Below are 57,035 nucleotides of genomic sequence, written 5' to 3'. Positions count from 1 at the left end.
GCAGACCGCCACCGAGCCGACGGATGATCATGCGAGTGCTCATCGTCACCTCCGTTGAGCGTCGGGCCGGCGGCGACCTGGCCCGCGTTTTGTCCGATAATTGGACAAAACGTTTGATATTTGTTACGCCATGCTGCCCTGCGGGTAAGTTCGCGTCAAGGGGATACCGCCGCGTAAATCCTCGGAGTCGGGACTGTTACAGATCCAGGTGGGATCGATGGGTCCGGCCGGGGCGTCAGCACAGGTGCCGGTCGTCGGCGGGTGCGCGGCGGTGACCCACGTATAGCCGATCACGGGGAGCCGGTACGTTGGGCTCCAGCACAGGACGATCCGCTTTTCTCTGGTCCCGAGCACATGGCATCTTCCCCCTTTCGCCCTAGGATGCGCACATGGCCGAACCGTCGACCTCCGCCGGCCTGTCCCCCGTCACCAGCGGGTTCACCGAGATCAACCAGGAGAACCGCACGCTCCGCGACCTGGTGGAGATCTACCGGCACCTGTCCGGCCTGGCGCTGCAGGACGCCGACATCGGCACCGTCGCCCAGCTCATCGCCCGCAGGACCGAGGTGACCGTCGCGGTCATCAGCCAGAAGATGGGCATCCTCGCCGCGGCCTCACCCGGCGAGAGCTACGAGAACTCCGTGCAGTACGTGCACGACCACCTGATCCACCCCCGGCTCGCGCACCTGCTGGCGATGGCCGGCAAGACCCGGCGCGCCATGCGCCTGCCCGACCCCACCCGGGGCCGGGCCAGGATCGTCGCGCCCATCCTGGTCGGCGACACCGTCCCGGCCTACCTCGTCTCGCTGGTCGCGAACGTCTCGCTGGTCGCGGACGCGCCCGAGCAGGGCGAGGACATCCACCTGCTGATCGCCGAGCACGCCGCGACCATCTGCGGCGTCATCCTGGCCCGCGAGCGGGTCATCTCCTCGGCGGGCAGCCAGGTGCGCGACGACCTCATCGAGGGCCTGCTGTCCGGCTCGGGACGGGACAACGACGAGGTGGTGCGCTGGGCGCAGCACCTCGGCTTCGACGGCGAGCGGGACCACCGCGTGCTGTCGGTCGTCATCGAGGCGCCCCCGGGCGACAGCGAGCGCAGCCTGCTGGTCGCCGAGCGCGCGGCCGGGGCCACCGCGCGGCTGTTCGTCGCCCAGTCGCCGGACGCGATCACCGCCGTCCGGGCCCGAGAGGTGATCATCGTGCTGAGCGAGCCGGCCACGCCCGCCACCGGCATCCGGGCCGACCAGCTCGGCGCGCTGTGCGTGCAGCGGCTCGGCGCGCTCTTCCCCGACGTGGGCGTCTCCATCGGCATCGGCGGCGCGTTCCGGGAGCCCGCGCACATCGCCCGGTCCTACGAGGAGGCGCGGCGCACCAACGAGGCGGTCCGGCGGCTGGGCCGGCGCGGCGCGGTGGTCGCGTTCGACAGCCTCGGCATCAGCCGCCTGCTGCTCCAGGTGCCCGACCCGGAGGCGCTGCGCGAGTTCGCCACCGACATCCTCGGCGCGGTGCTCCGGCACGAGCAGGAACATCACGTCAAGTACGTGACGACGCTCAAGTCGTACTTCCAGGAGAACAGCAGTCCCCGGCGGGCCGGGGAGCGGCTGCACGTGCACCCGAACACGGTCACCTACCGGGTCCGCCGGGTGGAGGAGATCACCGGCCTGGACCTGGACAACTACCGGGACCGGCTAGCCGCCCAGGTCGCCCTTGAGATCCTGGAGGCCCTCGGCGAGGCCGGGCTGTGACCGGCCCGGCGCTTTTCAGCGCCGGGCTCTTTTCAGCGAGGCGCGGTGACCACGGCCGCCGCGGAGTAGACGATCCCGCCCGCCCGGGAGGAGTCGATGTAGCGGGGAATCCAGTTCTCGTCGTCGACCTGGCGCGCGCCCCAGCCATAACAGACGTCGAAGCCGGTCGAGGTACGCACCCGGAACAGGAACATGTTGTCCGACAGCCGGCGCCCCGGGCTGACGAAGGCGTCCATCTCCCGCTCCGCCAGGTCCCAGGCGATCTCCACCTCTTCCAGCGTGGCCGTCTCGATCATCAAATGCTCCAGCCGGAGCGCGTCGCCGCCCTCCAGGAGCGCGATGCTGTGGTGGCGGAGGTTGCAGCGCAGGAACCACATCTCCCCGTACGGCCGGCCCAGGTTGATCGCGTCGGAGACCCGCATCCCCAGCACGTCGCGGTAGAAATCCAGCCCGCGCTGCAGGTCGGGCACCCGCAGCGCCACGAAACCCAGCCCGAGATCGCCGGTGACCGCCCGCGAGCTGGGACGCTGGCCCCGGTAGGAGCCCGGCTTCTCCTCCTGACCGACGAACAGCTCGTGCCGCAGGCCGAAGGGGTCGGTGAAGAAGACGATCCGCCGCACCGAACGCTCGGCCGCCAGCCGCGCGCCACCCGGCTCCACCGCGAACCCCGCGCCCGCCACCCGGGCCACCGCCGCCTCAAGCGCGGCCTCGTCGCCCAGATCCCAGCCGAGGTAGAGCAGCCGATCCGGCCCCTGGGGATGCACCGCCAGCCGGTAAGCCCGATCGCACCAGCGCACCCGAACCGTGCCGTCCGGCAGCCGATCCGCCTCGAAGCCGAAGACCCTCGGCCCGAAATCCAGCCAGTCCGCCGCCGCCGCGGACTGCGCGCCGACATATCCGAGAGTCCGCATCCCGCAACCCCCTCGTGCCTCAGGCACACTTGTGCGCCACCACAAGAGTACGCGGCACCGGCGCCATGTCAGCTCGTCCGGCCGGGCCTGCCTGGAGGCGTTTCGGCTGCCTCAGAACGCCTCGTCACGCTCGGCATCGTAGAAGCACCACATGAGTTCGCCTCTTGAGATGTCCTGAGCTTCGGCTTCCCGCTTTACTGCAACAGACATGTCGCCCTTATTCACTGCGTCCAGGACTTCTTGGCGTAACTGCTTGACTTGGGCACGAGCACGATCACATTCATCCGTCCCACCGCACGCCGAGAGTGACAGCGAGCCGAACGTGCCGGCCAACGCAAGGACTGTCCGAAGCCGCATGGCGGGACCTTACGAGAACGTGATCGCAGACTCGTAACGCCCACCTCGTGCGAGGTCAGCGGGGGGTATCGCGATCAAATAGCGTGGTGCCAGACACCCGCTCGCCGAACAGCCACGGCCGGGGTCCCAAGTTGTCCGCGGTGGGGTAGCCCAGGTCGAATTCGACCGCCGAATCCAGGCGGTCCATGGTTTCCGCCGGGAGGGTGACATCGACGGCGGCCAGGTTGTCCTGCAGTTGCTCGGCGGTGCGGGAGCCGATGATCGGGTGCACGGCACGGGACCGGCCGCGGGTCCAGGCGATCGCGACCTGCGACGCGGTCACCCCCAACTCCCCGGCGACATCCTGCACGGCACGCGCCGCTCGATGATCACGCGCGGTGAGGGACGCCGGATTGATCCTGGTCGAAGCCCCGACAGGGCTGAGGAACTTGCCCGAGAGCACCCCACCGGCGAGCACCCCGTAGGTGGCCACGCTCAGGCCAAGAGCCTTAGCCATCGGCAGCAGTTCCCGCTCGATGTCCCGCTTGAGCAGGCTGTACGGCACCTGGATCCCCGCGAACGAGGTCCAGTCGCGCCATTCGGCCAGGGTGTTGGCCCGGGAGACCAGCCACGCGGGCAGGTTGGAGGCGCCCACGTAGAGGACCTTCCCCGCGCGGACGGCGTCGTCGAGCGCCCGCATGGTCTCCTCGATGGGCGTGACCTCGTCCCACATGTGCACCCAGAACAGGTCGACGTAGTCGGTGCGCAGCCGCCGCAGGCTGGCCTCAAGGGAGAGGGTGAGGTTCTTGCGGTGGCTGCCGCCCGCGTTCGGGTCCCTGGCGTCCCGGGTGAGCGTGAACTTGGTGGCCAGCACGAACTGGTCGCGGCGCTCTCGCAGGAGGTCGCCCAGGATCTCTTCGCTGTCACCGTAGGCGGAGGCGGTGTCGATGACGTTGCCGCCCGCGTCCGCGTACAGGTCGATCATCTTGCGGGCCTCGGCGGGGCTGGCGAAGCTCATCGCGCCGAGGAACAGGTCGGAGACCCGCAGGCCGGTCGGGCCGAGCAGCTGGTAACGCATCAGGCCACATCCCGGGCGGACAGGTCGAAGGAATCGGTGTCGATCCCGCGCGTCAGGACGCGCCGGGGGTGGATGCGGAGCCACGCCGAGTCGAACGGCATGGTGGCGCCGATGCGCTTGCCGAGTTCCTCGCCGCCGGTGGTGTGCGTTTCGGCGCGTCCCCGGATCTCCATGCCGCGCGGGGTCCAGGGATCGGTGGAGGCAAGATCGTCCACGGCGAACGCGACCTCCGGGTGGCGCTCGGCGTCGCGGAACTTCTTGCTCTCGACCATGTTGGTGCCGGCGTGTCCGGCGATCACGATGGTCTGGGTCTCCGGGTCGTAGAAGACGCCCACCGGGACGATATGCGGGCGGCCGCCGGGGCCGACGGTGGCCAGGCGGCCGAGCAGCTGGCTGTTCAGATATTCGATCTCGTTGTCGGTAAATCTCATGATCTTCATTGTGGGGAGCCTATCCGGCGGCAGGAAGGCCGAGGGAAGGCTAGCCCTGGCAGGGCCACGATCCGGGGGTGGTGCCGGCCGTACACTCGGGCCATGGATTTGGGGGCGTTTCTCCGTAGTCGCCGGGAGGCCATTACGCCGGCCGAGGTAGGGCTGCCCGATAGCGGCCGGCGGCGTACGCCCGGTCTGCGGCGGGCTGAGCTGGCCACCATCTCCGGGGTGAGCGTCGACTACCTGACGCGGTTGGAGCAGGGGCGCGATCGGCATCCGTCGCCGCAGGTGCTGGGCGCGCTCGCGGACGCGCTGCGGTTGCCGGGAAGCGAGCGGATCCAGCTCCGCAACCTGGCCAAGGCGGCGTCCGGCGCCGACATCCTGTGTCCCGGCGCGCTGCCGCCGGAACGGGAGGTGCGGGCCACGATGCGGTCGCTGCTGGACCGGCTGGAGACCACTCCGGCCGTGCTGCTCAACCGGCTCGGCGAGACGCTCGCCCACACCTCCGCCTACGAGCGCCTCGCCAGGCCCATCGGCCTGCTGGACGGCCGGCCGCCGAACCGGGCCACGTTCGTGTTCACCGACGACCGGGCTCGATCGGCGTTTCCCGACTGGGAGCGGATCGCCGACGAGGAGGTCGCGGTGCTCAGAGCCGAGTCCTCGCCCGATGACCCGCACTTCGCGCACCTCGTCGAGGAGCTGACCATCGTGGGCGGCGCGCCTTTCGCCGAACGGATGCGGGCCGGGCTGGTGCCGCCGCGCCGTACCGGTGTCGAACGGCTGGTCCATCCCGAGGTGGGCGAGCTGCGCCTGTCGTACGAGACCCTGGACACCGAAGGCCAGCGGATCCTCTGCTACCTCCCGGCTGACGAAGCCACGTCCGCCGCCCTGGACCGCCTCAACCGGCGCCCGTTGCGGGCGGTACGCGGCTAGACAGCGCCGTTGGTGCGAGCCGGAACCGTCAGGATGTCGACGGTGAACGGGGCGCCGTCGGGAAGGGAGTCCGCGACGGTCAGCTCGTCGAGTGCGGCCTCGATCGCGCGGGCCACGCGCTGCTCGACCTCCGCCAGCCGCGCGCTCACCGAGCCGCCGACCGGGCAGCCTGGAGGCGGGCCGTGGATGCCCAGCACCGGCCCATCCCCCTGTACGGCTCGCCACACGTCACCGAGGCTGATCTCGTGCGAGGGGCGGGCGAGCTGCCAGCCGCCGAACACCCCGGCTTTGGACTGGACGAAACCGGCGCGCCGGAGCAGGCCGAGCACGCGGCGGAGGTAGACGGAGCTGGAGCCGACGCTGGGGGCCAGTTGCTCGGAGCTCAGCGGCTCCCCGGGAATCGACGCGAGCAGCCCCAGTACGTGATAGGCGACGGCGAAGCGGGTGTTCGTGGGACTGCTCACCCTCACAGTCTATAACTGCAACCGATCTGGTTATTATTAACCGTCACCGTTCTGATTACGGAAGCATGTGGAGGGCCCAAGTGCCGACCATCGCTATCACCGGAGCATCCGGTCACCTCGGCCGCCTGGTCGCCGAGCTGCTGCTCGACAAGGGGGAACAGCCTGTCCTGCTCACCCGCGATCCGGCCGCGCTCGGCGAGTTCGCGCAGCGCGGCGCCGACGTCCGGCACGGGGATTTCAGCGACCCGACCGGCCTGCGGTCCGCCCTGACCGGCGTCGATCGCCTGCTGCTGATCTCGACCGACATCATCGGTCCTGGCCGTATCGAGCTGCAGACCCAAGCCGTCGAAGCGGCCCGTGCCGCGGGCGTCGGGCACGTCCTCTATACCTCGCTGCCGAGCCCGGACCCGGACAATCCGGCCGCCGTCGCCGTCGACCATCGGGCCACCGAGACCGCGGTGCTCGACAGCGGGCTGACGTGGACGTTCCTGCGCAACAACATCTACGCCGAATACCAGATCCCGACGGCCGCCCAGGCGGTGGCCGGCGGCCAGCTGGTGACCAACAGCGGCGCGGGCGCCACCGCCTACGTCTCCCGCGAGGACTGCGCGGCCGCCGCCGCGGCGGTGCTGACGTCCGAAGGGCACGAGAACACCGTCTACGACATCACCGGCCCGGAGGCGATCGACGCCGCGGCGCTGGCCGCGCTGGCAGCCGAGATCAGCGGCCGTCCGGTCGAGGTGGTCCATGTCGATGACGAGGGGTACGTTCAGGGCCTGGTCGCGGCCGGGCTGCCGGTCGAGGTCGCGCAGATGATCGCCTCCTTCGGCGCCTCGGCCCGCGGCGGCTGGGCGGAACGGGTCTCGACCGCGGTCCGCGACCTCACCGGCCGCGACCCCAGGTCACTGCGCGACGTGCTGGCGGAAAACCGGGCCGCGCTGGCCGGCTGACCGGCCCTGACGCGCCGGCCTGGGGCCCACGCGCACCACACTGGGCCCCAGGCCGACGCCTTGCCCATCTCATCGCCGCTGTCCGGATGGGTGGTTCAATCGGCCCCGTGCTTCTCGACGAACTGCGCGATCTGATCGATCGGTACGCCCGGCCCGACTTGAGCTGCGCCATTGACGACGTCCTTCTGTTCCGGGCCGAGCGGCCCTACCCACCGACGCCGACGACGTACGGCAAGGTGCTCACCATCGTGGCCCAAGGCGCGAAGCGGTTCGCGCTGGGTGACCGGATCTACGAGTTCCGCGCCGGTCACTACCTCGTCGCGTCTGTCGATCTGCCGGTGACCAGCCATTTCACCGAGGCCAGTCCGGGGGCGCCGGGGCTCGGCGTCGGGCTGACCCTGCACCCGTCCGCGGTCGCCGACGTGCTGCTGGCCAAGCCCGGTGAGCTGCCGGACACCGGGCCTGCCGCCCCGCCGGGGCTGGCGGTCAGCACCACGCCGCCCGAACTCCTCGACGCCGTCGTCCGGCTGCTGCGGCTGCTCGACACCCCCAGGGACATCACCGTGCTCGCGCCGCTGATCAAGCGGGAGATCCTCTGGCGGCTCGTCACCGGTGAGCAGGGCGCGATCGTCCGCCAGTTCGGCCTGCCCGACAGCAGCCTCAGTCACATCGCCCGCGCGGTGCGGTGGATCCGGGACAACTACGCGCGGACGTTCCGGGTCGAGGAGATGGCGCGGCAGGCGGGCATGAGCGTGTCCACCTTCCACCGGAGCTTCCAGGCGGTCACCGAGATGAGCCCGATCCAGTTCCAGAAGCAGATCCGGCTCCAGCAGGCCCGGCTGCTGCTGGCCGCCCAGCCCGGTGACATCGCCGGGGTCAGCCGTCGCGTCGGCTACGACAGCCCGTCGCAGTTCAGCCGCGAATACCGCCGTCAATTCGGCGAGCCGCCGAGTCAGGACGCGGCCCGGCTGCACGCCTTCGAATCGGAATGACGTTTGTACAAAACTCGCGATCTCTTGCTCGATCCTGTCGGGAGATAGGAAGTAAAGGCGCGCCGATATAGCCTGCCCGGACATTCATTCGCGATGGGGGGCGTGGTCGTCGGATGCCTGATGCGGCGTCGCCGGGCGGCGTCGACAGTGGAATCGGCGGCGGAAAAGAGAATCAGGCAAGGAGTCGCGACCATCGCACAAGCCTTTCCGGTCGCCCGCTGATTACATGGAACGACATTCCGGAAACCCCTTCGGCCCTTTTTGCGTGGCGAGAGGAATGACGATGACTGATGACTTCTCCAGCGAGATCACGCTGGAGGTCAACGACGTGACCCATCGGCTCCGCGTAGACAACCGCAGGACACTGCTCGACGCGCTGCGCGAAGACGTCGGTCACACCGGCCCGAAGAAGGGCTGCGACCACGGGCAGTGCGGCGCGTGCACCGTCCTGGCCGACGGTCGGCGGGTGGTGTCCTGCCTGACGCTGGCCGTCGCCGCCGAGGGCGCGCGCGTCACCACGGTCGAGGGCCTTTCGGGCGAGGGCGGGTTGCGGCCGATCCAGGAGGCGTTCGTGCGGCTGGACGGGTTCCAGTGCGGGTTCTGCACGCCGGGGCAACTCTGCTCGGCGGTCGGCGCGCTGGCCGAACACGCGGCGGGCTGGCCGAGCGCCGCCACCGCCGACGTCTCCCCCGACGGGCCGACGACGGAACTCGACGCGGCGGAGGTGCGCGAGCGGATGAGCGGCAACCTGTGCCGCTGCGGCGCGTACCCGTCGATCGTGCGCGCCGTGCTCGAGACCGCTGCGCGTGCGGCGGTGACGGGATGAGGGAGTTCTCCTACCGGCGCGCCTCCGGGGTCCGCGAGGCCCTGACGCTGGTCGCCGAGCACGACGACGCCCGGTACCTGGGCGGCGGCACCAACCTCGTCGACCTGATGAAACACGGGGTCGAGACGCCCGGCCGCCTGGTGGACGTGCGGCGGCTCCCCCTGGGCGGCGTACGCGAGACCCCAGACGGCGGCCTGGCCATCGGCGCGACCACCACCAACAGCGACGCCGCCGCCCACCCCGAGGTGCGGCGCCGGTATCCGGCGCTGAGCCAGGCGGTGCTGGCGGGCGCGTCGGGCCAGTTGCGGAACATGGCCACGGTCGGCGGCAACCTGCTCCAGCGCACCCGCTGCGGATACTTCGCGGACCTGTCGCAACCGTGCAACAAGCGCGCGCCCGGCAGCGGCTGTGCGGCGATCACCGGCGCGCACCACAACCACGCCGTCCTCGGCTGGACCGGCCACTGCGCGGCGACCCACCCCTCGGACATGGCGGTGCCGCTGGCCGCGTTCGAGGCGGTGGTCCGGTACGAGACGCTCGAAGGACCCGGCGAGATCCCGCTGGCGGACTTCTACCTGCCGGTCGGCGACCGCCCCGACCTGGAGACGGCGTTGCCGCCCGGCGCGCTGATCACCGAGATCGTCCTACCGCCGGTCGCCGCCGCCCGGCGGTCGCGCTACCGGAAGGTCCGCGAGCGCGCGTCGTACGCCTTCGCCACCGTGTCGGTCGCGGTCGCCCTGGACGTCCACGACGGCTTCGTGCGGGACGCGCGCATCGCGCTCGGCGGGGTGGCCTCACGCCCGTGGCGGGCCCGTACCGCCGAGGAGGTGCTGCGGGACGCGCCCGCCACCCCCGACCGGTTCCGCGGCGCGGCCGAGGCGGAACTGGCCACCGCGGACCCGCTGCCCGGCAACGCGTACAAGGTGACGCTGGCGCGCAACCTCATCGAGGCCGTGCTGACCGAACTCGCAGAGAGGGACGGACGATGAGCACCGAACAACCGGCCACCGCCGCCATCGGCGACGCCCGCCCCCGGATCGAGGGCCGCCTCAAGGTCACCGGCGCCGCCCGGTACGCCGCCGACGAACCCGCGCCGGACCTCGCCCACGGCTGGGTGATCACCGCCACCGTCGCCAGGGGCCGGATCAGCGCCGTCGACGCCTCGGCCGCGCTCGGCATGCCCGGCGTGCTCGGCGTGCTCGACCACCGCAACGCGCCCCGGCTCGATCCCCGGGCGGGCAACTACTTCGGCCCCGACGGCAGTCTGCTGCTGTTGCAGGACGACGTCGTCCCGTACGCCGGCCGCCCGGTCGTCCTGGTCGTGGCGGAGACACCCGAACAGGCGCGGGCCGCCGCCGGGGCGGTCGTGGTGACCTACGAGCCGTACCCGCACGACGTGGACTTCCGGCTCGACCACCCCGCCGCCCGCCCGGCGTCCACCGCCTTCGGCCCGGAGGCCGACACCGGCGACATCGAGGCCGAGCTGGCCGCCTCGGCCGTCGTGGTGGACGAGCGGTACCGCACCCCCGAAGAGAACTGCTCCGCGATGGAGCCGCACGCCGCGACCGCGTGGTGGCAGGACGGCCACCTGCACGCCGTGGACTCCAACCAGGGGCCGTTCAGCGTGTCGCAGGTCCTGGCGACGTTGTTCGGCGTCGACAGGGACCACGTGCACATCAGGGCCGAGCACGTCGGCGGCGGTTTCGGCGCCAAGGGACCGTGCGGCCCGCAGGTGATCCTCGCCTCGATGGCGAGCCGGTCTTTCGGGCGTCCCGTCCGCGTCGTGCTCACCCGCGAGCAGGTGTTCCTGGCCACCGCGCTGCGCCCGCCGACCGACCAGTGGCTGCGTATCGGCGCCGACGCCGACGGCCGCCTGCGCGCCGTCCACCACCGCCCGGCGTTCGCGCTGTCCCCGCTGGCCGAGTACATCGAGTGGTGCACCGAGCAGGCCAGGACGTTGTACGCGGCCCCGGCGATCCGCACCGAGCTGACCGCCGTCCCGCTCGACATCCTGCCGCCGAGCCCGATGCGCGGGCCCGGTGCGACGCCCGGGTCGTTCGCCCTCGAATCGGCCATGGACGAGGTCGCGGAACGGCTCGGCCTCGACCCGCTCGACCTGCGGCTGCGCAACCAGCCCGCCGTCGGCCCGGTGTCCGGGCTGCCGTTCAGCAGCCGCCGCTCGGTGGCGTGCCTGCGGGAGGGGGCCCGCCGGTTCGGCTGGGCCGGGCGTGACCACCGGCCCCGGACGCGCCGCGAAGGACGGCTGCTCATCGGCACCGGACTAGCCGCCACCTGCTTCAGCGCCGGCGTCTTCCCCTCGACGGCGTCGATCACGGCGGAGGCCGACGGCACCTTCACCGTGGCCGTCGGCGCGACCGACATCGGCACCGGGGCACGCACCGCGCTGACCGCCGTGGCGGCCGACACGCTGGGCGTCGGGACCGAGCGGATCCGGATCCGGATCGCCGACAGCGACCTCGGCATGGCCTGGGGCGCCGGCGGTTCCCGCGGCACGACGTCCTGGTCGTTCGCGATCACCCAGGCCGCCGCGAAGCTGCGCGAACGGCTCGGCGACCCGGCCCGGCCGGTGACGGCCACCGTCGACACCACGGCGCTGATCGACTACCAGCCCGCGACGGAACGGCACACCTTCAGCGCGGTGTTCGCGGAGGTGAGCGTCGACCCGGCGACCGGTGAGGTACGCGTGCGCAGGATGCTCGGCATGTTCGCCGTCGGCCGGGTGATCAACCCGTTGCTGGCCCGCAGCCAGGTCGTCGGTGGAATGATCATGGGCCTGTCGATGGCCCTGCACGAGGAGGGCGTGCGCGACCCGGCCACCGGCAGGCAGGTCAACCCCGACTTCGCCGGCTATCACATCGCCGCGCACGCCGACGTGCCGGACATCGAGGCTGAATTCGTGCCCGACTACGAGCCGCAGGACCCGCTGGGTCTCAACGGCCTCGGCGAGATCGGCACGGCCGGCACGGCCGCCGCGATCGCCAACGCCGTCTGGCACGCCACCGGCGTACGTCAGCGCACGCTCCCGATCCGCCTGGACCGGGTGCTGGAGGCCGAGGGCGCCGAGGTGCGGGGAGCCGTCGGTGTTGCGTGAGGTGTGGCCGTTCGCCGGGCCGGTCGGCCGCTGCGCTCCGGCAGGCTGCCGATCCGGGCCGCCGGGGTGACGGCGCATGCTTGACTTCGGCGAGAGGGCACGGCCCCGTTCCGGGTCCGCGGTCATGCTGCTGTCCCTGTCGCTGGGCGGGCTGGCGTTCTCGGTGCTGCAGTCGCTGGTCGCCCCTGCGCTCCCGGCCATCGCCCGTGACCTGGGCGTCTCCACTGCCGACGCTAGCTGGGTGGTCACCGCCTATCTGCTGTCGGCCTCGGTGCTGACGCCCGTCCTCGGCCGGCTCGGCGACATGATGGGCAAACGCATGGTGCTGCTGGCCGTGCTCGGGCTGCTGGCGGCCGGGACGCTGCTGGCCGCGCTGGCGACGGACCTCGCGACGCTCGTCGTGGCGCGTGCCCTTCAGGGGGCGGCCGGGGCGATCATGCCGCTGTCCATCGGCATCGTGCGGGACGAGCTGCCGCGTGAGCGGGTCAGCGTCGTCATCGGGCTGCTGTCGGCGATGGTCGGGGTCGGCGCGGGGGTCGGCATCGTGGCCGCGGGGCCGGTCGTGGACCACCTGTCGTGGCACTGGTTGTTCTGGTTCTCCCTGATCGTCATCGCCGTCGCGCTGGCCGGAGCGGCCGCCGGGGTGCCCGGTCGGGGGCGGCGTTCGCCCGGCCGTCTCGACCTGCCGGGCACCGCGCTGCTCTCGGTGTCGCTGGTGGCCCTGCTACTGGCGATCAGCAAGGCCAGCGACTGGGGCTGGGGGCACCCGGCGACCCTCACGCTGCTCGGCACGGGGCTGCTCACGCTGCCGCTGTTCGTCCGGGTCGAACGCCGGACGCGCGAGCCGCTGATCGACCTGCGGCTGCTGCGGCCCCGGGGCGTCTGGGCCGCCGACCTGGTCAGCCTGCTGCTGGGGTTCGCGATGTTCGGCACGTTCCTGCTGGTGCCGGCCCTGCTCCTGCTGCCGGACGGCGGGTTCGGCGTGACCGTCACCGAGGCCGGCCTGTTCCTGCTGCCCACGACGCTGACGATGCTGGTCTCCGGGCCGCTGGCCGGTGTGCTGGTGCGCCGTCACGGGCCCCGGCCGCCGATGGTCGCCGGGGCCGCGGCGGTCGCGGGCGCGTTCGTGCTGCTCACCTTCGCGCACGAGGAGGCCTGGCAGATCCTGGCGGCCGGGGCACTCACCGGCGCGGGCATCGGCCTGGCGTTCGCGGCCATGCCCAACGCGATCATCGACGCCGTCCCCGCGGGCAACACCGGTGAGGCGACGAGCGTCAACAGCATCGCCAGAACCGTCGGCAGCAGCCTCGGCACCGCCGTCATCGCGCTCGTCCTGTCGGAAGGGAGCGGCCTGGCCTTCTCCACGGGCTTCGCGGTCTGCGCCGGGGTGAGCATCCTCGCGGTCATGGCCTCCTTCTTCCTACCAGCACGACCGTGACACCAGGTTTCTCGTTCCTGGAGGCTCCCGCTGGCAATCCGCATGCCGTACCGCGCCGAATGAGAGGTGTCGCCCTCGATTTCACTCATGCAAAGGAGCACGGACATGCGCAGGACTCTGGCCACCGGCCTGCTCGCGCTGGCGGCGGTCACCGTCGCCGCAGCACCCGCGAGCGCGAGCCGCGACAGCATCAAGGTCATCGGACTCACCAGCACGCAGCGACTGGTCATCTTCGAGGCCGGCAGCCCCGGTTCCACCTTCGTGATCGGCAAGGTCACGGCGCTCAAGGGGGACGGGAAGCTGGTCGGCATCGACTACCGCGTGCAGAACGGCAAGCTCTACGGCGTCGGCGACAAGGGGGGCGTCTACGTCGTCAGCCCCACCACCGCCAAGGCGACCAAGGTCTCCCAGCTCACGGTCGCCCTGACCGGGAAGAACTTCGGCGTCGACTTCAACCCGGCCGCCAACCGGCTGCGGGTGATCAGCGACACCGGGCAGAACCTCCGGCACAACATCGACGACCCCATGGGCGCGCCCGCCGCCGGCACCACCGCCACCGACGGCACGCTCACCAACCCGCCCGTGCCCCCGGCCACCACCGGCGCGACGGCGACCGGCGTCTCCGGCGCGGCCTACACCAACAACGACCTGAACCCCGCCACCGCGACCACCCTGTTCGACCTCGGCGCCGACCAGGTCAGCATCCAGTCTCCGGCCAACGCGGGCTCGCTGGCCCCGACCGGCAAACTGGGCGTGACGGCTTCCGGCGGCACCGGTTTCGATATCTTCAGCAGCCGTGGGAGCAACCGCGGTTTCGCCACGCTGAAGGTCTCCGGCGGCTACCGCTTCTACACCGTGGACCTGCTCACCGGCCGCGCCTCATCGCTGGGAGCCTTCCCGGCGAAGCAGCAGGTCGTCGACATCGCGGTGCCGCTCAAGCAGGGCTGACAGCCCCGTGTACGGGGACACGCAGGACAAAACGCGCCCCTCGCTCGCTGTCCTGAATGGTCAACGTGCCCCCGTGCGCCTCGGCGATTTCCCGCGCGATCGCGAGCCCCAACCCGGTTCCCCCCGAGTCCCGATCGCGCGAGGCGTCCAGCCGGGTGAATCGTTCGAAGACCATCTCCCGGTGTTCGAGAGCTATTCCGGCACCGTCGTCGACCACCTCCAGGATCGCCGCCGATCCCTCGGCTCGCACGCTGACGGTGACCTTTGAGGTGGCGTGACGTTCGGCGTTGTCGAGCAGGTTGACCAGCACCCGCGTGACCCGCAGCCGGTCACAGTCGATGAGCACGTTCGGCTGGAGATCCTTGACGATCTCCACCCGGTAGGCCCGGCGCTTCACCTCGGCACCGGCCAGCTCGCTCAGATCGGTCACCTCACGGCTGAGCGGGGCATGCGCGTCCAATCGGGCGAGGGTCAGCAGGTCGGTCACGATCGCCTGAAGCCGGTCGAGCCCGGCGAGCACCTCCTTGGTCATCTTCGGCCAGTCGGTGTCCCGCGGATACATGAGCGCATCGTCCAGCTGCACCCGCATCGCGGTGATCGGGCTGCGCAGGTCGTGGGAGGCGTCCGAGGTGAACTGCCGCAGCTGCTTGTACGCGCCTTCGAGCCGGTCCAGGGTGCCGTTCACCGTTTCGGCCAGGCACTTGAGCTCCGAATACCTCCCGTACTGGGGCACCGGGACCCGGCGATCGAGCCGGGTGGCGGTGATCTCCGCCAGTTCGGTACGGATGGCGTTCATCGGAGTCACCACCTTGGTGAGATCGCGGAACACCCACGCGGTCATCATCGTGGTCACCACCACGGACACGCAGACCGCCAGGAGCAGCGCGGTGACGTCGCCGTACCAGGGGACGATCGGGACCGCGATGTAGAGCGGCCAGATCCCATCCGGCTGGTACACCTTGTACGACACGACGGTCATGCAGCCCTTCAAGCCCGCCGGAGGGCACAACACCCGCGCGGCGCGCACGTTGCTGCTGGCCGGGAGGAAGGTGGCCATCGGCGGCTTGCCGACGAGCCCCCGGGTCGCCGCGACCGGCCGGCCATGCGCGTTCAGGACCTGAATCGCCTCGACCCTGCCCTTCTCCAGCACGGCGGGAAGGGGGCCTTCCCTGATGAGGGGCACCACCCGGCTCCAGGCCCCGGTGGCCCGATCCCGGGCCCTGTCCGCCTCCTTGGCACCCGCGAACAGGAGGAACAGAAAGCTGACCCCGACGCAGACCAGCGCCACGAGAGCCCCGGCCGCAAGTGTCCTACGCGCCCGAAACGATGATGATCGGTACCAGCTCAACATGCGACCCCCCGAATGTGAGGTGCTCACCCCCTTCTAGTCAAAGAACGGCGATGTCTGGCCACAACGTCCCGAACCAAGGCAAAGTTTCGGCGTGTGACCTGGGGCGATGCGTCATCTCACGACAATCGCACGGTCCCCACGGGGGATCAGCTCGCCGATCACGGGCGCGCCTGGGATCTCCCCGGCGATGAGCAATCCCGCCTGAAATCTTCAGGCCGGAGGCTCCGGTGAACTGCGCGGCGAATGGCGGGCGAGGGATGTCCGTTGACGCGGTCCAAAGGGGATCGGACGCTCACAGCGGATCGCTCATCAACAGGAAGGCGTGCCATGAGGTCGCTGAAATCCACGATCGCGCGGGTAGCCGCGGTCGCCCTCGCGTTACCGCTGTTCGTCGGCGCGGGCACGCCCGCGGCCACGGCGAGTTCGGCGGCGTACGGCTGTGCGGTGACCTACGACGCCACCGACTGGGGCACGGGATTCGTGGTGGCGCTGACCGTGAGCAATACGGGGACCATTACGTTCAGCCCGTGGATCCTGCAGTTCGTCTTCTCTGGCGACCAGCAGGTCATCTCGTCGTGGAGTGGGGTCTGGTCCCAGACACCGCCGAGCGTGCAGGCCACCAATCCCACCTGGTACGCGTCCATCGCTCCCGGCGCTTCCCATGGGATGGGCTTCACGGCCACCTATACCGGGGTGAACGCCAACCCGACCGGGGTCACGCTCAATGGCGTTCCGTGCGTGGTGACATTCCTCTGAGACGCAGCTCGACGGGACCGGCGGGACGGGATCTCGCCGGTCGTATTCGCCGCCGAATAATGTGGTCGCGCCAATCTTCCTGCCGAGCAGCTAATGCTCAGGCGTTCGTTGCCTTTGCGTATTCGGCGGCGCCGCCCGCGAAGTCGTACACGATGGCGGGTTCGTCGCCGACCACCCAGGCGTTGTGGCCCGGGGGGCAGACGAAGACGTCGCCGGGGCCGACTTCTGCTTCGGTGCCGTCGTTCATGCGGAAGCGCATGCGGCCGGTGACGACGAAGCCGTTGTGGCGGGTCTCGCAGAGTTCCGTGCCCGCGATGGACTTGACCGATTCGGACCAGCACCATCCGGGCTCGAAGGTGGCCACACCGAAGCTCAGGCCGGTCAGGTTGCATACTTCCAGGTGCCCCAGCGGGAAATCGCGGCGCTCGTCCGGCTTTTCGATGCTCTTGACCTCGATCATGACGTTCCCCCTCACGTCAGTCCCAGTCTTCCACCGCATATTTCTCCCCACAAGTTGCTCTACCTGGGCAAACACCTCTGCGACCCACGGTCCGGCATACCCCGACCTAAAGCACCGGCTGGTCCGGTACGCGCGGAAAGCGTCAGCGGGCGAGGAAGTCGAGTAGCGCCCGGTTGACCTCCTCGGGGTGGGTCCAGGGCACGTTGTGCGGACCCTTCTCGATCGTGACGAAGGTGAGGTCCCTGATCAGGCCAGGCAGCCGGGCGGCGGTGTTGGCGTAGGGCAGGATTCGGTCCTCCTCGCCGTGGATGAGCAGGGTCGGCACGTCGAATTTGAGCAGGTCCGGCCGGAAGTCGGTCAGCCAGGCGTCGATGCAGGCGTACGCCGCGTAGGGAGACGCGAGGACCGCCACGTTGAAGCTGTTCTGCCAGGCCTCGTCGCTGATCCGGGTGCCCCGGTAGACGTCGACGTTGTAGAAGTTGTCGAGGAACTCCTTGATGGCGGCGGGCCGGTCGTGCACGATCGCCTCCTTGAGGGCGTCGAACACCTTTCCGTCCACGCCTTCGGGGTTGTCGCCGGTCTGCAGGAGGAACGGCGGAAGTGCCCCGATGAGCACCGCGCGGCCGACCCGCTCCGAGCCGTACGTGCCGATATACCGCGCCACCTCGCCCGTGCCCATGGAGAAGCCGACCAGGTCGACTTCGTCCAGTTCGAGGTGGTCGAGCACCGCCTTGAGATCGTCGGTGAAGGTTCTGTAGTCGTAGCCGGTGGTGGGCTGGCTGGATTTGCCGAACCCGCGCCGGTCATAGGTGATCACGCGGTATCCGGCCCGCAGCAGCACGCGCTCCTGCTTCTCCCAGGCCCGGCCGTCCAGCGGGTACCCGTGCATCAGCACCACCGGCCGCCCCGCCCCGTGGTCCTCGAAGTGGATGTTGATGACGTCGCTGTTCTCCCGCCCAACCGTGACTTTCCCCATGAGTCCTCCCCCAAGGGACGTAGTTCCTACGGCCCAAGCTAGCAACGCCGTAATTGGCGATTTTTTGGGATTTTGCGGTACGGCACGGCACAGCCATCGCCCGTTTCATCCGAGCGGCACTGGCGTTGACGCATGATCGGCCCAGCCCCGAGCACCTGACCGGCTTGGCGAAGATATGCCGCAGAGTTGGCGGTGCCCGCCGCGCCCGACACCAAGCTGGTGCAAAATCGCCATATTTGTCTACTTATGTCGGGATTCCTGGTGGTTCTGCCGGGCAGAGTCCGATCAACAAGAGGGGGATGCCAGATGATCAATAAGATTCGTGAGAACGGTCTCACCTCCCAGCACATGTACATCGCCGGCTTCGCGTCCATGGGGCTTTCGATGGCGTCCTGGCTGCTCTCCAGGGCCGCGGGCGACGTCGGCATGGGGCGCGCCGACCACTGGGGGATCTTCATCGGACAGTGGGCGCCGACCTTCTTCACGCTCGGGATCGCCCTCCGGATCGAAGAGAGCATGGACGGGAAGCACGACATGATGGGCAAGTCCAAGACGGACATGGACTCCCGGATGGCCCGCAACGCGCGGATGGGCTCCCCGGCCTGAGAGCTAACGCGGGCGGGTTTCCGCATCGGCCCGCCCGCGTTAATCTGCTGCGATGGCCGAAGCCCGGACGACATTGCGGCACACGTTCAACACCGACGCCGAACTCTACGACCGTGTCAGGCCAGGCTATCCAGCTGAATTGTTCGACCAGCTGCCCACCGGGCGCGTGCTCGAAATCGGCTGCGGCACCGGCCAGGCCACCGAACCACTGGCCAGACGCGGCCGACCCATCGTCGCGATCGAATTGGGCGAACAATTGGCCGACGTCGCCAGGCGTAAACTCTCCCGATTCCCTCAAGTAGAAATCATCACCGCCGATTTCGAGACCTGGCCGCTGCCACCCGAGCCTTTCGACCTCGTCCTGGCCGCGACGTCATTTCACTGGATCGACCCGGACATCCGCGTGGCCAAGGCCGCACAAGCCCTGCGCCCGGGCGGAACGCTGGCCACCATCGCCACCCACCACGTATTCGGCGGAACCACCGCGTTCTTCGCCGACGCCCAGGAGTGCTACCTGCGCTTCGACCCCGACACCCCACCGGGCCTGCGCCTGCGACCCTCCGCCGAAATCCCCACGGATCGCGCCGAGATCGACGCGTCCCCCGACTTCGGCCCCGCCCGCTTCCACCGGTACGAATGGGACCAGCCCTACACCACCCAGGCCTACCTCGACGTCCTGACCACCTACTCCGGCCATATCGCCCTGCCGGCCCCGGCCAGAGCCGGACTCCTGCGCTGCATCGCCGACCTCATCGACAACAAGTACGGCGGCCGGATCGTCAAGCGCTACCTGACCGAACTCCGACTGGCCGACCGCTGATCACGGGATCTTTACCAAGATCAGCCACCGGCTCGCCTTCGCCCGGGAATCAAGATCAAGGTTGATTCTCCAAGCGAAGGAAATATCCCATGCGTATATCGACCGTTCTGGCCGGGGCTGCGCTCCTTCTTCTCACGCCCGCGATGACGCCGGCCCAAGCGGCCACGACATCCGCCGCGTCGCGCTGTTTCCAGTTGCCGTACTTCGGCCCGTGGGGGAAGGCCGACTTCGACTTCGGCCCCGCGACCGTCGAGCAGTTGAACCGCAACGGCATCCGGCTGGAGGGCATCACGCCAGTCCAGGTCAAGCGTGGCAACACCGGCATCTTCATGCCGATCGGCTGGCAGCAGGACCATATCGACCCGTGCCGTGGCGTTTTCTACCCGGGCGGGTTCCGGATGGTGAACGACAAGACCAAGGAGAACATCTCGTTCGAGCGGTTCTACCTGCGTGTGGACGGCGTCTATTTCAACATGTCGGTCAACGGAGGTCCGTCGGCGGAGCTCCGGGTCGGGACGTACAAGCTGCTGGAGTTCATGCCGACCATCGCCACGCCACGCCCGCTTGAGGGCGGCGTCGGGCCTCGCGTGTGGCCGTTCTACGTGGATTCCGGCTGGTCGAAGGCCGTCAAGCGGCTGAGCGGCTTCACGCCGCCGATCGGCCAGGTGCTGGGCAACCTGGACGCGGTCGTCAAGTACCTGCCGTAAACACGAGATCCCGGCCGCCGCGCGGCGGCCGGGATCTCCCAACGTTAGAAGCGGTGCGGCGGCGCCAGGTAGGGGAACGTCGGGCTGACCGCGGCCGTCGGCGCGGTGACCTTCTCGTTCGCGGTGATCAGCGACGGCGAGCCGGGCCCGGCAGGCTCCCCCATCAGCATCCGGACCAGCGTGGCGTGCGCGTCGTCACCGAGGCGGCGGCCGTTCGGGTAACCCTGAGGGTCGTCCTCCACCAGACCGAAACGGTTCGGGTGGCTGCTGGGCGGGATGCTCATGTTCAGCCGGAGCTGGTCGCTCGGGATGACGGCGGCCGGGTCGACGTCCTGGTTGAGGACGTGCGCGTTGAGATCGTCCCGGATCGTGCCCCGGATCGGCCCGGTGGACGTGGCCACTCCGGTGAAGAAGATCTGCCACAGGTCGCGGCGCGGCGCCGGGGGCACCTTGACGCTCCAGTTGTGCACCTTGATCAGCCTCGGCCCGATCGGGTTGAGCACGAAGTTGGTCAGCCGCGTGTTGTACCGGTCCTCGACCGGGGTCATCGAGTTGTACGTCTCCCCCATGGTGAACATGGTCACCACGTCCATGGCGGGATTGCCCATCCGCGACATCTGCGGATATCTGCCATCCAGCCCGCGACGTCCGGCCGTCGCCCAGATCCCGATCACCGGATTGCGCGTGGCATCCCCCTTCAACGCCAGTGTGGCCTTCGGCACCTGCAACACCATCGCGTTGACGTTGCCGTTCAGCACCTTGATCAGGTCGATCGGCGGGATGATCGGCGACCCCGTCATCGCCAGCCCCACCGTCTTGGCGTTGCTGAAGAACGAGTCCGCCGCCTTCGCGGCGAGCGTCCGGCCGCCGCCGGGCAGGTCCACGGTCGCTTCCGGCCGTCCCGCGCCGGTGGCCGCGAGGGGCACTACCCCGTTGCTCACCAGCGTCTTGACCGGCTCTCCGGGCCGGATCTCCTCCAGCTTGTACGGCTGGCTGGCCCCCACCTGCGTCCCGAACGTCCACCGATAGGTGAGATCCGGGGTGCCGGTCCCCCGCTGATCAATATGGATCTCGTAACGCGCGTCGGTGGCGAACCCCCGTCCGGAGAACTGCTGGATCGGGGCATAGTTGGAGACAAAGCACACCATGTCCGGGCTATCCGGGCAGACAAAGGCGTACAGGTCCGAGCCATCCATCTGCGGATCCAGGACCAGCCGCGGCGCGTCCACATGGCTGGCGGCCGTGCTCGTCCCCGTGCTGGGCCCGGCCAGCACGCCCCAGGTCATCGCCCCCACGGTCGCCGTGGTGACCACGGCCGGCAAGACTAGCTTGCTGCGTTTCACGCGTTCCTCCGATATTAATTAGAAAGTCGTGATCTGGTCAGCCGCAGCGGTGAATCGCCTGGTCGGCGGCTATGCGGCTGTCTATGGGACGGGTTTCTGATTAATGCTTTTAATCTCCGCCAGGTGACGGGCTTGGGTGCGCCCCGCATGCCGCAGCGCCCGGTCGAGGGCGTCGGCGACCTCGGGCGTCTTGCGTTGCCGCCACTCGGCGCGCAGCAGCCGGACCGCGGTCTCGGGGTCGCCGTGGCCGGTCTCGTAGCGGCCGATCGCGAGCCGGTCGCCGGTGGCGCGCACCATGGCGAAGTGGGCCTGCGCCTCCCGGTCCCGGCCGAGCTTGAGGAGGAGCTCGCCGTACTCCAGCAGGAAGGCCGGGGCGGGCAGGCGGTTGACGGCGGCCTGGTAGCTCGCCGCGGCTTCGGCGGTCGCGCCGAGCGCGGCCTGCGCTCTGGCGCGGCCCGCCAGCGCGTACGCGTAGCCGGAGTCGGCCTGGAGGGCCTGCTCGTAGGAGCGGAGGGCAGCGGCGGGGTCGGTCTGCAGTTCGCCCAGGCGGTGGTGGCAGAAGGCGACGTCCACCGGGTCGACGGCCGTGTCGGCGGCCCGGCGCAGTGCGCCGACGGCTCGGGCGGGCCGGCCGCGCAGCTCGTACATGCGGGCGGCGCGGGTGAAGGTGGCCACGTCGGCGCGCAGGGCCATCAGGCGGTCGAGCGCCCGCTCAGCGCGGGCGGGCTGGCCGCGCTCGATGGCGGCATCGAAGAGCACCGCGTAGGTGGAGGCCCGGCGCGGGTCGGCGCGCCGGGCTTTGATCCCCCAGGCGTAGCCCTTCGCGAAGTCGTGCTTGATGTTGGCCACGGCGCCCAGACCGACAATGGCGTCCAGGTTGCCGGGATCCAGCCGGGTGGCTTCCTGGAGCGCGCCTTCGGCCTTGGGCACGTACGCGCTCTGACCCGTCCGCCGGGCCCGTTCCGCGTAGAGGTTGCCGAGCGACGCCCAGGTTCTCGCGTCGCCGGGATGCGCGCGCAGATACTCCTGCGTCCGCGCCAGCAGATCAACCTGAGGGGGCTGCGACGACCCGCCCGAACCGCCCGGCCCGAGCATGGTCAGCGCGGCGGCGACGATCACGCCGGCGCCCAGCGTCCTGGCCTGCACCATGAAGGCGATCATGGTACGCCACCGACCGGCGCCGATCGCGGCGCCGGTCAGCGGCGGGTAATAAGCGCCTCAGGACTGGTAGACCTCGAACTCCGACAGCTGGCCGGCCGGCCAGCCCGTGTTGCCGGTGATGTTCAGCCGCACGTAGCGGGTGGACGTGCCCGCGAACGTGATCGTCACGGTGTTGCCGGTGGTCGGGTTGAAGACGTATCCCGCCGAACCCACGATGGTGCTGAACGAGGAGCCGTTCGTGCTGCCCTGAACGGACAACGTCTGGGTACGCGTCTGCCACGCGGACGGCGGCGGCAACTTGAGCACGATCCTGCCGACCGTGATGGCAGCCCCCAGATCGACCTGGATCCACTGCGGGAACACGTTGTTGGCGCTCTCCCAGTAGGAACCGGCGTCGCCGTCGACCGCGTTGCCGGAGCCCAGGTTCTGGGTGTGGCTGCTCTCAGCGGTGGGCTTGCCGCGGGCCAGGTTGACGTTGGGCGCGGCGTCAGTGGTGACGTTCAGCGGGGAGGACGGTTGCGAGGTGTTCCCGGCCGCGTCACGGGCGACGACGGTGAAACTGTAGGCGGTCGCCGGGGTGAGGCCGGTGATGGTGGTGGAGGTGCCGGTCGGGCTGGCCACGGCGGTGCCGTTCTGCCTGACCTCGTAGCCGACCACGCCCACGTTGTCGGTGGAGGCGCTCCAGGACAGGGAGACGCTGGTGGCGGTCTTGCCGGTCAGGGTGAGGTTGCCCGGCACGGTGGGCGGCTCGTTCTCGCCGATGACCGTCGTGCCGTACACCTCGAATTCGGCGAGCTGCGCGGCGGGCCAGCCGGTGTTCCCGGAGAAGTTGAGCCGGACATATCGCGCGGTCCCGGACGGGATATTGATGGTCACCATATTTCCGGTGGCCGCGTTGAACGTGAACGCGGTCGGGCCCGCGAAGTTCGTGTAGGTCGTGCCGTTGGTGCTGCCCTGGACCTGGATGGTCTGGTTGCGGGTCCCCCAGGCGGGCTGTGGCGGCAGCTTGAGCACCACCCTGCCGATGTTCGCCGTCGACCCGAGGTCCACCTGGATCCACTGCGGGAATCCGTTCAGGCTCTCCCAGTACGAACCGGCGTTGCCGTCGACGGCATTGGACGGGGGGTAGCCCGGGTTCGTGCTGCTCGCGGTCACCGACTTCCCGCGCGCCAGATTCGGGTTGGGGTCGACGATGATCATCGGCACGGTGGGCCGTACCGGCGTGAGGGCGATCTGGCCTTTCAGCATGCGCCCGCCGTCGCCGGTCAGCCGCAGGTAGTAGTCCGACGAGCAGGCCGTCCCGTCCTCGTCCAGGGCCAGCAGGCCCGAGTTGGCCGGCACGGTCGCCAGCGTCTCGGCGGTCTTGGCGATCTGGTTGCCCTCGTTGAACTCGTCGAACATGGAGATGTAGATGCCCTGGCAGCCCGCCCGGATGACGTTGTAGAACTGCCGCCACATGAAGTCGCCGTGCGCGCGGTGCCGGGCGGTGACCTCGCCAGGCAGCACGCACGGCTGGTAGTCGATGCCGCGCGCGTTGCAGTGCGCCTGGTCCGGCACGAGCAGGTTGGTGTAGTGGTTGTCCGCCTCGCCGACGTTCCTGATCCGGCCGACCATCCACGGCGAGATCATGTCGTAGGCGTTGTAGACGTCGATGAAGCCGGGGCGGGAGTCGTTGATGCCCTGCCGCCAATGCGTCGGGACCCCGCCCATCACGTAGCAGCCCTGGGCCTTGAACCAGTTGACGACGTCCAGGCAGGGGCCGGGGGCGAACGGGCGGCTGGGCTCGCTGAAGCCGAAGCCCCAGAGGCCGACGACGGGTTTGCCGTTCTGCTTGGCGTACATGGGGGAGGCGACGTGGGCCGACATCTTGGTCAGCCAGTCGGTTTTCACCTCCGACTGCATGTTCAGCCAGTCGGTGAGGTCGTACATGACGTACCACTTGACGGTGTTGGCCTCGGCCGCCTGCCGGACCTTCTGCGCCATGGCGTCCCGCGTGGGACCTTCGGCGCCGTTGGGGTTGAACCGCTGCAACGCGGCCGTGTCGATGGTGTTCTCCCGCATCCAGCGGAAGTGGGTGTCGACCGTCTGCTGGTCCCAGCTGGAGAACAGCGTGGCGGGCTGCCCGTTGTTCAGGTTCGAGTACGCGGTGACGTAGCTGTTGGTGTACTCCCGCATGTCGGGCCAGGCCACGATGGTGTTGTTGCCCGGCGACGGCGGCACCTGGTTGTTGTTGCCGCTCCAATGCCACCAGGCGTTGATCGGCGCGCCGTCCCCCTTGCAGGCGAACCACCCCTGATAGCCCACCGTGATCTTCCCGACCACGTCCCCCGGCGGGCTCGCCGCGTTCGCCGCGCCGGCCATCGTCGCCAGCACTCCGGTCGTCGACGCCGCCGCCAGGGCGGATCCGGTCACCGCGGAGGCCAAGAACCCCCGACGTGAGATCTCCACGCGCACTCCTCTGTGAGGGGGCGCGGATCAGGACGCGTGAACCGCGCGCCAGAAAGGCTCGGATCCCCATCGTGACAGGATCCGATACATGAGTGCAATAGTTGGAAATCTCAACGCAATCTTACGAGATCAACACCGCAAGAACTCAACGTTGCACTTCGAGATAGTCGACGTTCGGGCCGCCGCTCGCGGTGGTGGCTGTGGCCCGGATGGTGGAAGTTCCGGCGGGTAGCGTCACCGTCAGCGTCCTGGTCTGCCAGGTTGTCCAGGCGCCGGTGCCCGTGAAGGCGAACTCGTCGGCGACCAAGGTGCCGTTGACGGTGATGTCCATGGGACGGTTGGCCGTGGTGCCGTTGGCGTAGCGGAGGCGGAGGGTGGCCGTGCCCGCGGTGGGGGCGGTGACCGTCCACTGGACGCTGCTGCCCACGGCGCTGTCGTAGTTGACGAAGCCGGTGCCGGAGTAGCCGGCGTGGTTGGACTCGACGACGCCCTGGGTGATGGCGGCGTTCTCGGCTTCGTACCGGACGGTCGTGCCCGATGTGGGCCAGGCGATCTGGGGGGAGCGGTAGAAGTCGATGCCCATGATCGTCCAGCGCGGGCCCTGGACGGCCAGGCGGGCGCGGAAGGCCGTCCAGTTGTGGGTGGACCACGGGGACCAGCCGAGTTCGGCGATGGCGGGCAGGCGGGGGAAGGCCATGAACTCGATGTGGTCCTCGGTGACGATCGTCTCGGTCCACATCGGGGCCTCGACGCCGAGGACGGCGGTGGCGGGCACGCCGCTCAGGTGGGCGCCGGGGTTCCACTCGTAGGCGGTCTGCACCTCGATGAGGCCCGCCCAGCTGAGCCCGATCGGGGTGGCGTTGGTGTATTTCATGTCGAGGTAGGCCTTGTTGGCCGGTGACATGACGACCTTCGCGCCGCGCGAGACGGCGGTGCTCACCAGCGAGTCGGACGTGGTGGTGCCCCAGTACTGCACGATCCGGTTCGCCGAGTGTTGCACGGCCGAGGCGCCGATCTGGTGCCAGCCCATGACGGCCTTGTTCTTGCCGGTCACCAGCGGCTGCACCCGGTTCATGAAGGTGGCGTACTGGGCGGCTGAGGTCGCGTCCGCCTCGTCGCCGCCGACGTGCAGGTACGGCCCGGGCGTCAGCGCCGCGAGCTCGGTCAGCACGTCGTTGACGAAGGTGTAGGTGATCTCCTTGGTCGTGCAGAGCGAGCTGAACCCGACGGCGGTTCCGGTGTAGAGCGCGGGGGCGACGCCGTTGCAGTTGAGGTCGGCGTAGGAGGCGAGCGCGGCGTTGGTGTGCCCCGGCATGTCGATCTCGGGCACGATCGTGATGTGCCGGGCCGCGGCGTACGCGACGATGTCCTGGAACTGCGCCTTCGTGTAGTACCCGCCGGGGCCGCCGCCCACCTGGGTGCTGCCGCCGAAGGTGGCCAGCCGGGGCCAGGAGTCCACCACGATCCGCCAGCCCTGGTCGTCGGACAGGTGCAGGTGTAAGTAGTTGATCTTGTAGAGCGCGATCCGGTCGATGTGCTGCTTGATCGTGGCCACCGGGTGGAAGTGCCGCGCCACGTCGAGCATCGTGCCCCGGTAGGGGAACCTCGGATAGTCCACGATCCTGCCCCCGGGAACCGTCCAGGGCCCCGGGCGCACGGTCGTGCTCTCGATCTCCGGCGGCAGCAGCTGCCGCAGCGTCTGGACCCCGTTGAACAGGCCGGTCGCCGTCTGCGCCCGTAGCACCACGGTGGCGGCGGTCACGTCGAGCTGGTATCCCTGCGCGCCCACGCTCGGGTCGGCACCGCTGAGCAGCAAGGAGATGCCACTGGTGGGTTCACCCGATCCGGCGCTCGCGATCGGCAGCGCGTACCCGGTCGAACGCCGCAGAATACCCGCCAGATAAGTCCCGACATCGGCCGATCCCGCCTGGGTGAAGATGCTCGCCCCCGACGGGAGCGTGTAGGTCGCCGCCGACGGCTGCATGCTCACCGGCACCGGTACGACATCCGCCATCGTGGCCGCCACCGCCGGCGCCGACGCGGGCACGATCACTGCGGTGCTGGCCAGAAGCACTGCCACGAAAACACGCGCGAACCGGGTCACAAGCGCCTCCCAGACTGTTAATTAGTAAGCTTTATTTACAGTTCACCAGCCGTCAAGACCCGTTTCGAGTACGGGGGTACTCATGCCCCAGCCCCCCGACCCGCAGTGCAATCGATCACATGCAAACCATTCGCGCGCAGCGCATCTTCGACGGACACAACCTGATCCACTCGCGGGCGGTGGTCGTGGACGGCGGGCGGATCATCGCGCTCCTCGACGACGCCGAGGACGCCCTCGACCTGGGCGACGTGACCCTCCTGCCCGGCCTGATCGACACCCACGTGCACCTCGCCTTCGACGCCAGCCTCGACCCCATCGGCCACCTCGACGAGGACGGCCTCTACGAGCGCATGCGTACGGCCGCGCAACTGCACCTGGCCGCCGGGGTGACCACCATCCGCGACCTGGGCGACAAGGACTACCTGGCCATCAAACTGGCCCAGGAGTTCACCGACGGCCCCGAGATCCTCTCGGCCGGAGCGCCCATCACCTCACCCCGGGGTCACTGCTGGTTCCTCGGCGGCGAGGCCGAAGGCGAGAAAGGCATCCGCGAAGCCGTACGGGAAAGAGCCGCGCGCGGCGCGAAAGCCATCAAGATGATGGTGACCGGTGGCGAGATGACTCCTGGCACCCACTCCCACCTGCTGCAGTTCACCCCCGCCGAGATTCGCGCCGCCGCCGAGGAGGCGCACCTGCACGGCCTGCCCATCACCGGCCACGCGCACGCCTCCGTGGGCATCGCCGCCGCGCTCGACGCGGGATTCGACTCGATCGAACATGTCTCCTTCTTGACCGAGGACGGCGTGAGCCCCGACCGCGAGCTGATCGCCCGGCTGGCTGAAAGCGGGATCTTCGCCTCGCTGACGGTCGGCGTGCTGCCTGGCTTCAACCCGCCGCCCGTGATCGCCCGCCGCCTTCCCGGGCTGGCCGAGGGCATGCGCCTGCTGCACGCGGCCGGGGTCCAGATCATCGGCGGCAGCGACGCGGGCATCGGCCCGGTCAAGCCGCACGGCATCCTCCCCTACGGCGGCGAGATGCTGGTCGACTTCGCCGGGTGCACCCCCACCGAGGTCCTCCGCTCGTTCACCAGCCTGGCCGCCCGCGCCTGCCGCGTCGACGACCGCAAGGGCAGGATCGCCCCCGGCTTCGACGCCGACCTGCTCGCGGTCGCCGGCGACCCGACCAAGGACCACCGCCTGCTCCAGCGCCCGGCGGCCGTCTTCCGGCGGGGAATCCGCACTTCCTGAGAAACCGGCCAAGTCGCGAGTGTCGAGATACTTACTCAGAGTAACGACTGTCTAGCATGCGGAACTGGTCCATCTGCTTCTTTCGGGGGAGACCCAGTTGGCGCATGCCACCAAGCCGCACTACGTGTTCGACAACGACGGAGCTCACTCGGCCGACCAGCACCGATGTCTGGCCGACCTGCTCGATCCGCTGACCTTCGAGCGTCTCGCCCGCACCGGGGTGACCGCGGGGTGGCACTGCCTGGAGATCGGCGCGGGCGGCGGCAGCGTCGCCCGCTGGCTGGCCGAACGGGTCGCGCCCCAGGGCAGCGTGCTGGCCACGGACATCAAGCCGGGCCTCATCCCCGCCCATCCGGGCCTCACCGTCACCCGCCACGACATCGTCCATGATCCGCTGCCGGACGCGGGCTTCGACCTGGTGCACGCCCGGCTGGTGCTCAGCCACCTGCCGGATCGGCAGCACGTGCTGGCCCGCCTGCTGCGGGCGCTCCGCCCGGGCGGCTGGCTGCAGCTCGACGAGATCGACATCACCCACTGGCCCGCGCTACTCACGCCGGACGAGCAGGCGCGGGAACTCTACGAGACCTACCTCACCACGCTGGCCACCGTGCTGGACGCGGTCGGGGCCGACCCGACCTGGGGCAGGTCGGTTGCCCAGGCGGTCGCCGAGGCGGGCTTCACCAACGTGGACCCGGCCTGCAAGACCGAGGTATGGGGTCCTGATTCGCCCGGCCTCGGCCTGCTGATCAGCAACAGCCACCACCTGGAAGCCCAGCTGCTGGCCGCGGGCATGACCTCCGCCCAGCTCACCGGCGTCCGGAAGCTCATGGCCGAGCCCGGTTTCCGCGCGGTCTCCTTCACCGTGCACAGCGTGCACGCGCGCCGCCCGGCGGGAGGTGCGGCCTGATGGAGCTGGTCCGCACCGTCAAGATCGACGATCCCGGCTCATTACTGGAGGTCGCGCCGCACGCCGGAGCCACCTTATGGCTGCGCGGCGGCGACGGGATGGTGGCCTGGGGAGAGGCCGCCCGGCTCGAGATCTCCGGTCCCGACCGCTTCGACCTGGCCCGCCGCTGGTGGCGGCGGTTCACGGCCGTCAGCCGGATCAGCGACGAGGTCGAGCGCCCGGGCTCGGGCCCGATCGTCTTCGGCAGCTTCACCTTCGACGACGGCCCGGGAAAATCCGTGCTGATCGTGCCCCGGGTGGTGATCGGCCGCCGGGACGGGATCGCCTGGAAGACCACGGTCGGCGACCCCGAGGAGCTGCCCCGCGTCCCCTGGGATCCGCTGCCGCACGTCGACTGGCGCCCTGAACCGGGGGCCAGGGCCCGCTGGCACAGCGCGGTCACCCAGGCCGTCCAGGACATCAAGGCCGACCGGCTGGAGAAGGTGGTGCTGGCCAGGGACCTCCGCGGCCGCCTGGCGAGTCCCTTCGACCCGCGCACCGCCCTCGCCCGCCTGACCGAACGTTTCCCTTCCTGCTGGTCCTTCGCGGTGGACGGCCTGGTCGGCGCGTCCCCCGAACTGCTGGCCAGCCGGCACGGCCGCGACATCACCTCCCTGGTGCTAGCCGGTACGGCCTGGCCGGGCGGCGCCCACAACCTGGTCACGCCCAAGAACTCGGTGGAGCACTCGCTGGCCGCCGACTCGGCCATCGCCGTCCTGGAGGCGTACTGCGACACCCTGGACGTGCCCACCCCGCACGTGCTCCGGCTGGCCAACGTCACCCACCTGGCCACCATGATCACCGGCACGCTGAGCGGCGACACCGACGCGCTCGCCCTCGCGGGGCGGCTGCATCCGACCGCCGCCGTGTGCGGCACGCCCACCCACCAGGCGCGGGAACTGCTGCGCTCCCTGGAGTGCCTGGACCGGGACCGGTACGCCGCCCCGGTCGGCTGGCAGGACTCCCGGGGCGACGGGGAATGGTGCATCGCCCTGCGTTGCGCCCGGGTGAGCGGCCAGGAGCTGCGGTTGTTCGCCGGGTGCGGCATCGTCGCCGGTTCCAGCCCGGCGGCCGAGTGGCAGGAGACCGAGGCCAAGCTGGGTGCGGTCCGCGACATCTTCGGCGTCCGCGAGGCCGTGGGGAGCTTCTAGAGTGCAGGCAGGACGATATTGGGGAGTGGGAATGGTTTCTGAGCTGTTCGACGACAAGGCGTGGGAGCCGGTGGACGCCTTCGAGTTCACCGACATCACCTACCATCGCGCGGTCGATCAGGGCACGGTCAGGATCGCCTTCAACCGGCCGGAGGTCCGCAACGCGTTCCGCCCGCAGACCGTGGACGAGCTCTACCAGGCCTTCGATCACGCCCGGATGACCACGGACGTCGGCTGCGTGCTGCTCACCGGCAACGGCCCGTCCCCCAAGGACGGCGGCTGGGCCTTCTGCTCCGGCGGCGACCAGCGCATCCGCGGCAAGGACGGCTACCAGTACGCGGACGGCACCCCCGCCACCGGCCGCCTGCACATCCTGGAGGTGCAGCGGCTGATCCGGTTCATGCCCAAGATCGTGATCTGCGTGGTCCCCGGCTGGGCGGCCGGGGGCGGCCACAGCCTGCACGTGGTGGCCGACCTGACCATCGCCAGCCGGGAGCACGCCCGCTTCAAGCAGACCGACGCGGACGTGGCCAGCTTCGACGGCGGCTTCGGCTCCGCCTACCTGGCCCGCCAGGTGGGGCAGAAGTTCGCCCGGGAGATCTTCTTCCTGGGCGACACGTACGACGCCGAGGCCGCGCACCGGATGGGCATGGTCAACACGGTCGTGCCGCACGAGGAGCTGGAGCGGACGGCGCTGGAGTGGGCGCGCAAGATCAACGGCAAGAGCCCGACCGCGCAGCGCATGCTCAAGTATTCCTTCAACCTGATCGACGACGGCCTGGTCGGGCAGCAGGTGTTCGCGGGGGAGGCGACCCGGCTGGCGTACATGACCGAGGAGGCGGCCGAGGGCCGGGACTCCTTCCTGGAGAAGCGCGCCCCCGACTGGAGCCCGTTTCCCTGGCACTTCTGACACGATCTAGTACGGGTCCACTCGCATTCGACCGTATCCGAAAATTGAAATACCGGCAGTCCCGAGGATTTTCGTCTATTTCCCTCCGCCACAACTCGGGCATCTCATCGTATGCTCAGATTGGTTCGGAAGGTGGAGCATGGCGGAATTCTTCAAGATCGCTTTATGTGGAGCACCAGGGGCCGGGAAGAGTACAGCGGCGCAGATCGTTCATCGCTTCTGCGAATCCGGAAAGCTTCCTTTTTCGCTCATAAAGCTCGCAGATCCACTCTACGAGGCACAATCTGCCGTATATCGCTGCGCCGGCCGGGAACTCGACCACTTCTATCGCAAGGACGGGGAACTGCTGAACTTCCTCGGTCACTACATGCGGAAGATCAACTCAATGGTGCTCCAGGATCGATTCTCGGCCCGGCTGAACGAAATTCAGCGCACCCATCGCCTGACCTCCGGACCAGGTCTTATTAACCAGAAACCCGTCCCATAGACAGCCGCATAGCCGCCGACCAGGCGACACACCGCTGCGGCTATCCAGATCACGACTTTCTAATTAATATCGTCTGCGACGACATGCGCTTCCCCGATTTCGAGTTCATGCGATCTCAGGGCTTCTCGATTATCCGGGTCATCTCCCCCGAGAGCGTGTGCCTGCTCCGGCGCCGGAGCCGAGGCGACCTCTCTCTCGGTTCGGCGAGCCACGTCACCGAACTCGATCTCGCTGCGATTCCAGCCGACTGGGTGATCGACAATTCAGGTTCCATGGAGAGCCTGCGAAGTTCCATCACCGGCCTGGTGACGTACCTCCTCCGTGAGGTCGCTTAGCCGACATCACGCAAACCGTCAGAGTGCACCCCCGCTGACCGCACTGCGTGATCGAACCGTTCGCTCGCCACGATCGCAGGCAGTTCCTGCAGGCTGTCGAGTCGGATGCAGGTGACAAGGGAGGAGGCCATGACCGCCTTCCCGAAGAAGGAACCCGCCTCGCCTGCGGCGTCGATGATGATCGTGGGAATGCTGCGGCCGATGGCGGTGCCCACTTCGACATGGGTCCCGAAGCTCTCGCCAAGCACGGCGATGACGCAGTCGCTGGCCAGCACGGCTTCCAGGCACTCGGTGGCGATTTCTTCCGGAGCGGCGTCCCGCAGACCCCAGCGGCTGACGTCCCGGTGCGGGAGGAACACGCCCCAGCCCTTGTCGCCGAGTGCGCGTTCCGTGGCCTCGAGAATGCGCCGCCAAGGCGAGTCCGCGTCGATGACGCCAGCGGCTGAGTCAGCCACAGCGGTGAACGGCCCGGCCAGATAGACCTTGATTGCCATGATCCTCTCCTTCTATTCCAGAGCGTCCAGCCGAAGCGTCATGATGCCTTTGATATCCCGCACCTGGTCAGCGTAGAGTTCGGCGATCCGGCCCGCGTCCTCGATCATGCTCCTTTCTCCACCAGACCTGATCTTCGCCAGCTCAATCCCCCTTCTGATGCCAAGATGGTGAACCATATTGATAAACCTGTACAGTGCAGGGTCAGCGGTCCTCACATATCGGAGAATGGCCGCGATGCCCTCGTGCGTCAGCAGCAGGCCAGCGTTTCTCAATGCCTGTGTGGTCAAGCAGGCTAGCGTATACGCATGAAGATCGCGGCCTTCCGCGCGAGCCAGTGCAATCTCGATTAGCAGCATCTGGGCGTAGAAGATGGCATTCGACCGCTGAGTGGCGGCGACTTTGCCGAGCTCCATCAGGTCTCTGACCTCCGCCATGGCCCCCGAAGTCAGGTCCCATATCGCTGGAACCACCGCAAGACCAATCTGCACGATCTCCTGCTTGTCGCGGAGAGCCATACCGTATTTGTGCAGAAGAGAGGCGTGCTGAGACTTGAGCCGGGAGTAGTAGGCGCGTGTCGGATCATCATGGGACCAGGGCGGAGGGTGTTCGAGGTAGGCGAGCACGGCCTCGCGCCCAGCCGCCGACGCGATCTCGTACGCTCTACGCTCATCAGGCATGGCATCGATCTGGCCAACCCGGTCGATGGCCATTTCCATGAGGTAGGCATGGGCCCGCACGGGCCTGCTCCCACGCTGGGCATCCTCCAGGAGAAATCTGAGGTCCATCAGGGCTCCCAGGCCCTCTCGGTCGGCGGGGTCGGCGCGCCGCACCCGTGACCTGGCCTGATGAATGAGTGTGAGTCCCTTCTGCCCGTTATCCCGCTTGAGCAGGAGGCGACCGTAGACATACTCCAGACGGGCCCGGGGGAGATCGTCATTCACGCGGTGGCGCTGCGGCTCAGCCAGCATGGCCTCAAGGACCTTGTCGATGGGTTCGCCCTTGTAGAACAGACCAGACAGATGAGACCAGAGCTTCAGGGCTCCGTCCGCGTCATTAATCAGGTCGCCGATAAGCCCGGTCAGCATCTGACGATCCATGCCCACATGGGCGATCTGGATGGTCAGCTGCAGGGTCACATCTCGCCTCGCCAAGATGGCAGCGACCCGGTCGATCGGAATACCGTAGATCCGATTGGCGATTCCCGAGGTGTTCCGGTGGGTGACCAGGCCAATGACCCGAGATACGCCGTCCTCTCCCGTTCGCCATACCGGCCCTCCCGATAGACCGCGAAGCGCACGATAGGTGGCGCTGGGCCCGCCATGGACGGGGAGATCACGGCGTTCCACAAGGGTGAGGTCCTGCAGCACGATATCGAGGAGTCCGTCCTCGACCCCGGCCAGCCGGCCGACGAAGGTGGCCTGCTCGGTCGTGACACCGGCCGGCGCACCCCGGATCGACACCGCTCCAGGAGCGTGGTCGGCGAAGCAGGGACGCGGGTCCGCCAACCATTCCGGATGGTGGAGCAGCGCGACGTCATCTGACGTGCACAGGAGTATCGTGCACTCGCTCCACTGTCCCCCCGCAGTGCGGATTCGGACCCGCTTCCGCCCGTCGAACAACGAACGGACGCAGTGCGCGGCGGTGAGCAGGAAGCTTCCCGTACGCTGGGCGTCGAGGACCGGCGCGGGAAAGGCCACGCCCAGCACCGCGCCGTCGCCATCTGTCAGCAAAAAGGTGGCGGCGGCGACCATCGGGTGTCACGCGAGGCTTTCCCAGGAACCATCGGGACCGCACACGACGAGTCCTGCTTCGGTCAGCCAGGTCAGGACCGCCGGGATGTCGGCGCCATGGTGCGCGTCGGCCAGATCATCGGCTGTCGGACGATGCTCCTTGATGTGGATCAGCACGGCCCACCGCACCCGATCCGCCGGTGAACGCCCGAAGACGACCCCACGCCGCAGCAGCTCGACGAAGCACCGCGTGCCCGCGGTGAGCGTCCCGGCGATCACCCCATGCAACGGCACGCCGTCGGCGGCGCCCACGACGAGGGAGGGCAGCAACACGTCAAGGAAGTCGCGGGTCGCTCTCTCGTACGGGGTGGCGGCGATGCGGAACGGCCCGAGTTGGAGCGTGGTCAGGGACTGCTCGTCACCCGTGACCAGACCCGCGTCCGACAGGATTCGCATGAGCGGCCAGAACTCGTCCGTGCTGGCGGTTTCCTGATGCGCCCGATTCCACTGGTCGGCGAGCGCGGCGCCTATGTCCTTGGCCATTTACCGGCCATGGGGCTGAGACGGTTCGTCAGCTCCGCCACCGCCAGGTCCACTTCCTTGCAATGGAGCACCAGATCAAAGAGAACCCCTCGGGCGAGCTCGTTCGCGTCCGGCATCATCGCGCCGACAAGCTTGCCCAGGGCCACCGCATACCCTAATTCGAGGGTTGTGCTGGATCCGAGGTAGCCGTCCGGGTTGACGATGAAGACCACGTCGGCCTTCACGATCCGGTTGAGATGCGCGAAAGTCGCGCCTTTCCAGGCGAGTTCCTTGGCCTCGGCCGGCTGACCGGCGGTCAGTTCGTCGATGCGATGCAGCGGCGGGGTGAGAACGACGAAGCCGGCGTCTCCAAGTAACCGACCCGTCTGGTGAATGGCTGCGCGGTGCCTGGCGCTGCCACAGATTGTCAGGGTGACCATGGCATTCCTAAGGCTTGTTGAGACCGGGTTTGTATCGCGCCCCGAGCAACGCCGCTCGATGACGCCGTGCCGCCAGGCGAGCTCGCCCGTATTCGTCGATTCCATGCATTAACAGCTGTTCCAGGTGGCCGTTCAGCCATCGACCGGAGGCATGTCGCAGGACACCATAGTGGACCATCTCCCGAGGTGTCAGGTAGTTAGCGGCCAACCCGTGCGAGCAACCGGACCCTTCAGTCTTAATATCACGTTCGGCGATGATTTCAATGATCGATTTCTCGTCCACGAAGAACATCGGACGGATAATCTGCACGCCGGGATTGTCCCTGTTGAGCGGTTGCCTCGGGGGCTCGTCCGTATCGACCAGGTCAGTATGGACGAGCTCAGTGATCCGGTCGAGAAGTCTCCCACCGGCTCCACCCGCGACTGTCTCGACTCTGAATCTTTCGACAAGCGCGGCGAAGTTGTCGCGGACGAATACCGAGTTGCCCTCATCCCATCTATCGATGTGCATCAGCGCTTCCTTGAGCAGGGAAGCCAGGGCATCCGTACGGTGATGCCCAAAGGCCACCACCGACGCGCCATGCGCGCGGACCCGGCTCTCCAGCGCCAGCACCTTGACGTTGTAGCAATGCGTGCAGGGTGTCGCACCGGCCTGGATGACATCGAGAACGGAAAGACTTCTTCGAATCGTGGTACGGTCCCGGACCGCCACGGCCGGGCCCGCTCTGACATCGACGACGTCAACCGGCAGTCCGGCGCGGGATGCCATTTCCATGATCCGGCCGCCCCAGCCGGATTCATAGCCCATATCGATCGAGACGCAGATCACCGGAACGCCGAGTTCACGAAGGACCAGCGCGAGGATAAGCGAATCCTTACCCCCGGAGAATGCCACGGCCACGGGTTCCGCCGCCGGAATCAGGCCATAGAGATCATTGGCCTGCCGGACCGAATTTAGGATGCCCTGCCAGTGGGTTCCGGTCATCGACGCTCCATCCGCCGCGCACCTTCAGGTTTAGCACGCAGGACGGAATACGTCCATGGCATAGCACTATAAAGTGAAATCTCGGATGAAAGAATTACTCCTTCCGCTATATCCCTATTTGATCGGGAATTTTATCCGAGCACCGGTGTTCACACCTTCGCCATCGGGCGGCGGCCGTAGGCGTGCTGGACCAGGGCGATGAGGACTTCCTTGCCGGAGTCGCGGCGGCGGGCGTCGCAGAGCAGGACCGGGATGTCGGGGCCCAGGTTGAGGGCGAGTTTGACCTCGTCCAGGTCGTAGCGAGGAGCGTCGTCGAAGCAGTTGACGGCGACGATGAACGGGGTGCCGCGGCGTTCGAAGTAGTCGACCGAGGGGAAGCAGTCGGCCAGGCGGCGGGTGTCGGCCAGCACGACCGCGCCCAGGGCGCCGCGGGCGAGCTCGTCCCAGACGAACCAGAAACGTTCCTGGCCGGGCGTGCCGAACAGGTAGAGGACGAAGTCGTCGCCGATGCTGATCCGGCCGAAGTCCATCGCGACCGTGGTGGTGTTCTTGGACTCCACGCCGGACAGGTCGTCGACGCCCACGCTGCGGTCGGTCAGGGTCTCCTCGGTGCGCAGCGGCTTGATCTCGGAGACCGCGCCCACCATGGTGGTCTTGCCCACCCCGAACCCGCCCGCGATCAGCAGCTTGATCGGGACGGGCATCTTCTTGCCGTCAGAGGGCCCGGAGACCATCGAGCACCGCCCTATACATTCTCTCGTCGAGCACGTCCACCTCGGGTTGCGGTTCCTGGACCGCGATGAAACCCCGGTCCAGCAGGTCGCCGAGGAGCACCCGAACCGTGCCGGCCGGCAGGTCCAGGTGGGCCGCGATCTCCGCCACCGAGAGCGGCCGCTTGCACAGCCGGACGATCTTCAGATGTTCCGGGTCGAGGCCCATCTCGACCCCGGTGGCCGGGCGGATGGTCACGGCCAGCGAGATGAGGTCCAGCTTGGCCCGCGCCTCGGTGCGGCCGCGCGTCATCACGTACGGCCGGACCACCTGCTCGTCATAGAGGGCGTCATCAGGATTCACGGGTCGCTCCTGGTAGAAGAGGCTACGGTCCGTGCGGGCGAGGTGAGGTACTGGCCGACGCGGGTGACCAGCATGGCCATCTCGTACGCGACCAGGCCGATGTCGGCCGATTCCTCGCAGAACACGGCCAGGCAGGCGCCCTGGCCGGCGACGGTGACGAGCAGGTAGGCGGACTTCATCTCGATGATGGTCTGCCGGACCGTGCCGCCTTCGAACCTTTCTGAGATGCCGCGCGCCAGGCTCTGTACACCGGCCGCGACCGCGGACAGGTGCTCGGCGTCCTCCACGGCCAGGCCGCGGGAGGACGCCATGAGCAGGCCGTCGGTGGAGAGAACGATGCAGTGCCGAGCCTCGCGGACCCGCCCGACAAGATCGTCCAATAGCCAGGCCAGGTCAGCGGATGCGGTCATCATCGGTAGTCCTCATCGTCCTTTTTTTGTCCGAGCATCCTTGCGGCCTCGGACCTTCCACGTTGGGTACCAGACTGGTACGACCCCATGATCTTACGAATATCCTCGGGAGAACGATCATCGTCCTCATCCTCAGGCAGATCCTCGACCGGCCGGTCCCGCAGGGACGGGGCGATGCTCGCCTGGGGCACCCGGAAGGGGAGCCCGGACGGGGTGAACGACTCAGGCACGGGAGCCTCCGGGACACGCGGGATGTCGGGAGTGTCCGGCACGAGCTCGGGGCGGCGGCGTTCCCCGATCGGGGTGACCGGTGTCGCCACCGGGGCCGCGAGCGGCTGCTGCCGGGGCGGTTCCGGCGCCCGGTCGAGCGGGTCGGTGTGCCGCCCCTGCTGGGCGACCACGGCCATCCTCGGCAGCTCGGGCGCGCCCAACGGGTCAGCGTCCACCAGGCCCGAGCTCATCATCACGAGTTCGTCCTCCACGACCAGCTCGCGCGGCAGCAGCACCACCGCGGTGGTCCCGCCGTACGGGGAGGCCTTGAGCTGGACCCGGATGCCGTGGCGCTCGGCCAGGCGGCTGACCACGAACAGGCCGAGCCGGGCGGTGCTGGACAGGTTGAACTCCGGCGGCTCCAGGATGCGCTGGTTGGCCGCGGCCAGGTCCTCGGCGGACATGCCCAGACCCCGGTCCTCCACCTCCAGCGCGTACCCGTTGGCCACCATCTGCCCGGCCACCTGCACCACCGTGTACGGCGGCGAGAACGAGACCGCGTTCTCGACCAGCTCGGCCAGCAGGTGGATGACGTCGCCGACGGCCCGGCCGGTCAGCTCGACCTGGCCCATCGGCATGATGGTGACGCGGGTGAAGTCCTCGACCTCGCCGAGCGCGCCGCGCACCACGTCCACCATGGGGACCGGGTTGCGCCAGGCGCGGGCGGGGCTCGCGCCGGAGAGCACGATCAGGTTCTCGGCGTTGCGGCGCATGCGGGTCGCCAGGTGGTCGACCCGGAACAGGTCGTTGAGCTCCTCCGGCTCACTCTCCCGCCGCTCCATCACGTCCAGCAGGGTGAGCTGGCGGTGCACCAGACCCTGGGTACGGCGAGCCAGGCTGAGCAGAATGTCGCGGATGCTCTGCCGCAGTTCGGCTTCCTCGACGGCGGTTCTGACGGCGGTCTCCTGCACCGCGTTGAAGGCCTGGCCGACCTGGCCGATGACGTCGGCGCCGAATTCCAGCGGCGGCGCCTCGACGGCGACGTCCACCTTCTCGCCGTGGGCGAGCCGGTTGACGATGCTGGGCAGGCGCTCGTTGGCGAGTTCGAGCGCGGCCGTGCGCAGCTTCTCCAGCTGCTGGACGAGCGCGCGGGCGGTGGTGATCGAAAGGATCACCGACGCGATGACCGCGATCAGCCCGAGACCACCGGCCAGGGCCAGCCGCACGACCACACCGACGGCGATCGGGGTGGCTCGCTCGACCAGGCCGTCCCCCGCCGTGAGGATCGTCTTCTGCATCTCCGCCAGAGCGGACTCGGTCGCCGACTGCCACTGCTCAGCGGTGACGGGTGGGGCGAGTCCCGCCCGCCCGTTCTGCGCGACGGTTGATTCCAGTGCTCTCAACCGGCTGAACGCGGAATCCTCGAGCATCTTCTCGAAGGTTTGGCGATCTCCGTCGGGCAGCTGGACGACCATCTGCGCCGTGGTGAACCGCTGAACGCCCATGACCTGCACGAACTGGGAGTGTTCATCACTGTTGAACCGCCCTGCGGCGATGACGCCGGTCAGCATCGCGTCCTCACGCGACAGGGTCTCGCGGGCACGGCTCAGGCCGAGCAGGGTTCGGGTGTCCCGCGCGAAGGCTTCGTCGTCGAGCGTCGCCAGCGAGTCGTACATCCGATAGAAGGACTCGATGATATCGGTGAACTCCTCGGCCGCCTGAACGCGGCCAATGCGCCCGTCATCGATCGATTTTCGGAGGGACGCCAGCCTGGTCACCTTTTGAAAGGTGTCGCCGATGGCTCGTTTCTTGCCCGCGTCGGAGTAGAAGCCGTCGCGGCCCTCGCGCGCCAACGCTTCGTAGTCCGCTCGCGTCGTATCGGTCCGTCCCCGCTGCGCGCCCAGTCCATTGCTGGGCTGGCGGCCGCCGCTGCCCAGGTAGACCATCGAAAGCCGGCGTTCCTTCTGGAGTTCCACGAGGAGCGGCTCGCTGGGTGCCGCCACGCTGCTGTCAAGCGAGGCGACGCCGACCAGGTTCACGCCCTCTCGTAGTGTCACCCAGGCCGCGAAGGCCCAGAGCGCGGCCAAGGACACCAGCATGGCAGCGACCTTGGCGCGCACACGGGAGTTGCGGAAACGCATAGATTTCACCCTGCAAATCTCACGAGAGACGCCTGGAATGTTTCGCGGCGATTACCAGTGACCAACCGCCGTGAGGAGCCTGCGGCCTGTGACTGACGGCACCCGGGGAACCCTAGCAACACCACGAAAGCCACTCAAGGCGCACCGCCCGCAAAGGACAAGGTGTCCCATCTTTGTAGCTATAAATGCCTTATTGCCCTTTTTCTGACTATTAGACCCATATCTGACCTTGAGTCGGGGGAGTGCCCAGAAAGCGCGCGGCGAGGTGCCGCGCCGCCAGAACCGCCGCCCGGACGATGGCGAACGGCAGGTAGAGATCCTTGTCGTGCCACAGCGCCGGGCCGTCGGGAGCATCCTCCTCGAGGTAGGCGTAACCGCCGGACACCGCATCAGCGTGGCGCGAATCCCCGCTCAACAACAGGATCTGGATCGCGTAGGCGGTCTCCTCAGGAGTGCCGCTCCACCTGCCCCAGGAACCGTCAGGCCGTTGGGTGTCCAGGACCCACTGGACGGCCCGCTGGACGGCGGGCGCGGATGACTCGCCACCGAAATCGTCCAGCGCGAGCGCGCACGAGACCGTCGCGTAGTACGGGGAGGCATGCCACCTGTCGGTCCAGCTCCCGTCCGGCCGCTGATGGTCGCGCAACAGCGTGGCCAGCTTCTGCCTGGCCGTCCGGTAGTAGTCGGGTGCGGCTTCGCCGCGGCGTAGGACGTACAGCCCGAAGGCGTCCAGCACGTGCGCGTTGACACTGACGGAGAAGCCCTGCTCACCGGGCCAGGTGCAGAAATGGGTGTCGGTCTCGTAGCCGCAGAGGCTCGCCGGGTCGTACGGCTCGCCGAGCGCCGCGAGCGTGTAGAGAGCGACCGCGGTCGTGTCCGCGTCCGCGGGCAGCCCGACTCCCGCCGAGGCGCCGGCCGGGCCGATCGCCGCCCGGAGATCCGCCACCATTTCCGGTGGGACGTCGAAGGGCACGCCCGCGCGCGTCAACCAGCTCAGCACCCAGCCACGCTCGAAGATCGTTATGGGCATGCCCACGGGGACCGGGCCGCCGTGCCGCCGGGCGACCGCCTCAAGGTGCCGGCGCGCGGGGTGGGCCGCGTCGAGGAGACCTCGATCACCGAGCCAGGCGGCAGTGGCGGCCGGTGACGCCCCGACCGTCCCGATCGGGGTGGCGTGCACGGCGGGAGCGCCGCTGGCCGCGTCGCCCCCGACTTCGAGCGCGTGCAGGAGTTTTTCCGGCACGTCCACTCCCGACGCCAGCCGCGCGCGAATCGCCGCCAGGGCTTGGGAGCTCATCTCCTCCGGGATCGGGAGAGGGGTGGTGACCCGCTCGTTGATGAGAGAGATGAGGTACGGGACGATGAGCTCGATCGCCGGCATGTCCGGGTAGGAGGTTCCCGGCTCGTTCAGCCAGCGGGAGAGCACTCCCAGCGCGCGGGTGACGGACTCCTCCAGCACCGCACGGTCCAGATACGCGTCACCCCGGTGGAGGACCGCGAGGATGGCCTCGGTCGCGCTCAGCGTGGGCACCAGGCCGTACCCGTCCGGCGCACCCCACGCCCCATCCGCGCCCTGGCTGGCGAGCAGGAACTCGACTCGCTCGGCATGGCCGAGCAGCCATGGGGTGAGCGTGACCAGCCGGCCCGTTTCGTAGATCGACGGTGAGGACTGGCCCCATGGGCGGGCCATGAGACCCTGGAGAAGTTCCCCGGCGCCGTCCGTCGTCGGCGACGCCAGCTCGTGGATGCTCATACCTCCCCCCAGTAGTCGGTGATCCCGTAGAACCCGGTGCTGTACCCAAGCTGGCGCTCCAGGTAGACAGCCTCCTGATGGCAGCTGTCCTTCAACGGCCTGATCAGGGTCCGGCACTCCGCCATCAACTCGGCGATCCGCGCGGTCACGTCAGCACGGCCGGGGCCCAGCGTCAGGATGTTGATGTCCCCCCACTTGAGATCGCGCTCGGCGCTGGCAAGGTCGTTCAGCAACCGCAGGACGTGACCCACCTTCCGGCTGGCGGCGCGGAGTTCGTCCAGGTGGGCAAGGGAGCCGGGTGAGCTGGTGAAGATCCAGTGCCAGACGTTCACCAAGGAGGTCCCGAAGTTGTCCGAGTTCTCCAGATACTCCTCGACATCCGGCCGAGACGATCCCTTCTTCCAGTCCCACTCCCTCGCCTCGGCACTCAGATACCGCTCCAGTTCCTCACGCCAGACCGGTTCCAGGACCGCGAAAGCGGGCGCGGAGGCGGGATCGTCACGCAGGTCATCCCTCAGGTCGGCCAGAAACCTGGAGAGCGGGGTGTCGGCTGGAGCGCCGTGGGCGACCGCCAGACAGCCGCGCACGATCGCCTGGATCTCATCGCGTGACGTGGCGAGATAGTCCACCATCCAGTCGGCTCCGGAAATCCACAGGCAAGTCCGGTTCGCGATGCGCAGCCGATCCGCGGGGAGCCAGGGCGAGCCGAACGCGTTGGCGAGCGAAACCGTGCTGAAGAATCGCGGATCGAACGGGCTGCCGGGGAGCAGCTCCGGATAGCGAGCCGCGCATTTCTGCAGGTCACGCTGGCAGTCCGCGGCAAGAGCACAGATCCGTCCATGCTCTGCCGCGGCGGCGATCTGATCGACGCCGAAGTCCTGCTGGGTCATGGCGTCACGCCCGCTCGATGGGCAGCAGTGCCATCTCGACCTTCCGGCTGGGCCGTACGGACGGGGCCGGAAGAGGTTTGAACGGGCCAGGGTTGACGATCACCGGCCGGTAGCGGCTCAGGATGGCCGCCACCATGAGCGGCGCCTCGATATAGAAGAGATGCTGGCCGAGGCAGAGGTGCGGGCCGCCACCGAACGGGAAGTAGGCATACCGATGCCGCCGCTCCTGGTTCTCCGGCGAGAACCGCTCCGGATCGAAGGTGAGCGGGCGGTCCCAGAACGACTCCAGGCGGTGGGTCGCATAGGGACTGATGAGCACCTGCGAGCCCGCCTTGATGCGCACACCCCCGAGTTCCTCGGCCGTCCCGACCAACCTCGGCAGCATCCAGCCAGACGGATAGAGCCGCAGCAACTCCTGGAGGACCATCTTGGTGTACGTCAGGTGGGGCAGGTGCGAGGGGCGTACGGGATCGCGGCCCACGACACGATCGATCTCCTCCCGGAGCTTCGCCTCGACCTCCGGGTTCTCCCCGAGCATGGGCCAGAGCCACGTGAGCGCCATCCCTGTCGTCTCCGACGCGGCGCCGTAGATGCTGACGAGGTCGTCCCGCATCTGCTGGATGCTGATCTCGGCTCCCTGCTCGTCGCGCGCCTGGCACAGCGCGGACACGATGTCCTTGCCCTCGCTCCGTTCCCTGCGGGCCTGTTCGATCACGGGGAACATGACCTCTTCGATCGTCTTGATCGAGGCTAGGAAGCGCCGGTCGCCGGGCACCCTGATCGAGTAGGGCGCCGAGGGGAACAACATCCGGAAGGCGATGGAGGTGGCCGCCGTTGTATAGGCGGGGGCCACCCGCTCCGCGTCCGGGTCGGAGATCCGGCTTCCGAACAGGACCTTGATGACGGCCTTGTTCACCACCCGGGCCATCTCGACGCCGGCGTCGATGGGTTCGCCGCTCTTCTCGTGCGGCCTGAGCGCCTCGAAGCCCTCATTGATGGTGTCAGCCAGGTCCTCACTGAGCGCGGCCACGTACCTGGCGGTGAACAGCGGCTGCAAGATCTTCCTGCTGGAGTCCCAGCCTGGGCCCTCACCGAGAATGCTGTTGCCGAGAAGCCGTTCGAGGGGCCTCCAGAACATGCCCTTACGCAGGTAGTTGGACCAGTTTCCCTTCATGACGTGCTGCACGTGATCCGGATGGGTGACCAGGTAGGGACGGAAGGGGCCGAGATCGAGACGGACGATCTCCCCACCCGTGGCCATCCCGATCTCCGCGAGCCCGTTCACGGGGTCTCGCATCAGCTTCGGGAGGAGACGGTGTAATCGGATGAGCCTTGCCTGTTTCGCTGGCCTCGCGGTTAGGTCGACGGACATCGCGGATGCTCCCCACATTGACGATCAGCACAAGCGGTCCCGGCGGATGGGCGCTTGAAACGGTCCAAGAGGCGGGCACCGTGTCGTGCACCACCGCTGCGGAATGTGGACTGTTAGCCCGGTCAGGGGACCACTGTCAGTAGTTTGTCGACAACCTCCTGTGCCATCCGTCTCACGTACCGTCTGTCGCCTTAGTTACCTTTTTGGACACCAGCGACATCACTGGCGCAGTATCACATGATCAATTCCAGTTGATCAATATTGCAACGCAGTGACACTTTTGTAGGCATGTGACCGAAATACATGGATCGGTCCGAATTGGTGGGTATTGGGCAGTAAGTGGCGGGGGTTACCTGCGGGAACGGCCTAGGCGAAAGCCGGGCGGACTGGTTGGATCTTCTCGGGGCTTGCCGATGAAACGCGTCAGCCAGTAGACATGAATACTTCTCGCGTTACGGGAGCACCATGAGGACGACCCCCGCCTTTCGCGCCGCCCGCGCGGGAACGATCGTGCTGGCGTTGCTGCTGCTGGCCGGGGTGGCTCTGGACCCTTCCAAAGTGGTGGATCTGTCCTCCTATCCGGGCAGCTACCGGCTGGGGTCCATGCTTATCTACCTGCCCTTATGGCTGGCCGGATTCGCCGCCGGATGCATCATCCTCCTGCGCCGCAAGTCCGGATTTTTCGTGACATTGGGTGTTCTGGTGTTATCGGCGATGGTCGCCCGGTTCGCTGCTTCGCTGGTGAGCGTGATCGGCACGGTGCCCGCCTGGTCGACAGTCCGGTTCGTGGCCTGGTCGACGGGGTTCACCGGGGTCTACGCGGGCCTGCTCGGCTGGCCTGCCGCCATCCCCGCGTGGCTGATCCTGCGCCGCGAGAAGCCCGGCCCCGCTACCAGGCCGGTGCCTGAACTGACGGTCATGGCCGCGTTTGCCGGGGTCGGCGGCCTGCTGCTGCTCAGCCGCGCCTGGTGGACCCACTCCCCCCTCGGGTACGCCTTCGGCGACGGCTGGTGGTTCATCGCCCCCACCGCCGAGGCCGGAGTCGTCGGCGGGCTGGCCGGCCTGGGCGTGTTCCTGGCGGTCGTGCACGTGGCCGCCCCCCGGCTGGCCCGAGGCCAGAGCAGGTTGCCGACGTTCGTCGGCGGCTGGCTGGCCTGCGTCTGCGGCGGCCTCGGCCTGGGCGCGGCCCAGAGCCTGCTCGCCCTGTTCGCCTCCGACCCGGTCGACGACCTGGGCTCCGACCTGTGGGCGATCCCCGCGGCCCTGCTCCGGCTCTCCCTCGGCGTCTCGTACGGCGCGACGATCGGCCTGGTCGCCGCCATCGCCCTGATCGCCCTTCCCGCGTCCCTGCGCGCCCCCCGGATGATCAAACCAGCCGTCGCCACGATGGCCCTGCTCAGCCTGCTCACGGTCGACCCGCTGCCATCGCCGCTCCCCGTCGCGGCCACCACCACGGCGGACGAACTCCCCCGGCTGTCGGTGTCCGCGCCCGCGATCGTGGACGGCCGGGGCCGCCAGGTCCTACTGCGCGGTGCCAATGTGGAACTCCCGCTGACCAGGGACGACTTCCGGGACCTCGCCGAGCAGGGCGCCAACGTCGCCCGCCTGGGCATCTCCTGGTCGCGGCTGGAACCCACCCCCGGCGTCTGGGACACCGGCTATCTGGCCAGGATCAGGGAGGCGGTCGGCTGGGCCGAGGCGCACGACCTCTACACCGTGCTCAACCTGCGCCAGGACCGCGCCCCCACCGGCCTGTACGCGACCTGGGGACGGCTGGCCGCCGAGTTCGCGAGCGCGTCGGCCGTGGCCGGGTTCGACCTGATGGACGAACCGGCCACCGGGGAACAACCCCCGCTGACCTCGTCATTGCTGCTCGGCCGGGACTACGCCGAGGCCATCACAGCGATCAGGGCCGCCGAGCGCGCGGCCCGCGGCTTCGCCCACCTGATCTTCTTCCAGCCCAGCGTGCTCTGGGCCGAACTGGGCTTCGACGCCGCCCCGCCGCCCGGCTTCAGCGCCGATCCGAACCTGGTGTTCGCGCCCCACCCGCCCACGCGCTCCACCCTGGTCTCGGCCCGGCGGGGACTCGCCCAGGCCGCGCGCATGGCCTCGCGGTACGACGCCGCCCTGTGGATCGGCGAGTGGTCGAGCGAGCCGAGCGGCTACGCCTCCGCGGAGGACGAAGGCCTGGTCGGAGGCGCTTTCCGGGTCGGCTACAGACCCGCCGTGCTGTCCCGGGCCTATCCCCGGGCCACGCCGGGACGGCTGACCGCGCTCTGGTCCGGCACCGAACGCCGCGGCCTGCGCCTGGCGGGAACCGGCGGCAACGGCCGCTGCGACCTGGACGTCTGGGTTCCCGGGGCGGAACGGCCCGCGATCGCGTCCACCGGCATCTCCAGCGTCGCCTCCCGCAGGGTTCCCGGCGGCTGGCGGATCTCCGGCTGCCCGTCGGGCGACTACCGGCTGGAGTTGGTGTAGGTCAGGCCGTCTTGGTGACCAGGATCGCGATGCCCAGCAGGATGGCGACGGGGATCAGCCACATGACGACCTCGACCGCGAACTCCTTGTACATAACGTTCCTTTCCGTAAGCAGGGCGAAGTTTTCCGTTCGCCAGCATATTTAGGTAGACCGAAATTGCCCACTTCTAGAGGGGCACGAGCGCGTACGCAACCTGCCCAGAGCCGAGCGCGCCCGCCTCGTAACCCACCGCGACCAGCACTCTCCGCCGTACCCCAGCAGTATGGATCCACTCTCCGCCAACAGGTTGATGGAACGTCCGCCCATCCGGCAACTCCACTGCCACCTCTTCGTAACCGATCTGCACCCGGAACCCAATGGGTTCTTGCGTCACAGCCCCAGGCGCAGGATCCAGCCCGAGTTCCATCGCGAGCGACGGCATCATGACAGGCCCACGAGGATCCGGAGTCTCCAGCAGAAGCACTGCCTCCTCATCACTGGAACCAGCCGCGCGAGCCACGATCGCCGTCACGTAGAGCATGATTCCGGAGGCTACCCGAGGGCCCGCGATACGCGGCCTGAAAGGATCGATATATGCGCTTCATCATCATCGGAGCCGGGGCGATCGGCGGGACCATCGGCGGGCGACTGTTCGAGAGCGGCCATGACGTCGTGCTGACGGCCCGCGGCGCCCACTACTCCGCATTGCGCGACGGCGGGCTCCGTTTCGTCACCCCCGACCGCTCCGCGACTCTCCCCATCCCCGCCGCCCAAGGCCCGCAAGACGTCGAACTGACCCCCGAGGACGTACTCCTTCTAGCCGTGAAAACCCAGGACACGACGGCCGCCCTGGACCTGTGGTCAGGCGCGCCGGTGCGCGGCGGCGGCACCGCAGCCGAGCGGCTCCCGATCATCTGCGCCCAGAACGCCGTCGAAAACGAACGCGCCGCACTCCGCCACTTCGCCCGCGTGTACGGCATGCTCGTCTGGCTCCCCGCCCTCCACCTGGACCCGGGCACCGTGGCCGCGTACGGCGCACCCCTCTCCGGCATGCTGCCCCTCGGACGTTATCCCCAGGGTGTGGACGAATTCTCCGAACAGGTAGCCGAAGCCCTGAACAAGAGCGTCTTCACCAGCTGGCCCGACCCCGACATCATGCGCTGGAAATACTCCAAACTCCTCGGCAACCTCGGCAACTCCATCGAAGCCCTGTGCGGCCCCGGCCCCGGCCGCGAAACAGTGATGACACAAGCGGTAGCCGAAGGCCGCGCAGCCCTGAACGCGGCCGGAATCAGCTACGCAACCCCTCAGGAGGAACAAAACAAACGCGGCAATCGAGCCGACCTGGTCGCCATCGACGGCATGCCCCGCCTAGGCGGCTCCTCCTGGCAAAGCCTCGCCAAGGCCAGCGGCACAATCGAAGCCGACTTCATCAACGGGGAGATCGCGCTACTCGGCCGCCTACACGGCATCCCGACCCCGGCCAACGTCGTCCTGCAGCGGGAGGCCAACCGCTTCGCCCGGGAACGTCGGGAACCGGGTTCGATGCCGATCGAGACTCTGAGCGACTTGATCGAGGCCGCCGGAGCTGGCGCCACCTCCGAACAGCGGGCGTGATCACGCCATGGAGGAACCGCTCGGGGCCTTACCGACTGGTGCGGAACTTCAGCGTGGGAGGGCGCTGCTGCCCGGGACCGGCGGTCCCGGGCAGCAGCGGTTGGTCTACTGCTTGACCCAGAACGTGTAGTCCGCCGAGTACCGCACGCCGAGCTGGGTACCCTCGGTGCACGGGCCGGTCGGGGCCAGACCACCGCGGGTGTTGAGCCGTTGGATGAAGGTCACGCCACCCAGGTCGCTGTCCAGGCCGCCGCTGTTCGAGGCAGCGTGGAGCAACAGCTGCGGTATCGCCTTCTGCTTGGGGTCGGGAACGGCTTTGTCAACTGCGCCGACGACCGAAGATCCGTCAGAGAGGTCGGTCCACGTCGGACCGCCGTTGTGGATCACCTTGGATCTGCCGTGGTTGTCGGTGAGATTCGCTGCTGGTTGCTTGAAGGTGAACGTCCCGTTCGTGCACGTGTAGATCTGTACGCCCACGGCCTTGAGTACGGCGATGCGCTTGTTGCCCGCCGGCACCTTGATGTCATCCGGAATGTTGTTCTGGTTTGCGGCCTGTGGTGTGCCGCTCGACGTGGAAGCGGCGGCCGTGGCACTTCCCCCGAGCGCCAACGCAGTTACAGCGAGAGCTAGCGTTAACTTCTTTTTCATGCGTCAACCTTCTCCCATATGACCTGGCGAATTTGGCAGGCCACAGCTTAAACGGCTCTAGGAGAGAAGGGGTTCACTATGTGTAATTTTCCACGAATGGGGCAAGACGACCTCAACAGTGATCACTTTCGTGGGGCAGGCCAGTTCGATGGTGAACGCAGTAGGCCCTGCAACGACCGACCCGACGGAACGCTTCACGATCCCCTGTGGGCGTAGAGCGACATTCCATCGATCGGAACCCGCTGTACACGCTCCTTTGCGTACCGTTTCCGTATCCGTTGGGGGAAACGCCCAAATAACGCTTTACGGGGACTCGGTGGCGCTCTAGTTTCAGTCCGTGGACGTGGAGCGTCGTGAGGCCGCTGAGCGGTACGACAGCGCGCTCCCTGAGGGTGTCAATGTCATGCGGGTGTGGACTCCCCGCGATCCGGACTCACTGCGCAAACGTCTTGGGGACGATGGTCTCGCGGTGTGGGCCGAGGATGACGTGTTGCATGTGGTGTGGCGGGGGGCCGCGCGGCGGGTTGAGTTGATCGGTGGTGTTCGGCCGCGGCTCTGGCTGGTGGAAGGGACCGACGATCTGTGGGAGACCTCACTTCGGATCCGCCGGTTGGATGAGGCGGTTATCGACATCGTCCCGTGTGTCGGGGGGAGCCGTACCGCCATGGATGAGGTGCGCTGGCATGGGCCGGAGGCGGTTGAGCCTCGGCCGGTCGCGCAGGCCCTGGTCGGTACGGTGGAGCGGCATGAGGTGGAGTTCGCGGGGCGGCCCCGGGCCATTACCCTCTATCGGCCGCCGATCGGTGGCGGTCTGGTGCCGGCGTGCTGTGTGGCGGATGGCGGGTCGGTGGGTCTCTTCGCGCGAACGGTCGAACCGGCGATCCTGGCTGGGAAGTTTCCGCCGGTCGTACTGGTGGGGATCGATAGCGATCATGGAGCCGGGGCATATCCGGACCCGCGAGCGCGAGAATATCTGCCCGACGCGGACCCGGATCGATTCGCGGCGCATCTGGCGTTCGTGGTCGACGAGGTCATTCCCTGGGCGGAGGAGCGGTTTCCGGCCTCGGGGCACTGGATGAGCGGCGGTTACTCCAACGGCGCGGTGTGGGCGCTGACCGCAGCACAGCGGCGGCCCGACGTATTCACCGGGGTGGCCGCGCTGAGTCCCGGCATCCCGCCGCCCGCCGAGGTGCACACGCTGGGCCGCCATTACCTCGGCGCGGGCACGCTGGAACCGGGCTTCCGCTCGGCCTCCGCTGAATGGGCCAGGCGGCTGGCCGGGATCGGCGGGCGAGTACGCCACGAGGAGTGGATCGGCGGCCACGACCACTACTGGTGGACCCAGCGTTTTCCGACCGCTCTGGAATGGCTGCTGGCATAGGAGTCAAACCACTGCCGAACGCCAACGATCCGCGTTATGACGAGCGCGCGGTAATGCCGATGACAGGGGCTGGAGCTGGGGAGACGTTACCTGCTCGCGGTGTTGTGTGGCGGGGTCAGAGTTGGTCGAGGAAGGCCAGGAGGGTGTCTGGGGCCTGGTAGCGGCCGGGAGTGGTGCTCGGTGGGGTGGTCCGGGCAAGGGCTTTCTCCTTGAGGGCCATGTCGGCGTGTAGGTAGATGCGGGTGGTGGTGGGGCTCTCGTGGCCGAGCCAGAGAGCGATGACGGTGATGTCGACACCGGCGTGGAGGAGTTCCATCGCGGCTGTGTGCCGCAGCGTGTGTGGTGTCACGGTCTTGGCCTGTAGAGATGGGCAGCTTTCGGCGGCAGCGGCGACGTGTTTCTTGATCAGGCGTTCAACGGCGTCGTGCGACAACGCGCCTCCGGGTCGGGTGCAGAACAGCGGATCGGTGTCGGCTGCCGGTCGGCGCTCGTCGAGCCAGCCGGACAGGATCTGCTTGGTGTGGGTGGTGAGTGGAGTGCACCGGTCTTTGCGGCCTTTGCCGCGGCAGTAGACGTGGGCCGCGGTGCCGAGATGAAGCGCGGCGATGGTGAGGCCGGTGAGTTCGCAGACCCTGAGCCCGGTCTGGGCGGCCAGGACGAGGAGGGCGTGGTCGCGGCGTCCGTGCCAGGTGGTGCGGTCGGGGGCGGTGAGCAGGGCGTCGAGTTCGGTGCGGGACAGGTAGGTCACGATGGTCGTGGTGGTGCGTTTGGTCTGGATGGCCAGGACCCGGCTGATCAGGTTCGCGTGCTGGGGAGCCTGCAGGCTGGCGTAGCGGAACAGTGAGTGGATCGCGGCCAGGCGGGTGTTGCGGCTGGCGGCGCTGTTGCCCCGGTCGGTTTCCAGGTGCTGCAGGAAGTCGCCGATGACGGCGGCGTTCAGGTCGGTGAGGTCCAGGCGAGCGGGCAGTTTGCCGGTGCGGGCGTGGAGGTAGCCGAGCAGCAGTTTGAAGGTGTCGCGGTAAGAGGCGATCGTGTGCGGGCTGGCGCCCTGCTGGGTCATCAGCCTGTCGGTGAAGAACGCCTCCATGATGGGTGCCAGCCCGGTCATGATCGATCCTGGTTGTGGTGTTCCAGCCGCTGCGCGGCCAGGGCGAGCAATTCGGGTGTGGCCTGGAGATACCAGTAGGTCGCCTCGGTCCCGGAGTGACCGAGGAAGGCCGCAAGGACCGGCAGGCGGGCGGCAACGTCGACACCGGAGCGATACCAGCCGATCAAGGTGTTGACCGCGAAAGTGTGGCGCAGGTCGTGAGTGCGCCGTGAGGCGCAGTGGTTCGAGTGGAGGTGAGAGACCTTCGCCGCTGATCTCGTCGCAGCGGGGCGGTGGAGCTGAGGGCAGCCTGAGCCGGGTGATGCCGGGGAGGGCGGGAGCAGCCCTGACAAAGCCGGGACGTGCCAGTACTGCCAGATGGTACGGGTCCGGCAAGCGGGATGGAGAGGAGTACGCGAGGAACCGGCGTGTGACATCCCCTTTATGCGACACCGGCTCGAAACCTGGTGGATCAGGGCCGGGAGCGGCGCGCACCCGTCTGAGTCTGGGCGGGGAACTCCCGCGGTGGTGGGCATGAGCTGCCAGGGAGGCTGCGAGGAAGGACTGCGGCGTACTCGCAGCGAGGCCGCAGGGGCATAGTCGGGCTCCTACTTCATCGAGCGAATCACTGTGAACACGGGAACCGTCTCGGATCTTGCCCTGCCGCCCGTCGCCAGCGGGGTCGGCGGGGCTGGGCGCATCGACCGCCGATCGGTCCGGGACGGGGCGGAGCCGCCGTAGTACTCCGAGCCGGGGAAAGCCCGCGCACATGGGGAAGGGCGGCAGCGGTTTCGAGAAGGGAAGGACGCTGTAATGCCGAAAGACGCGCCCCCGAATGGGGACGCCTGGCCGGATGAGGTCCCGATGGGGCCGCGGCGGCGAGTATCGGAGATGCAGGCCAAGCTTCACCGTTGGGCGGTGGCCGATCCAGGCCGCCGGTTCGATGACTTGTTCAACTTCGTGTACGACCCGGCGACGCTGATCATGGCGTTCGACCGGGTCGCGGGTAACCGGGGCGCCAACACTCCCGGCGTCGATGGCCTGACGGTCGCCGGCGTGGAAGAGCGGCTGGGAGTTCCCGGGTTTCTGGACGATCTGCGGGCTGCTGTGAAGGACGGCTCGTTTCGGCCGTTGCCGGTGCGGGAGCGCAAGATCCCCAAGCCGGGCGGGTCGGGAAAGGTCCGCGTGCTGGGTATTCCTCGCCTTGCGGACCGGGTCGTTCAGGCGGCGCTGAAACTGGTGCTGGAGCCCATCTTCGAGGCCGACTTTGAGCCGGTCTCCTACGGGTTTCGGCCCCGGCGGCGGCCACACGACGCGATCGCTGAGATCCACCACTTCGGCACCCGAGGATACCGCTGGGTACTGGATGCGGACATCGAGGCGGCCTTTGACAACCTGTCACACTCCTTCGCTATGGATCGGGTGCGGGCACGTGTCAAGGACAAGCGAGTGCTGGCGCTGGTCAAGGCGTTCCTCAAGGCCGGGGTGCTGACCGAAGCCGGTGAGTACCAAGACAGCCATACCGGCACGCCACAAGGGGGCATCCTGTCCCCGTTGATCTTCAACATCGCGCTGTCCGCGCTCGATGAGCATGTGATGGCACCGTGGAAGAACGACGGACCGATGTCCACCTCGGGCAAACGCGCCTACCGTCGCTCCAAGAGTCGGCCGACGTGGCGGATCATCCGCTTCGCCGACGACTTCGTGATCTTGGTGCATGGTTCGCGAGAGGACACCCAGGCGTTACGCGAAGACGTCGCCCAGGTGCTGACCCCGATGGGGGTGCGGCTGTCACCAGCCAAGACCCAGGTGGTCCACATGAGCGACGGGTTCGACTTTCTCGGCTTCCGCATCCGGTGGAAACGCAAGAGAGGTACGGACAAGTGGTACGTCTACACCTTCATCGCCGACCGGCCCGTCCGGACGCTGAGGGCGAAGATCCGTACCCTGACACACAAGACATCGCAGTGGGACCTCGCCTCGATTCTGACCCAGCTCGGCCAGATCATGCGGGGCTGGGCCAGCTATTTCAAACACGCCGTGGCCAAACACACCTTCAGCAAGCTGGACGACTTCACCTTCTGGAGACTCGCCCACCTGCTGAGGGCGCGCCACCGCTGGAATTGGGGTCAACTCCGCCGTCATCTGACCGCCGCCACCGGGCGGTGGCGCATCGCGGCGGGCGGCATCGAGTTCTTCCGGATCGAGAGGGTGACAGTCTCCCGCTACACCTACCGGGGCAACAAGATCCCATCCCCATGGCCTACCACGAACCCCGCTTGACGGCAGACGCCGTGGAGAGCCCGTTACCGAGAGATCGGTACGGCGGGTTCGGCGAGCGGTTCGGGGAAACGGGCTGGTGGCAACACCAAAACCGCGCCCCGGGCCGACTCGACATCCTGGGGCGTCGCCGCCCTGCGGGGGTGGGGATCTCGGCCAGGACCAGCAGCTTGGCGAAGCTCTCTTGCAGACCCCTTTGGAGCGGCCGGTGCCCGGTGGCGGTGAGGAAGAAGCTGTCGCAGGCCGGTGAGCGGCAGAGCCGGTCACGCCGTGCGGCGTAACGGGCCAGCATGTGTGCGGTGCTGGAATGGAGCGGGACCCGGCGGGTCTGCTGATTCTTGCCGACCACGGTGATCGTCGCGGTGCTCAGATCGACGTCGGCGCGGTCCAAGGCGAGGGTCTCGCCCAGCCGTAGTCCGCACGCGGTGATCAAGCTGATCACGGCATGGCAGGTGGCCGAGTGCATCGGTGCCGCGATCGTGCCGGCCGCGTGGACGAGCGCGGCGACCTCCTGACCGGTGTAGATATACGGCATCGGCCGATGGGAGCGGGCTGGTAGCAGGCCGGTTGGAGGGATCTCGCAGGTCGGATCGAGCGCGTGCAGGTGGCGGGAGAAGACGCGGACCACGGTGAGTCTGCGACTCCAATGCGCGGGCGAGGCGTTGGTCGGCTCGCTCGCCCAGGCCAGCGCCGCCGACACGGTGATGGTGCGCTGTCCGGCCTGATCGAGCCGATCGGCGAAGGCCAGCAGCATCCGGCCCTCGCCATGCAGTTGGTAGCCCAGCGACCGGCGCATGGCCAGGTAGTCCTCGACGTGGGCCCGCATCGTCATCGGGATCGTCATCGGGCTGCTCCCTGCGGGCAGGGCCGGGCCAGCTCGGCCAGCCGGGCCTGGTCGACCTTGGCGTAGATCGCCGTGGTGCGTTCCTGGGCGTGCCGCAGCAACTGGCCGATTTCCTCCATCGACGCCCCGGAATCCAGCAGGCCGCACGCCACGGCGTGCCGGATCCGGTGCGGTCCGAACCTGGTGACGCCGGCCCTGGCGCAGGCCCGAGTCAGCACCTGAGTGACCGATGAGGTCGCCAACGCGCCGAACGGCGCGACCATCGTCACGAACAACGTGGTGGAGACAGTCTTCGGTCGCGAGTGCAGCAGATAGTCGGCCCACGCCTGGCCGACGTCGCCAGGCAGCGGCAGGACGTCCACCCGCCCGCCTTTGCCGCGGATGCTCACTTGCCCGGCTCGCCAGCCGACGTCGTCCAGCTCCAGCCGCGCGACCTCACCGCCGCGCAACGCCAGCCGCGTCAGCGACAGCACGATCGCGTAGTCCCGACGCCCGACCGCGCTGTCGCGGTCACATGAGGCAAGAACGGCGCGGATGCCCTCACCGCTGGCGGCCCGCGGCACCCCCAACCGCCCGGGATGGGCCCGACCAGCAGGAACCGCGCCCACCAACAGATCGGCAACATACCCGGCCACGTGCAGGAAACGCAGGAACGAACGCAACGCCGGCAGCGTCACCATGTCCGGCGGCATGCCCTCCCGGCGCCGCGCCCACTCCATCACGTAACCGGTGACCCGGCCTGCCGACAGCCCGGTCAGCGGTTCGGCCCTCTTCGAGCCGGGCAGCCACCCCAAGAACACCCTCGCGCACCGCAGATAGTGCTTGATCGTGCTCTCGCTCAGCCCCCGCTCGCCCTCCAGATAACGCCGATACTGCGCGAGCAGAACCTCCTCGAACCCCGCCGGAACACGAGCGGCGGGCTGCGGCGTGGCCTGCACGCTACGCAGATACCTCAACGTCGGGGCCAGCGCCCGCTCCGACACCCCGATCCGGCGACCGGCAGCACGGCGTGCGAGCAGGAACTCCTCAGCCGCGCGCTCGGTGAGATCGGCGGCTGCCATGTCCCGTGCCGACAGCCATCCGCTCAGATCGGCCAGCAGATGAACGTGATCGCGTACCGTATCGAGCGCGTACCCTCCGCCGGCCAGGTAACGGCGCAGCCCATCCGTGAACGGAGCCAGCGGCCCCTCCACCACGATCCGGCCCATGAAAGCCTCCGTCTTGTCGATGACACTCACCGACAAGACGGCACACACCGTCGATCATGACGCCCGAACCGCCAGAAATTATCACGACCATCGCGCAGTGGCACCAAGAGCTACATGCAGCAACACAAGCCCCATCGGCATTACCGCGTGCTCGTCATAAGGCGAGTCCACGGCTGGGGTGAAGCGCCAGTACATGGGGTGCGCGGGCCGGGTCGCCAACGGCGTCAACACCGTTTACGTGTCCTATGTCCGGGACGGGATCGGCCACGCGCTGGTCGGTGCGCGGCAGTGGATACCGCGAGAGCACATCGAGGATCCGGTGAAGTCTCTGGTCATGGGCCTGCCGCTGGACCTGGGGTTTCGTACCAAGGGGCAGCTGGCCATCGACCTGTGCGCGGATACCTACGCCGACGGCCTGGTCTTCGACTTCGTCTGCGGTGATGAGGTCTACGGCGGCTGCACCCGGTTGCGCGAGTTCCTCGAAGGCAGTGGCCAGGCTTATGTGCTGCGGGTCGCCTCAAGTTTCACGCTCATGCCGGTCGCGGGGAGGAAGCTGACCTGCGCGCAGGCGGTGAAGCAGCTGGCCAAGGACAAGAAGGGCAAACGGTGCTGGGAGGTCCGCTCGGCCGGCAAGGGCTCCAAGGGTGAGCGGTGGTATGCCCGGGCGTGGTTCGGCACCGTCTCGCCGCGTCATCACCTGCTGGTCCGCCGCCATCTCAAGACCGGCAAGCTGGCCTTCCACTACTGCTACGTGCCCGAAGGGCGGCTGCTGACCAAGACCAGGCTGATCCGGGCCGCCGGGCTGCGCTGGCCGGTTGAGGAGGATTTCGAGTTCGGCAAGGACTGTTTCGGGCTGGACCAGTGTCAGGCGCGGCTGTTCACCGCGGTCCTGCGCCACATCGTGCTGGTCATGGCCGCCCTGGCCATCTGCGCCGTCACCGCCGCCCGGTTACGGGACCGCACCGATACCCAGGCTCCACCGCCGGTTCGTCCTGACCAGGTCCCTCCCGGCGATCCCGGGCTGATTCCGCTGACGGTCCCGGAGATCAGGCGCCTGCTTGCCGCCGCCCTTCACCCCTTCCATCCACCCGGCCACACCACGCGCTGGCTGAACTGGCGACGCCGCCACCAGGCACGATCTCGCTGGTTCCATCACCGAACCCGCCTAAACCAAGGAAACGCCCTGGTCAGCTAGCAATTGGGGAGGGTCGGGGACTGGCGCGGTCCCACATGGTGCGGCCCGTTTCCAGTCCCCGCCCGTCAAACCGTGCATGCGGTTCTCCCGCACACGGCTTACCGACGTTCTTCACCGTCGGCGTTCGGCCTTCCCGCGCCAGTCCCGAAAGGGCCTGGGCGGAATAACGGTTCCATCGAGGCCGATCAAACCCAGGTGACTCGGCGAGAGCAGCACCTGTTTGATACCCCACCCCCACGAGTGACGCCGGTTGCCCTTCTTGGACAGCCATATCGCCAGTCGCATGAGAGCGAAGTTCCTGATCTGGCCAAGGACGCGGGCGG

55 protein-coding genes and 1 pseudogene (1 of these 56 running past the window's edge) are annotated in these 57,035 nt (G+C 68.3%); 24 read left to right on the top strand and 32 right to left on the bottom strand.

Features of this window, described 5'->3' with window-relative positions; all coding sequences use genetic code 11:
• Positions 1-43, bottom strand: the beginning of a protein-coding gene (locus tag Amac_RS32170) for an ABC transporter permease (protein WP_218041420.1). Its footprint begins 905 nt before the window's first position; the window shows 43 of its 948 coding nt (coding positions 1-43); its start codon is at positions 41-43; its stop codon lies off the left edge, out of view.
• Between the two features lie 346 nt (positions 44-389).
• Here Amac_RS32170 and Amac_RS32165 point away from each other — a divergent pair, with 346 nt between their 5' ends.
• Positions 390-1,745, top strand: a complete 1,356-nt coding sequence (locus tag Amac_RS32165) for a PucR family transcriptional regulator (protein ID WP_155358178.1) — start codon at positions 390-392, stop codon at positions 1,743-1,745.
• A gap of 32 nt (positions 1,746-1,777) precedes the next feature.
• Here the strand turns inward: Amac_RS32165 and Amac_RS32160 are convergent, their stop codons facing one another.
• The 4 genes from Amac_RS32160 to Amac_RS32145 all read right to left on the bottom strand — a co-directional run bounded on the left by Amac_RS32160 (position 1,778) and on the right by Amac_RS32145 (position 4,501).
• A complete protein-coding gene (locus Amac_RS32160; protein WP_155358177.1) occupies positions 1,778-2,656 on the bottom strand; it encodes a VOC family protein in 879 nt (292 codons plus the stop codon).
• A gap of 111 nt (positions 2,657-2,767) precedes the next feature.
• Complete coding sequence (locus Amac_RS32155) at positions 2,768-2,989, bottom strand: hypothetical protein (protein ID WP_155358176.1); 222 nt, start codon at positions 2,987-2,989, stop codon at positions 2,768-2,770.
• Positions 2,990-3,068: 79 nt separating this feature from the next.
• Positions 3,069-4,070 (bottom strand): aldo/keto reductase, encoded by a 1,002-nt coding sequence (locus Amac_RS32150; protein WP_155358175.1) that lies wholly within the window; start codon positions 4,068-4,070, stop codon positions 3,069-3,071.
• A complete protein-coding gene (locus tag Amac_RS32145; protein WP_155358174.1) occupies positions 4,070-4,501 on the bottom strand; it encodes a PPOX class F420-dependent oxidoreductase in 432 nt (143 codons plus the stop codon). The genes Amac_RS32150 and Amac_RS32145 overlap by 1 nt, the downstream gene beginning before the upstream one ends.
• A 102-nt stretch (positions 4,502-4,603) precedes the next feature.
• Between Amac_RS32145 and Amac_RS32140 the strand changes: the two genes are divergently transcribed.
• Entirely contained in the window at positions 4,604-5,434 is an 831-nt protein-coding gene (locus tag Amac_RS32140; protein WP_155358173.1) for a helix-turn-helix transcriptional regulator, read from the top strand.
• Here the strand turns inward: Amac_RS32140 and Amac_RS32135 are convergent.
• Entirely contained in the window at positions 5,431-5,898 is a 468-nt protein-coding gene (locus tag Amac_RS32135; RefSeq protein WP_155358172.1) for an Rrf2 family transcriptional regulator, read from the bottom strand. The genes Amac_RS32140 and Amac_RS32135 overlap by 4 nt on opposite strands.
• 80 nt (positions 5,899-5,978) lie before the next feature.
• On the opposite strand from Amac_RS32135, the gene Amac_RS32130 reads away from it, so the two are divergent.
• From Amac_RS32130 to Amac_RS32100, 7 genes are all read left to right on the top strand, one after another.
• On the top strand, positions 5,979-6,848 hold the full coding sequence (locus tag Amac_RS32130; protein WP_218041419.1) for an SDR family oxidoreductase: 870 nt from the start codon (positions 5,979-5,981) through the stop codon (positions 6,846-6,848).
• 107 nt (positions 6,849-6,955) lie between these two features.
• A complete protein-coding gene (locus Amac_RS32125) occupies positions 6,956-7,840 on the top strand; it encodes an AraC family transcriptional regulator (RefSeq protein ID WP_155358170.1) in 885 nt (294 codons plus the stop codon).
• Between the two features lie 283 nt (positions 7,841-8,123).
• Positions 8,124-8,666, top strand: coding sequence for a (2Fe-2S)-binding protein (locus tag Amac_RS32120; protein WP_155358169.1), 543 nt, complete (start codon positions 8,124-8,126; stop codon positions 8,664-8,666).
• Positions 8,663-9,655 (top strand): FAD binding domain-containing protein, encoded by a 993-nt coding sequence (locus Amac_RS32115; protein ID WP_155358168.1) that lies wholly within the window; start codon positions 8,663-8,665, stop codon positions 9,653-9,655. The genes Amac_RS32120 and Amac_RS32115 overlap by 4 nt, the downstream gene beginning before the upstream one ends.
• Positions 9,652-11,778, top strand: a complete 2,127-nt coding sequence (locus Amac_RS32110) for a xanthine dehydrogenase family protein molybdopterin-binding subunit (RefSeq protein ID WP_155358167.1) — start codon at positions 9,652-9,654, stop codon at positions 11,776-11,778. The genes Amac_RS32115 and Amac_RS32110 overlap by 4 nt, the downstream gene beginning before the upstream one ends.
• Before the next feature lie 76 nt (positions 11,779-11,854).
• On the top strand, positions 11,855-13,216 hold the full coding sequence (locus Amac_RS32105) for an MFS transporter (protein WP_155358166.1): 1,362 nt from the start codon (positions 11,855-11,857) through the stop codon (positions 13,214-13,216).
• 105 nt (positions 13,217-13,321) lie between these two features.
• Complete coding sequence (locus tag Amac_RS32100; protein ID WP_155358165.1) at positions 13,322-14,164, top strand: DUF4394 domain-containing protein; 843 nt, start codon at positions 13,322-13,324, stop codon at positions 14,162-14,164.
• Here the strand turns inward: Amac_RS32100 and Amac_RS32095 are convergent.
• Entirely contained in the window at positions 14,151-15,452 is a 1,302-nt protein-coding gene (locus Amac_RS32095) for a sensor histidine kinase (protein ID WP_246268862.1), read from the bottom strand. The two genes, Amac_RS32100 and Amac_RS32095, sit on opposite strands and share 14 nt — an antisense overlap.
• 390 nt (positions 15,453-15,842) lie before the next feature.
• Between Amac_RS32095 and Amac_RS32090 the strand changes: the two genes are divergently transcribed.
• Positions 15,843-16,271, top strand: a complete 429-nt coding sequence (locus tag Amac_RS32090; RefSeq protein WP_170322768.1) for a cellulose binding domain-containing protein — start codon at positions 15,843-15,845, stop codon at positions 16,269-16,271.
• Positions 16,272-16,368: 97 nt separating this feature from the next.
• Here the strand turns inward: Amac_RS32090 and Amac_RS32085 are convergent, their stop codons facing one another.
• Together Amac_RS32085 and Amac_RS32080 are read right to left on the bottom strand one after the other, a co-directional pair.
• Positions 16,369-16,731: a cupin domain-containing protein gene (locus Amac_RS32085; protein ID WP_155358162.1), complete on the bottom strand. Its 363-nt coding sequence runs from the start codon at positions 16,729-16,731 to the stop codon at positions 16,369-16,371.
• 142 nt (positions 16,732-16,873) lie between these two features.
• A complete protein-coding gene (locus Amac_RS32080) occupies positions 16,874-17,707 on the bottom strand; it encodes an alpha/beta fold hydrolase (protein WP_155358161.1) in 834 nt (277 codons plus the stop codon).
• 306 nt (positions 17,708-18,013) lie between these two features.
• Here Amac_RS32080 and Amac_RS32075 point away from each other — a divergent pair, with 306 nt between their 5' ends.
• The 3 genes from Amac_RS32075 (at position 18,014) to Amac_RS32065 (ending at position 19,840) form a co-directional block, all read left to right on the top strand.
• The gene (locus Amac_RS32075) at positions 18,014-18,313 is read left to right on the top strand and encodes a hypothetical protein (RefSeq protein ID WP_307729781.1); all 300 of its coding nucleotides are present in this window, start codon (positions 18,014-18,016) and stop codon (positions 18,311-18,313) included.
• 52 nt (positions 18,314-18,365) lie between these two features.
• Positions 18,366-19,133, top strand: a complete 768-nt coding sequence (locus Amac_RS32070; RefSeq protein WP_155358160.1) for a class I SAM-dependent methyltransferase — start codon at positions 18,366-18,368, stop codon at positions 19,131-19,133.
• Positions 19,134-19,222: 89 nt separating this feature from the next.
• A complete protein-coding gene (locus Amac_RS32065) occupies positions 19,223-19,840 on the top strand; it encodes a hypothetical protein (RefSeq protein WP_155358159.1) in 618 nt (205 codons plus the stop codon).
• A gap of 44 nt (positions 19,841-19,884) precedes the next feature.
• Here the strand turns inward: Amac_RS32065 and Amac_RS32060 are convergent, their stop codons facing one another.
• From Amac_RS32060 to Amac_RS32045, 4 genes are all read right to left on the bottom strand, one after another.
• Positions 19,885-21,183 (bottom strand): DUF4331 domain-containing protein, encoded by a 1,299-nt coding sequence (locus Amac_RS32060; RefSeq protein WP_155358158.1) that lies wholly within the window; start codon positions 21,181-21,183, stop codon positions 19,885-19,887.
• An 81-nt stretch (positions 21,184-21,264) separates the two neighbouring features.
• Positions 21,265-22,344, bottom strand: coding sequence for a tetratricopeptide repeat protein (locus tag Amac_RS32055; protein WP_155358157.1), 1,080 nt, complete (start codon positions 22,342-22,344; stop codon positions 21,265-21,267).
• A 57-nt stretch (positions 22,345-22,401) separates the two neighbouring features.
• Entirely contained in the window at positions 22,402-24,792 is a 2,391-nt protein-coding gene (locus Amac_RS57460) for a galactose-binding domain-containing protein (protein ID WP_218041418.1), read from the bottom strand.
• 145 nt (positions 24,793-24,937) lie between these two features.
• Positions 24,938-26,872, bottom strand: coding sequence for a family 20 glycosylhydrolase (locus tag Amac_RS32045; protein ID WP_281356367.1), 1,935 nt, complete (start codon positions 26,870-26,872; stop codon positions 24,938-24,940).
• 143 nt (positions 26,873-27,015) lie between these two features.
• On the opposite strand from Amac_RS32045, the gene Amac_RS32040 reads away from it, so the two are divergent.
• The 6 genes from Amac_RS32040 (at position 27,016) to Amac_RS32015 (ending at position 31,972) form a co-directional block, all read left to right on the top strand.
• Entirely contained in the window at positions 27,016-28,143 is a 1,128-nt protein-coding gene (locus Amac_RS32040; protein ID WP_155358156.1) for an amidohydrolase family protein, read from the top strand.
• Between the two features lie 97 nt (positions 28,144-28,240).
• Positions 28,241-29,050 (top strand): class I SAM-dependent methyltransferase, encoded by an 810-nt coding sequence (locus tag Amac_RS32035; RefSeq protein ID WP_155358155.1) that lies wholly within the window; start codon positions 28,241-28,243, stop codon positions 29,048-29,050.
• Positions 29,050-30,240, top strand: coding sequence for an isochorismate synthase (locus Amac_RS32030; protein ID WP_155358154.1), 1,191 nt, complete (start codon positions 29,050-29,052; stop codon positions 30,238-30,240). Before Amac_RS32035 ends, Amac_RS32030 begins: the two co-directional genes overlap by 1 nt.
• Before the next feature lie 31 nt (positions 30,241-30,271).
• Positions 30,272-31,150, top strand: coding sequence for a 1,4-dihydroxy-2-naphthoyl-CoA synthase (locus Amac_RS32025; protein WP_155358153.1), 879 nt, complete (start codon positions 30,272-30,274; stop codon positions 31,148-31,150).
• 139 nt (positions 31,151-31,289) lie between these two features.
• Complete coding sequence (locus Amac_RS32020) at positions 31,290-31,637, top strand: ATP-binding protein (RefSeq protein ID WP_155358152.1); 348 nt, start codon at positions 31,290-31,292, stop codon at positions 31,635-31,637.
• An 83-nt stretch (positions 31,638-31,720) separates the two neighbouring features.
• Complete coding sequence (locus Amac_RS32015) at positions 31,721-31,972, top strand: nucleoside/nucleotide kinase family protein (RefSeq protein ID WP_155358151.1); 252 nt, start codon at positions 31,721-31,723, stop codon at positions 31,970-31,972.
• Here Amac_RS32015 and Amac_RS32010 read toward each other — a convergent pair.
• The 12 genes from Amac_RS32010 to Amac_RS31955 form a co-directional block, all read right to left on the bottom strand.
• Positions 31,969-32,466, bottom strand: a complete 498-nt coding sequence (locus Amac_RS32010) for a hypothetical protein (RefSeq protein ID WP_155358150.1) — start codon at positions 32,464-32,466, stop codon at positions 31,969-31,971. The genes Amac_RS32015 and Amac_RS32010 overlap by 4 nt on opposite strands.
• A gap of 12 nt (positions 32,467-32,478) precedes the next feature.
• Positions 32,479-34,218, bottom strand: coding sequence for a trypsin-like serine peptidase (locus tag Amac_RS32005; protein ID WP_155358149.1), 1,740 nt, complete (start codon positions 34,216-34,218; stop codon positions 32,479-32,481).
• A 6-nt stretch (positions 34,219-34,224) separates the two neighbouring features.
• Positions 34,225-34,740 carry a hypothetical protein gene (locus Amac_RS32000; RefSeq protein WP_155358148.1) on the bottom strand — a complete coding sequence of 172 codons (516 nt, stop codon included), beginning with the start codon at positions 34,738-34,740 and terminating at the stop codon, positions 34,225-34,227.
• Positions 34,725-35,159 carry a nucleoside 2-deoxyribosyltransferase gene (locus Amac_RS31995; protein WP_155358147.1) on the bottom strand — a complete coding sequence of 145 codons (435 nt, stop codon included), beginning with the start codon at positions 35,157-35,159 and terminating at the stop codon, positions 34,725-34,727. Before Amac_RS31995 ends, Amac_RS32000 begins: the two co-directional genes overlap by 16 nt.
• Before the next feature lie 7 nt (positions 35,160-35,166).
• Complete coding sequence (locus Amac_RS31990) at positions 35,167-36,144, bottom strand: adenine nucleotide alpha hydrolase family protein (protein ID WP_155358146.1); 978 nt, start codon at positions 36,142-36,144, stop codon at positions 35,167-35,169.
• A 149-nt stretch (positions 36,145-36,293) separates the two neighbouring features.
• Complete coding sequence (locus tag Amac_RS31985) at positions 36,294-36,878, bottom strand: GTP-binding protein (RefSeq protein ID WP_155358145.1); 585 nt, start codon at positions 36,876-36,878, stop codon at positions 36,294-36,296.
• On the bottom strand, positions 36,859-37,218 hold the full coding sequence (locus Amac_RS31980) for a DUF742 domain-containing protein (protein WP_246268861.1): 360 nt from the start codon (positions 37,216-37,218) through the stop codon (positions 36,859-36,861). Before Amac_RS31980 ends, Amac_RS31985 begins: the two co-directional genes overlap by 20 nt.
• Positions 37,215-37,631, bottom strand: coding sequence for a roadblock/LC7 domain-containing protein (locus Amac_RS31975; RefSeq protein ID WP_373869911.1), 417 nt, complete (start codon positions 37,629-37,631; stop codon positions 37,215-37,217). Before Amac_RS31975 ends, Amac_RS31980 begins: the two co-directional genes overlap by 4 nt.
• Complete coding sequence (locus tag Amac_RS31970; protein ID WP_155358144.1) at positions 37,628-39,979, bottom strand: sensor histidine kinase; 2,352 nt, start codon at positions 39,977-39,979, stop codon at positions 37,628-37,630. Before Amac_RS31970 ends, Amac_RS31975 begins: the two co-directional genes overlap by 4 nt.
• 211 nt (positions 39,980-40,190) lie before the next feature.
• Positions 40,191-41,732: a prenyltransferase/squalene oxidase repeat-containing protein gene (locus tag Amac_RS31965; RefSeq protein ID WP_155358143.1), complete on the bottom strand. Its 1,542-nt coding sequence runs from the start codon at positions 41,730-41,732 to the stop codon at positions 40,191-40,193.
• Positions 41,729-42,622, bottom strand: a complete 894-nt coding sequence (locus Amac_RS31960; RefSeq protein ID WP_155358142.1) for a terpene synthase family protein — start codon at positions 42,620-42,622, stop codon at positions 41,729-41,731. Before Amac_RS31960 ends, Amac_RS31965 begins: the two co-directional genes overlap by 4 nt.
• Before the next feature lie 4 nt (positions 42,623-42,626).
• The gene (locus Amac_RS31955; protein WP_170322767.1) at positions 42,627-43,919 is read right to left on the bottom strand and encodes a cytochrome P450; all 1,293 of its coding nucleotides are present in this window, start codon (positions 43,917-43,919) and stop codon (positions 42,627-42,629) included.
• 540 nt (positions 43,920-44,459) lie between these two features.
• Between Amac_RS31955 and Amac_RS31950 the strand changes: the two genes are divergently transcribed.
• Complete coding sequence (locus tag Amac_RS31950; protein ID WP_155358140.1) at positions 44,460-46,472, top strand: cellulase family glycosylhydrolase; 2,013 nt, start codon at positions 44,460-44,462, stop codon at positions 46,470-46,472.
• A gap of 167 nt (positions 46,473-46,639) precedes the next feature.
• On the opposite strand, the gene Amac_RS31945 is transcribed toward Amac_RS31950, so the two are convergent.
• Positions 46,640-46,993, bottom strand: coding sequence for a hypothetical protein (locus tag Amac_RS31945; RefSeq protein WP_155358139.1), 354 nt, complete (start codon positions 46,991-46,993; stop codon positions 46,640-46,642).
• 53 nt (positions 46,994-47,046) lie between these two features.
• Here Amac_RS31945 and Amac_RS31940 point away from each other — a divergent pair, with 53 nt between their 5' ends.
• Positions 47,047-48,069: a ketopantoate reductase family protein gene (locus tag Amac_RS31940; protein WP_155358138.1), complete on the top strand. Its 1,023-nt coding sequence runs from the start codon at positions 47,047-47,049 to the stop codon at positions 48,067-48,069.
• A gap of 105 nt (positions 48,070-48,174) precedes the next feature.
• On the opposite strand, the gene Amac_RS31935 is transcribed toward Amac_RS31940, so the two are convergent.
• Positions 48,175-48,717, bottom strand: a complete 543-nt coding sequence (locus Amac_RS31935) for a DUF3455 domain-containing protein (protein WP_155358137.1) — start codon at positions 48,715-48,717, stop codon at positions 48,175-48,177.
• Between the two features lie 337 nt (positions 48,718-49,054).
• Between Amac_RS31935 and Amac_RS31930 the strand changes: the two genes are divergently transcribed.
• A complete protein-coding gene (locus Amac_RS31930) occupies positions 49,055-50,098 on the top strand; it encodes an alpha/beta hydrolase (protein WP_155358136.1) in 1,044 nt (347 codons plus the stop codon).
• Between the two features lie 115 nt (positions 50,099-50,213).
• On the opposite strand, the gene Amac_RS31925 is transcribed toward Amac_RS31930, so the two are convergent.
• Complete coding sequence (locus Amac_RS31925; protein ID WP_155358135.1) at positions 50,214-51,206, bottom strand: tyrosine-type recombinase/integrase; 993 nt, start codon at positions 51,204-51,206, stop codon at positions 50,214-50,216.
• Positions 51,203-51,373 (bottom strand): site-specific integrase, encoded by a 171-nt coding sequence (locus tag Amac_RS31920; RefSeq protein WP_218041417.1) that lies wholly within the window; start codon positions 51,371-51,373, stop codon positions 51,203-51,205. The genes Amac_RS31925 and Amac_RS31920 overlap by 4 nt, the downstream gene beginning before the upstream one ends.
• Before the next feature lie 730 nt (positions 51,374-52,103).
• Here Amac_RS31920 and ltrA point away from each other — a divergent pair.
• The gene (gene ltrA / locus Amac_RS31915) at positions 52,104-53,468 is read left to right on the top strand and encodes a group II intron reverse transcriptase/maturase (protein ID WP_218041416.1); all 1,365 of its coding nucleotides are present in this window, start codon (positions 52,104-52,106) and stop codon (positions 53,466-53,468) included.
• Here the strand turns inward: ltrA and Amac_RS31910 are convergent.
• Positions 53,449-54,309, bottom strand: a complete 861-nt coding sequence (locus Amac_RS31910) for a tyrosine-type recombinase/integrase (protein WP_155358133.1) — start codon at positions 54,307-54,309, stop codon at positions 53,449-53,451. The two genes, ltrA and Amac_RS31910, sit on opposite strands and share 20 nt — an antisense overlap.
• Positions 54,306-55,547, bottom strand: a complete 1,242-nt coding sequence (locus tag Amac_RS31905; protein ID WP_155358132.1) for a tyrosine-type recombinase/integrase — start codon at positions 55,545-55,547, stop codon at positions 54,306-54,308. Before Amac_RS31905 ends, Amac_RS31910 begins: the two co-directional genes overlap by 4 nt.
• 130 nt (positions 55,548-55,677) lie before the next feature.
• Here Amac_RS31905 and Amac_RS31900 point away from each other — a divergent pair.
• Positions 55,678-56,712: pseudogene (locus tag Amac_RS31900) on the top strand (IS701 family transposase); the annotation flags it as partial.
• Between the two features lie 111 nt (positions 56,713-56,823).
• Here the strand turns inward: Amac_RS31900 and Amac_RS55430 are convergent.
• Positions 56,824-57,035, bottom strand: a 212-nt coding sequence (locus tag Amac_RS55430) for a hypothetical protein (RefSeq protein ID WP_218041414.1), incomplete at its 5' end; no start/stop codon positions are given.

Source organism: Acrocarpospora macrocephala (assembly GCF_009687865.1).
GTDB classification, from domain to species: Bacteria; Actinomycetota; Actinomycetes; order Streptosporangiales; family Streptosporangiaceae; genus Acrocarpospora; species Acrocarpospora macrocephala.
The sequence above is the reverse complement of the archived record's forward strand: the minus strand, read 5'-3'. Positions and strand labels throughout refer to the sequence as shown.

Bases quoted from the DNA above. Each gene is read 5' to 3' on its own strand.
- Amac_RS32055 (WP_155358157.1), bottom strand. From the start codon at position 22,344: ATGATCGCCTTCATGGTGCAGGCCAGGACGCTGGGCGCCGGCGTGATC.
- Amac_RS32040 (WP_155358156.1), top strand. From the start codon at position 27,016: ATGCAAACCATTCGCGCGCAGCGCATCTTCGACGGACACAACCTGATC.
- Amac_RS32015 (WP_155358151.1), top strand. From the start codon at position 31,721: ATGCGCTTCCCCGATTTCGAGTTCATGCGATCTCAGGGCTTCTCGATT.
- Amac_RS32065 (WP_155358159.1), top strand. From the start codon at position 19,223: ATGCGTATATCGACCGTTCTGGCCGGGGCTGCGCTCCTTCTTCTCACG.
- Amac_RS32000 (WP_155358148.1), bottom strand. From the start codon at position 34,740: ATGGCCAAGGACATAGGCGCCGCGCTCGCCGACCAGTGGAATCGGGCG.
- Amac_RS32010 (WP_155358150.1), bottom strand. From the start codon at position 32,466: ATGGCAATCAAGGTCTATCTGGCCGGGCCGTTCACCGCTGTGGCTGAC.
- Amac_RS32165 (WP_155358178.1), top strand. From the start codon at position 390: ATGGCCGAACCGTCGACCTCCGCCGGCCTGTCCCCCGTCACCAGCGGG.
- Amac_RS31960 (WP_155358142.1), bottom strand. From the start codon at position 42,622: ATGACCCAGCAGGACTTCGGCGTCGATCAGATCGCCGCCGCGGCAGAG.
- Amac_RS32150 (WP_155358175.1), bottom strand. From the start codon at position 4,070: ATGCGTTACCAGCTGCTCGGCCCGACCGGCCTGCGGGTCTCCGACCTG.
- Amac_RS31990 (WP_155358146.1), bottom strand. From the start codon at position 36,144: ATGACCGGAACCCACTGGCAGGGCATCCTAAATTCGGTCCGGCAGGCC.
- Amac_RS31940 (WP_155358138.1), top strand. From the start codon at position 47,047: ATGCGCTTCATCATCATCGGAGCCGGGGCGATCGGCGGGACCATCGGC.
- Amac_RS32085 (WP_155358162.1), bottom strand. From the start codon at position 16,731: ATGATCGAGGTCAAGAGCATCGAAAAGCCGGACGAGCGCCGCGATTTC.
- Amac_RS31995 (WP_155358147.1), bottom strand. From the start codon at position 35,159: ATGGTCACCCTGACAATCTGTGGCAGCGCCAGGCACCGCGCAGCCATT.
- Amac_RS31965 (WP_155358143.1), bottom strand. From the start codon at position 41,732: ATGAGCATCCACGAGCTGGCGTCGCCGACGACGGACGGCGCCGGGGAA.
- Amac_RS32160 (WP_155358177.1), bottom strand. From the start codon at position 2,656: ATGCGGACTCTCGGATATGTCGGCGCGCAGTCCGCGGCGGCGGCGGAC.
- Amac_RS32030 (WP_155358154.1), top strand. From the start codon at position 29,050: ATGGAGCTGGTCCGCACCGTCAAGATCGACGATCCCGGCTCATTACTG.
- Amac_RS32020 (WP_155358152.1), top strand. From the start codon at position 31,290: ATGGCGGAATTCTTCAAGATCGCTTTATGTGGAGCACCAGGGGCCGGG.
- Amac_RS32090 (WP_170322768.1), top strand. From the start codon at position 15,843: ATGAGGTCGCTGAAATCCACGATCGCGCGGGTAGCCGCGGTCGCCCTC.
- Amac_RS32110 (WP_155358167.1), top strand. From the start codon at position 9,652: ATGAGCACCGAACAACCGGCCACCGCCGCCATCGGCGACGCCCGCCCC.
- Amac_RS32005 (WP_155358149.1), bottom strand. From the start codon at position 34,218: ATGGTCGCCGCCGCCACCTTTTTGCTGACAGATGGCGACGGCGCGGTG.
- Amac_RS32075 (WP_307729781.1), top strand. From the start codon at position 18,014: ATGATCAATAAGATTCGTGAGAACGGTCTCACCTCCCAGCACATGTAC.
- Amac_RS31910 (WP_155358133.1), bottom strand. From the start codon at position 54,309: ATGACGATCCCGATGACGATGCGGGCCCACGTCGAGGACTACCTGGCC.
- Amac_RS31935 (WP_155358137.1), bottom strand. From the start codon at position 48,717: ATGAAAAAGAAGTTAACGCTAGCTCTCGCTGTAACTGCGTTGGCGCTC.
- Amac_RS31970 (WP_155358144.1), bottom strand. From the start codon at position 39,979: ATGCGTTTCCGCAACTCCCGTGTGCGCGCCAAGGTCGCTGCCATGCTG.
- Amac_RS32105 (WP_155358166.1), top strand. From the start codon at position 11,855: ATGCTTGACTTCGGCGAGAGGGCACGGCCCCGTTCCGGGTCCGCGGTC.
- Amac_RS32145 (WP_155358174.1), bottom strand. From the start codon at position 4,501: ATGAGATTTACCGACAACGAGATCGAATATCTGAACAGCCAGCTGCTC.
- Amac_RS32140 (WP_155358173.1), top strand. From the start codon at position 4,604: ATGGATTTGGGGGCGTTTCTCCGTAGTCGCCGGGAGGCCATTACGCCG.
- Amac_RS32080 (WP_155358161.1), bottom strand. From the start codon at position 17,707: ATGGGGAAAGTCACGGTTGGGCGGGAGAACAGCGACGTCATCAACATC.
- Amac_RS31985 (WP_155358145.1), bottom strand. From the start codon at position 36,878: ATGGTCTCCGGGCCCTCTGACGGCAAGAAGATGCCCGTCCCGATCAAG.
- Amac_RS32070 (WP_155358160.1), top strand. From the start codon at position 18,366: ATGGCCGAAGCCCGGACGACATTGCGGCACACGTTCAACACCGACGCC.
- Amac_RS32120 (WP_155358169.1), top strand. From the start codon at position 8,124: ATGACTGATGACTTCTCCAGCGAGATCACGCTGGAGGTCAACGACGTG.
- Amac_RS31975 (WP_373869911.1), bottom strand. From the start codon at position 37,631: ATGATGACCGCATCCGCTGACCTGGCCTGGCTATTGGACGATCTTGTC.
- Amac_RS31955 (WP_170322767.1), bottom strand. From the start codon at position 43,919: ATGCGAGACCCCGTGAACGGGCTCGCGGAGATCGGGATGGCCACGGGT.
- Amac_RS32115 (WP_155358168.1), top strand. From the start codon at position 8,663: ATGAGGGAGTTCTCCTACCGGCGCGCCTCCGGGGTCCGCGAGGCCCTG.
- Amac_RS31925 (WP_155358135.1), bottom strand. From the start codon at position 51,206: ATGACCGGGCTGGCACCCATCATGGAGGCGTTCTTCACCGACAGGCTG.
- Amac_RS31950 (WP_155358140.1), top strand. From the start codon at position 44,460: ATGAGGACGACCCCCGCCTTTCGCGCCGCCCGCGCGGGAACGATCGTG.
- Amac_RS32025 (WP_155358153.1), top strand. From the start codon at position 30,272: ATGGTTTCTGAGCTGTTCGACGACAAGGCGTGGGAGCCGGTGGACGCC.
- Amac_RS31945 (WP_155358139.1), bottom strand. From the start codon at position 46,993: ATGCTCTACGTGACGGCGATCGTGGCTCGCGCGGCTGGTTCCAGTGAT.
- Amac_RS32100 (WP_155358165.1), top strand. From the start codon at position 13,322: ATGCGCAGGACTCTGGCCACCGGCCTGCTCGCGCTGGCGGCGGTCACC.